The sequence below is a fragment of the Streptomyces sp. MS19 genome (assembly GCF_047200595.1).
Taxonomy (GTDB): Bacteria; Actinomycetota; Actinomycetes; order Streptomycetales; family Streptomycetaceae; genus Streptomyces.
The window spans coordinates 1-53,262 of sequence record NZ_JBJZOH010000038.1; the positions used below are offsets into that span (position 1 = coordinate 1).

Annotated in this window: 48 protein-coding genes and 1 pseudogene; 18 read left to right on the plus strand and 31 right to left on the minus strand. The window is 73.6% G+C overall.

Going from position 1 to position 53,262, the window contains the following annotated elements; all coding sequences use genetic code 11:
- Positions 1 to 98 precede the first annotated feature (98 nt).
- The gene (locus tag ACL02R_RS25160; protein ID WP_412799248.1) at positions 99 to 842 is read right to left on the minus strand and encodes an SDR family oxidoreductase; all 744 of its coding nucleotides are present in this window, start codon (positions 840 to 842) and stop codon (positions 99 to 101) included.
- 69 nt (positions 843 to 911) lie between these two features.
- Positions 912 to 1,325: a nuclear transport factor 2 family protein gene (locus ACL02R_RS25165; protein ID WP_412799249.1), complete on the minus strand. Its 414-nt coding sequence runs from the start codon at positions 1,323 to 1,325 to the stop codon at positions 912 to 914.
- Positions 1,326 to 1,610: 285 nt separating this feature from the next.
- On the opposite strand from ACL02R_RS25165, the gene ACL02R_RS25170 reads away from it, so the two are divergent.
- The 4 genes from ACL02R_RS25170 (at position 1,611) to ACL02R_RS25185 (ending at position 4,597) form a co-directional block, all read left to right on the plus strand.
- On the plus strand, positions 1,611 to 1,898 hold the full coding sequence (locus ACL02R_RS25170; protein WP_412799250.1) for a transposase: 288 nt from the start codon (positions 1,611 to 1,613) through the stop codon (positions 1,896 to 1,898).
- A 178-nt stretch (positions 1,899 to 2,076) separates the two neighbouring features.
- On the plus strand, positions 2,077 to 3,516 hold the full coding sequence (locus ACL02R_RS25175; protein ID WP_412799251.1) for an ankyrin repeat domain-containing protein: 1,440 nt from the start codon (positions 2,077 to 2,079) through the stop codon (positions 3,514 to 3,516).
- Positions 3,517 to 3,584: 68 nt separating this feature from the next.
- Complete coding sequence (locus tag ACL02R_RS25180) at positions 3,585 to 3,893, plus strand: muconolactone Delta-isomerase (RefSeq protein WP_362967306.1); 309 nt, start codon at positions 3,585 to 3,587, stop codon at positions 3,891 to 3,893.
- Positions 3,894 to 3,907: 14 nt separating this feature from the next.
- Complete coding sequence (locus ACL02R_RS25185; RefSeq protein ID WP_412799252.1) at positions 3,908 to 4,597, plus strand: EthD family reductase; 690 nt, start codon at positions 3,908 to 3,910, stop codon at positions 4,595 to 4,597.
- A gap of 135 nt (positions 4,598 to 4,732) precedes the next feature.
- Here ACL02R_RS25185 and ACL02R_RS25190 read toward each other — a convergent pair whose 3' ends face one another.
- Positions 4,733 to 5,593, minus strand: a complete 861-nt coding sequence (locus ACL02R_RS25190) for an LLM class F420-dependent oxidoreductase (protein ID WP_412799253.1) — start codon at positions 5,591 to 5,593, stop codon at positions 4,733 to 4,735.
- 260 nt (positions 5,594 to 5,853) lie between these two features.
- Here ACL02R_RS25190 and ACL02R_RS25195 point away from each other — a divergent pair, with 260 nt between their 5' ends.
- Positions 5,854 to 6,729, plus strand: a complete 876-nt coding sequence (locus ACL02R_RS25195) for a helix-turn-helix transcriptional regulator (RefSeq protein WP_412799254.1) — start codon at positions 5,854 to 5,856, stop codon at positions 6,727 to 6,729.
- Between the two features lie 31 nt (positions 6,730 to 6,760).
- Here the strand turns inward: ACL02R_RS25195 and ACL02R_RS25200 are convergent, their stop codons facing one another.
- From ACL02R_RS25200 to ACL02R_RS25230, 7 genes are all read right to left on the minus strand, one after another.
- Entirely contained in the window at positions 6,761 to 7,087 is a 327-nt protein-coding gene (locus ACL02R_RS25200; protein ID WP_412799255.1) for an STAS domain-containing protein, read from the minus strand.
- A gap of 30 nt (positions 7,088 to 7,117) precedes the next feature.
- A complete protein-coding gene (locus tag ACL02R_RS25205; protein WP_412799256.1) occupies positions 7,118 to 9,163 on the minus strand; it encodes a glycogen debranching protein in 2,046 nt (681 codons plus the stop codon).
- A 7-nt stretch (positions 9,164 to 9,170) separates the two neighbouring features.
- Positions 9,171 to 11,021 carry an AGE family epimerase/isomerase gene (locus ACL02R_RS25210; RefSeq protein ID WP_412799257.1) on the minus strand — a complete coding sequence of 617 codons (1,851 nt, stop codon included), beginning with the start codon at positions 11,019 to 11,021 and terminating at the stop codon, positions 9,171 to 9,173.
- Positions 11,018 to 11,626 carry a DJ-1/PfpI family protein gene (locus ACL02R_RS25215; protein ID WP_412799258.1) on the minus strand — a complete coding sequence of 203 codons (609 nt, stop codon included), beginning with the start codon at positions 11,624 to 11,626 and terminating at the stop codon, positions 11,018 to 11,020. Before ACL02R_RS25215 ends, ACL02R_RS25210 begins: the two co-directional genes overlap by 4 nt.
- Positions 11,627 to 11,704: 78 nt before the next feature.
- Positions 11,705 to 12,124 (minus strand): hypothetical protein, encoded by a 420-nt coding sequence (locus ACL02R_RS25220; RefSeq protein ID WP_412799259.1) that lies wholly within the window; start codon positions 12,122 to 12,124, stop codon positions 11,705 to 11,707.
- Positions 12,125 to 12,185: 61 nt separating this feature from the next.
- Entirely contained in the window at positions 12,186 to 13,790 is a 1,605-nt protein-coding gene (locus ACL02R_RS25225; protein WP_412799260.1) for a thiamine pyrophosphate-binding protein, read from the minus strand.
- 53 nt (positions 13,791 to 13,843) lie between these two features.
- Positions 13,844 to 14,671 carry a type 1 glutamine amidotransferase domain-containing protein gene (locus ACL02R_RS25230; protein WP_412799261.1) on the minus strand — a complete coding sequence of 276 codons (828 nt, stop codon included), beginning with the start codon at positions 14,669 to 14,671 and terminating at the stop codon, positions 13,844 to 13,846.
- Between the two features lie 276 nt (positions 14,672 to 14,947).
- Between ACL02R_RS25230 and ACL02R_RS25235 the strand changes: the two genes are divergently transcribed.
- The 3 genes from ACL02R_RS25235 (at position 14,948) to ACL02R_RS25245 (ending at position 20,114) form a co-directional block, all read left to right on the plus strand.
- Positions 14,948 to 16,921 carry a maltotransferase domain-containing protein gene (locus tag ACL02R_RS25235; protein ID WP_412799262.1) on the plus strand — a complete coding sequence of 658 codons (1,974 nt, stop codon included), beginning with the start codon at positions 14,948 to 14,950 and terminating at the stop codon, positions 16,919 to 16,921.
- Positions 16,922 to 16,986: 65 nt separating this feature from the next.
- Positions 16,987 to 18,657: a maltose alpha-D-glucosyltransferase gene (gene treS, locus ACL02R_RS25240; RefSeq protein ID WP_412799293.1), complete on the plus strand. Its 1,671-nt coding sequence runs from the start codon at positions 16,987 to 16,989 to the stop codon at positions 18,655 to 18,657.
- A complete protein-coding gene (locus ACL02R_RS25245) occupies positions 18,654 to 20,114 on the plus strand; it encodes a maltokinase N-terminal cap-like domain-containing protein (protein ID WP_412799263.1) in 1,461 nt (486 codons plus the stop codon). The genes treS and ACL02R_RS25245 overlap by 4 nt, the downstream gene beginning before the upstream one ends.
- Here ACL02R_RS25245 and ACL02R_RS25250 read toward each other — a convergent pair.
- From ACL02R_RS25250 to ACL02R_RS25270, 5 genes are all read right to left on the minus strand, one after another.
- On the minus strand, positions 20,068 to 20,733 hold the full coding sequence (locus ACL02R_RS25250) for a ScbR family autoregulator-binding transcription factor (RefSeq protein WP_362967279.1): 666 nt from the start codon (positions 20,731 to 20,733) through the stop codon (positions 20,068 to 20,070). The genes ACL02R_RS25245 and ACL02R_RS25250 overlap by 47 nt on opposite strands.
- A 378-nt stretch (positions 20,734 to 21,111) precedes the next feature.
- Complete coding sequence (locus tag ACL02R_RS25255; RefSeq protein WP_412799264.1) at positions 21,112 to 21,849, minus strand: ScbR family autoregulator-binding transcription factor; 738 nt, start codon at positions 21,847 to 21,849, stop codon at positions 21,112 to 21,114.
- Between the two features lie 378 nt (positions 21,850 to 22,227).
- On the minus strand, positions 22,228 to 23,415 hold the full coding sequence (locus ACL02R_RS25260; RefSeq protein WP_412799265.1) for an IS701 family transposase: 1,188 nt from the start codon (positions 23,413 to 23,415) through the stop codon (positions 22,228 to 22,230).
- 714 nt (positions 23,416 to 24,129) lie between these two features.
- Entirely contained in the window at positions 24,130 to 25,032 is a 903-nt protein-coding gene (locus ACL02R_RS25265) for a helix-turn-helix domain-containing protein (RefSeq protein ID WP_412799266.1), read from the minus strand.
- A 101-nt stretch (positions 25,033 to 25,133) separates the two neighbouring features.
- Complete coding sequence (locus tag ACL02R_RS25270; protein ID WP_412799267.1) at positions 25,134 to 25,673, minus strand: hypothetical protein; 540 nt, start codon at positions 25,671 to 25,673, stop codon at positions 25,134 to 25,136.
- A gap of 232 nt (positions 25,674 to 25,905) precedes the next feature.
- On the opposite strand from ACL02R_RS25270, the gene ACL02R_RS25275 reads away from it, so the two are divergent.
- Both ACL02R_RS25275 and ACL02R_RS25280 read left to right on the plus strand, forming a co-directional pair.
- Entirely contained in the window at positions 25,906 to 26,505 is a 600-nt protein-coding gene (locus ACL02R_RS25275) for a PadR family transcriptional regulator (protein ID WP_412799268.1), read from the plus strand.
- Entirely contained in the window at positions 26,502 to 27,500 is a 999-nt protein-coding gene (locus tag ACL02R_RS25280; protein WP_412799269.1) for a hypothetical protein, read from the plus strand. The genes ACL02R_RS25275 and ACL02R_RS25280 overlap by 4 nt, the downstream gene beginning before the upstream one ends.
- Here ACL02R_RS25280 and ACL02R_RS25285 read toward each other — a convergent pair.
- The 6 genes from ACL02R_RS25285 to ACL02R_RS25310 all read right to left on the minus strand — a co-directional run bounded on the left by ACL02R_RS25285 (position 27,481) and on the right by ACL02R_RS25310 (position 32,838).
- On the minus strand, positions 27,481 to 27,690 hold the full coding sequence (locus ACL02R_RS25285; RefSeq protein WP_412799270.1) for a hypothetical protein: 210 nt from the start codon (positions 27,688 to 27,690) through the stop codon (positions 27,481 to 27,483). The two genes, ACL02R_RS25280 and ACL02R_RS25285, sit on opposite strands and share 20 nt — an antisense overlap.
- 131 nt (positions 27,691 to 27,821) lie before the next feature.
- Positions 27,822 to 28,631, minus strand: a complete 810-nt coding sequence (locus tag ACL02R_RS25290; RefSeq protein ID WP_412799271.1) for an Fpg/Nei family DNA glycosylase — start codon at positions 28,629 to 28,631, stop codon at positions 27,822 to 27,824.
- Between the two features lie 52 nt (positions 28,632 to 28,683).
- Entirely contained in the window at positions 28,684 to 29,709 is a 1,026-nt protein-coding gene (locus tag ACL02R_RS25295) for a hemolysin family protein (protein ID WP_412799272.1), read from the minus strand.
- The gene (locus tag ACL02R_RS25300) at positions 29,706 to 31,034 is read right to left on the minus strand and encodes a hemolysin family protein (protein WP_412799273.1); all 1,329 of its coding nucleotides are present in this window, start codon (positions 31,032 to 31,034) and stop codon (positions 29,706 to 29,708) included. Before ACL02R_RS25300 ends, ACL02R_RS25295 begins: the two co-directional genes overlap by 4 nt.
- A 375-nt stretch (positions 31,035 to 31,409) precedes the next feature.
- The gene (locus ACL02R_RS25305; RefSeq protein ID WP_412799274.1) at positions 31,410 to 32,348 is read right to left on the minus strand and encodes a M56 family metallopeptidase; all 939 of its coding nucleotides are present in this window, start codon (positions 32,346 to 32,348) and stop codon (positions 31,410 to 31,412) included.
- 4 nt (positions 32,349 to 32,352) lie between these two features.
- Positions 32,353 to 32,838 (minus strand): BlaI/MecI/CopY family transcriptional regulator, encoded by a 486-nt coding sequence (locus ACL02R_RS25310; protein WP_412799275.1) that lies wholly within the window; start codon positions 32,836 to 32,838, stop codon positions 32,353 to 32,355.
- Positions 32,839 to 33,002: 164 nt separating this feature from the next.
- On the opposite strand from ACL02R_RS25310, the gene ACL02R_RS25315 reads away from it, so the two are divergent.
- Positions 33,003 to 33,578 (plus strand): TerD family protein, encoded by a 576-nt coding sequence (locus ACL02R_RS25315; protein ID WP_412799276.1) that lies wholly within the window; start codon positions 33,003 to 33,005, stop codon positions 33,576 to 33,578.
- A gap of 147 nt (positions 33,579 to 33,725) precedes the next feature.
- Here the strand turns inward: ACL02R_RS25315 and ACL02R_RS25320 are convergent, their stop codons facing one another.
- On the minus strand, positions 33,726 to 34,523 hold the full coding sequence (locus ACL02R_RS25320) for a VOC family protein (RefSeq protein WP_412799277.1): 798 nt from the start codon (positions 34,521 to 34,523) through the stop codon (positions 33,726 to 33,728).
- Between the two features lie 81 nt (positions 34,524 to 34,604).
- On the minus strand, positions 34,605 to 35,618 hold the full coding sequence (locus ACL02R_RS25325; RefSeq protein ID WP_412799278.1) for an aldo/keto reductase: 1,014 nt from the start codon (positions 35,616 to 35,618) through the stop codon (positions 34,605 to 34,607).
- A 221-nt stretch (positions 35,619 to 35,839) separates the two neighbouring features.
- On the opposite strand from ACL02R_RS25325, the gene ACL02R_RS25330 reads away from it, so the two are divergent.
- Positions 35,840 to 36,340, plus strand: a complete 501-nt coding sequence (locus tag ACL02R_RS25330; RefSeq protein WP_412799279.1) for a hypothetical protein — start codon at positions 35,840 to 35,842, stop codon at positions 36,338 to 36,340.
- 24 nt (positions 36,341 to 36,364) lie between these two features.
- Positions 36,365 to 37,816, plus strand: a complete 1,452-nt coding sequence (locus ACL02R_RS25335; RefSeq protein WP_412799280.1) for a flotillin family protein — start codon at positions 36,365 to 36,367, stop codon at positions 37,814 to 37,816.
- A gap of 272 nt (positions 37,817 to 38,088) precedes the next feature.
- Here the strand turns inward: ACL02R_RS25335 and ACL02R_RS25340 are convergent, their stop codons facing one another.
- The 4 genes from ACL02R_RS25340 to ACL02R_RS25355 all read right to left on the minus strand — a co-directional run bounded on the left by ACL02R_RS25340 (position 38,089) and on the right by ACL02R_RS25355 (position 41,457).
- Positions 38,089 to 39,192 (minus strand): PucR family transcriptional regulator, encoded by a 1,104-nt coding sequence (locus ACL02R_RS25340; RefSeq protein WP_412799281.1) that lies wholly within the window; start codon positions 39,190 to 39,192, stop codon positions 38,089 to 38,091.
- Positions 39,193 to 39,253: 61 nt separating this feature from the next.
- Positions 39,254 to 39,613: a hypothetical protein gene (locus ACL02R_RS25345; protein ID WP_412799282.1), complete on the minus strand. Its 360-nt coding sequence runs from the start codon at positions 39,611 to 39,613 to the stop codon at positions 39,254 to 39,256.
- Between the two features lie 80 nt (positions 39,614 to 39,693).
- Positions 39,694 to 40,551 carry a nitroreductase/quinone reductase family protein gene (locus ACL02R_RS25350; RefSeq protein ID WP_412799283.1) on the minus strand — a complete coding sequence of 286 codons (858 nt, stop codon included), beginning with the start codon at positions 40,549 to 40,551 and terminating at the stop codon, positions 39,694 to 39,696.
- A gap of 246 nt (positions 40,552 to 40,797) precedes the next feature.
- Positions 40,798 to 41,457, minus strand: coding sequence for a DedA family protein (locus ACL02R_RS25355; RefSeq protein WP_412799284.1), 660 nt, complete (start codon positions 41,455 to 41,457; stop codon positions 40,798 to 40,800).
- 123 nt (positions 41,458 to 41,580) lie between these two features.
- On the opposite strand from ACL02R_RS25355, the gene ACL02R_RS25360 reads away from it, so the two are divergent.
- Both ACL02R_RS25360 and ACL02R_RS25365 read left to right on the plus strand, forming a co-directional pair.
- A complete protein-coding gene (locus ACL02R_RS25360) occupies positions 41,581 to 42,645 on the plus strand; it encodes a sensor histidine kinase (protein ID WP_412799285.1) in 1,065 nt (354 codons plus the stop codon).
- Complete coding sequence (locus ACL02R_RS25365) at positions 42,636 to 43,280, plus strand: response regulator (protein ID WP_412799286.1); 645 nt, start codon at positions 42,636 to 42,638, stop codon at positions 43,278 to 43,280. The genes ACL02R_RS25360 and ACL02R_RS25365 overlap by 10 nt, the downstream gene beginning before the upstream one ends.
- A gap of 15 nt (positions 43,281 to 43,295) precedes the next feature.
- Here the strand turns inward: ACL02R_RS25365 and ACL02R_RS25370 are convergent, their stop codons facing one another.
- Positions 43,296 to 43,619 (minus strand): ArsR/SmtB family transcription factor, encoded by a 324-nt coding sequence (locus ACL02R_RS25370; RefSeq protein ID WP_412799287.1) that lies wholly within the window; start codon positions 43,617 to 43,619, stop codon positions 43,296 to 43,298.
- 70 nt (positions 43,620 to 43,689) lie between these two features.
- On the opposite strand from ACL02R_RS25370, the gene ACL02R_RS25375 reads away from it, so the two are divergent.
- Complete coding sequence (locus ACL02R_RS25375; RefSeq protein WP_412799288.1) at positions 43,690 to 45,054, plus strand: MFS transporter; 1,365 nt, start codon at positions 43,690 to 43,692, stop codon at positions 45,052 to 45,054.
- 184 nt (positions 45,055 to 45,238) lie between these two features.
- Here ACL02R_RS25375 and ACL02R_RS25380 read toward each other — a convergent pair.
- The 3 genes and pseudogenes from ACL02R_RS25380 to ACL02R_RS25390 form a co-directional block, all read right to left on the minus strand.
- A pseudogene (locus ACL02R_RS25380) lies at positions 45,239 to 46,573 on the minus strand (ThuA domain-containing protein); the annotation flags it as partial.
- Positions 46,574 to 46,581: 8 nt separating this feature from the next.
- Positions 46,582 to 49,023: a PQQ-dependent sugar dehydrogenase gene (locus tag ACL02R_RS25385; RefSeq protein ID WP_412799289.1), complete on the minus strand. Its 2,442-nt coding sequence runs from the start codon at positions 49,021 to 49,023 to the stop codon at positions 46,582 to 46,584.
- A 281-nt stretch (positions 49,024 to 49,304) separates the two neighbouring features.
- Entirely contained in the window at positions 49,305 to 49,949 is a 645-nt protein-coding gene (locus ACL02R_RS25390) for a TetR family transcriptional regulator (protein ID WP_412799290.1), read from the minus strand.
- Positions 49,950 to 50,048: 99 nt separating this feature from the next.
- Between ACL02R_RS25390 and ACL02R_RS25395 the strand changes: the two genes are divergently transcribed.
- Positions 50,049 to 52,568 carry a beta-glucosidase gene (locus tag ACL02R_RS25395; RefSeq protein ID WP_412799291.1) on the plus strand — a complete coding sequence of 840 codons (2,520 nt, stop codon included), beginning with the start codon at positions 50,049 to 50,051 and terminating at the stop codon, positions 52,566 to 52,568.
- 230 nt (positions 52,569 to 52,798) lie between these two features.
- Complete coding sequence (locus ACL02R_RS25400; RefSeq protein ID WP_412799292.1) at positions 52,799 to 53,197, plus strand: ChaB family protein; 399 nt, start codon at positions 52,799 to 52,801, stop codon at positions 53,195 to 53,197.
- Positions 53,198 to 53,262: the final 65 nt, after the last annotated feature.

Below are 53,262 nucleotides of genomic sequence, written 5' to 3' on the forward strand. Positions count from 1 at the left end.
CCCCCCCCCCCCCCCCCCCCCCCCCCCCCCCCCCACTCCGCCCGCCCCGAGGGGCCGGGCGGAGTGCGGCGAACGGTCACCGGCGCACGGTCACCGGCTCACCAGTCGAGCGGCCGCCCGTCGCGGAAGAAGCCGCCGGTGGGGCCGTTGTCGGGCAGTTCGACCGCCCACATGACGCTCCGGGCGCCCTCGGACACCGGCCGCCCGCCCGCGCCGCCCATGTCGGTGGCGACCCAGCCGGGGCACACCGCGTTCACCAGGACGCCGTGCGCGCGCAGGTCGGCCGCGAGCATCCGCGTCGAGGCGTTGAGCGCCGCCTTCGACACGCAGTAGGCCGGGGCGCCCGCGCCCATCCCGGAGATCGAGCCGCCGCCGCTGGAGACGTTGACGATCCGGCCGTGCGGGCTCTCGCGCAGCAGCGGGACGAACGCCTGCGTGGTGCGCCAGGCGCCGAGCAGGTTGGTCTCCAGCGCCTGGCGCACCACGTCGAGGTCGGCGGTGGCCGGGCGCTGCCATGTGTCGTACAGGATCGCCGCGTTGTTGACAAGGACGTCGCAGCGGCCGTACGTGTCGGTGATCCGTGCGGCGAGGGCCTCGACCGTCGCCGCGTCGTCCACGTCGAGCCGCGCGGGCACGACGTCGAGGCCCGACGAGATCAGCGGCTTCGCCGCGGCCTCGCCCTTGGCGGGGTCGCGGGAGCCGAGGACGGCCGTGTAGCCGGCCTTGGCGAGCTGGCGGACGACTTCGAGACCGATGCCGCGGTTGGCGCCGGTGACGACCGCCACCGGTGAACCGGCCCGGCCGCCGGAGGCGTTCCGGGCTGACGGGGTCTGGGCTGACATGACTGCCTCCCGGCATGACGGCGGGCCGGGACCGCGCTCGGCAGCGCGGACACCGGCCCGGGGGAAGGTCTACTGTGCGCGGATCGCCCGGATGATCTGCGACGGGTCGGTGTACGACTTCCAGCGCGTGATCCGCCCGTTCCGGACGGTGAGCCACTGGATGAACTCTATCTCGAACTGACGGCCCGTCGCCTTGACGGTGCCCGTCTCGTGGATGACGCCCATGGCCTCGTCGCCGTCGACGACGAGCCGCACCAGGCTCTCGGCGCCCACGTCCACCGCGCCGACGAAGGTCTGGAAACTGGCCAGGACCTCCTGCGGGCCGCGGCAGGTGCCTATCCATTCCATGTCGTCGTTGTAACCGGCCACCGGCGAGTAATTGATCCATTCGACCTCGGGGTCGAGGAATCCCAGTGCCCGTTCGATGTCACCTCCGGTCAGCGCCTCGAACCATCCGGAGGCGACCTCACGTGTTCCGTCCATTGCGGTTCCCTTTCGCCGGTCCGGACCCCGGGCCCCGCGCGCCGGAAAAGCGGCGGGTACGCGCCGGAGCGATATCCGGAGTTCCTGCCGCGATGGTGACCGGTCGCCGTGCGCGGGGGCAACGGTGAGTGAACGAAGTAGCGCGGCGGCCCCGCGGACGAGGGCGGCGGTGTGCCGTCGGGTACCAGTCATGCGAGTACTAGCCATCGCTCGTCCCTTCTCCGCGGGGCGGCGGCGGAGGAGGATGGCCGCGAGAGGTCGGGCGTCTCAGGGGAGGGGATCGCCATGGGCCGTCGGCCCGCGCTGCCGGTGCAGGACAAGGTGGACATCGTCCTCGGCGTGCTCAGCGGAGCGGTGTCCGCGGCCGAGGCGGCCCGCCGCAACTCGCTGTCGGGGCAGACCATCAGCGTGTGGAAGCGCACGTTCGTGGACGGCGGGCGCGCCTCGCTCGCCGGCGCCGGGTGCGCCCCGGCCGACGACGTGCTCCGCCTGACGCGCGAGCTGGAGCAGCTGCGCGCCGCGCTCGGCGCGGCCGAGGCGGAGCTGGGCAGGCTCCGGCGCGACGACGCCTGAGGCGCCGGACGCGCGCCACGGCCGTCGCGTCACCTCCGTCCACTGCGTCAACTTGTACAAGCCTCCGCCGTGAGGTCCCGTGCGCTGTCTCGCCGCTCCGGCGGCGGGTTAACTCGAAGGCGAACCCACCGGAAGTCCGTTGGAAAAGACCGACGAGCCCACTACCCGGGAGAAGCGTATGGCCGACACGGAAACCACACGAGCCCTCGTCCTGAAACTCTTCACCGATGTGGCGGGCGGCAATGCCGAGGGCGTCCTCGGGGCGATGGCACCCGATGTCGCCCTCGAATTCCCCGGCAACGAGCTGAACGCCCGGATACCGGGCTACGGGAACTGGACCGGCCGGGACGGGTTCGCCGAACACCTGCGGCTGCGCGGCGAATTCGTGGACATCGTCGCCTTCGAGCGCCGGGCCGTCGTGGTGGACGGCGCGAACGCCGTCGTCCAGACCCGCCAGCTGATCCGCCACAAGGCGGGCGGCACCGAGGCGCCCACCGACTTCACCACCTTCCTCACCTACGGCGACGACGGCCTCGTGACCCACTGCAAGGTGGTCTTCGACTCGTCGGCCGAGGTCGCGATGTGGCGCGCCGAGTCCCACGCGCTGCTGCTGCCCGCCGTCCGGAGCGGGAGCCTCGCCGAGGTCCACCGCGTCCTCGGCGCCGGGGCCGACCCGAACCAGCGCGACACGGAGACCGGCCTGACGGCCCTCCAGACCGCCGCCGGACTCGGGAACGCCGCCGTCACCGCCGCCCTGGTCGAGGCGGGGGCCGACGTCCACTCCGCCGACAGCAGGGCCGGGGGCACCGCGCTCCACAAGGCCGTGCAGCGCGGCGACCTGGACACGATCCGCGTCCTCGTGGGCGCCGGCGCCTTCATCGACGCGGTGGCCCCGACCACGGGCCACACGCCGCTGATGGACGCGCTCTGGTACAAGTGGCCGGACATCGTGGCCTACCTGCTCGACCAGAACGCGGGCCTCGGCCTGTACACGCACTACGGGTTCTCGCTGCGCGAGCACTTCGAGTACGAGCTGAACGTGAACACGCGCGGCAAGGAGAAGCTGCTCGCCGCCGAGAAGCTGCTCGCCGACCGCACCGCGGCCGACGAGCGCGCCGCCCAGGAGCAGCGGCTGATGGCCGCGGTCGCCGCCGGTGACGCCGCCGCCGCCCGCGCCGAACTGGCCGCAGGCGCCGCCGTGGACGCGCGCTTCCCGGTCGTCAACGGCTTCAACGACGCGCACACCCCGCTGCTGGTGGCGTCCCGCGACGGGCACACCGAGATCGTCCGCGACCTGCTCGCGGCCGGGGCCGACGTCAACGCGACCGAGCCCACGTTCGGCGCGGTGCCGCTGCACAAAGCGGTCTACAACGGGCGGGCCGACATCACCCGCCTCCTGACCGAGGCGCCGGGCATCGACCTGGACTTCCAGGGCGCGACCAACGGGTACAGCCCGCTGCACGACGCCCTGTGGCACGGCTACGAGGAGTGCGCCCGCGTCCTCCTCGCCGCCGGGGCGCGCACCGACCTGGTCGGCCACGACGGCAAGACCCCGCGCGACATCGCCGAGGAGAGCTTCGGCGCCGGCCACCCGCTGGTCGTCGCGCTCAGCCGGTGACGGACGCGCCCTCCCGTACCAGCACCATCCCCAGTCACTCCCTGCATCCCCTGTGAAGGAGCCGGACCATGCTGTTCTACGTCCAGATGAAGTGGAACCACGAAGGCCGCATCACCCTCGACGAGCTGTGGGAGATCGAGCGCGAGGAGGCCGAGCACGCACAGGAGACGGTCGATTCCGGTTTCTGCGTCGGCATCTGGAAGGTGGCCGCGCAGAAGCGCGTCATCGCCATCATCGATTCCCCCGACGCCGAGGAGCTGGACCGCACCGCGCTCGGACGGCTTCCGATGCGCGAGTACCTGGAATTCGAAGAGGTCTGGCCGCTGCGTGACTACCTCGGCTTCGCCGAGGACGTCAAGCTCCGCTATCAGGTCTGAGGGGGAAGTCCGCCATGATTCACCAGTTGATTTTCGCCGCGCCGCGCCCGGGAATGACGGTCCAGGAGTTCCAGCGCTACTGGGTCGAGGAGCACGCGGTGCGCTATGCGAGCAGGATTCCGCAGATCAAGCGGTACGCGGTCGACACCACCATTCCGCAGCCCGGTGAGAACCCGCTGTGGCAGGGTGTCGCGGAGATCTGGCTGGAGAACGAGGAGGAGCAGGTCGCCTCGTTGCAGACGCCGGAGTTCCTGGAGGGCGCCCGCCTGGACGAGCCGCGCTGGGCCGCGTTCTGGCAGTCCGTGGTGCTCGACACGGACACCGAGACCGTCGTGCGGGGCGAGCCCGAGGACGCCGTGCAGCCGGGCGTCAAGCTGATCGTGCTGGGCAAGCGGCGCGAGGGCATGTCGCGGGACGAGTTCCGGGAGTACAGCCGCCGTACGCACGCCCCGCTGGTGCGCGAGGTGCCCGGCGTGCGGCGCTTCTACCAGTCGTTCACGCGGGACGGCTGGTACGCGATCAGCGAGCCGCCGTTCGACGTGGCCTACCACGTCTGGTTCGACGACCTGGCGGCGCTGGCCGAGGCCAGGCTGACGCCGGAGCGCGCCGCCGTCCTGGCGGACCGCGCGGCGTTCCTCAACGAGGACTACGTCCACACGCTGCTGCTGCGCCAGCACTGGGTCATCGGCCCCGAGGCACGCTGAGCCATCACGGCGCGCCGCCGGCCGCGTCCCCGCCCCGGGGCCCGGCGAGCGCGCGGCCCCCGGCCCCCCGTACCGTCACGGGGGGGCCGGGGGCCCTTCTCGTTCCCGCGCGTTCCCGCTCGCGGCGGGGGCGCGTCAGCCGCCGTACTCCGCCATGGCCGCGGCCCACTCGTCGAGCTTCGCCAGCGTCTCGTCCTTCGTCCACGGGTCGGCGAAGAAGAGGACGCGCTCCGGTTCGAGGGCGGCGGCGCGCTCCAGTTCCGCCGGGTCGCCGCCGGTGAAGAAGCTCAGCCGCGGCTGCGGCCTCCCCTGCTCGGCGGCCAGCTTCCTGATGCCGGCCACCTCCTTCTCGACCCGGTCGATGTCGAACAGCGGCGGCATCATCCAGCCGTCCGCGAGGTCGAGGACGCGCTGCGGCATCTTCGGGCTCCAGCCGCCGAGCAGCACCGGCGGGCGGGGCCGCTGCACCGGCTTGGGCCACGACAGGACGGGCCCGAAGTCCACGTGCTCGCCGTGGAACTCGGCCGCGTCCTGCTCCCAGATGCGGGTGATCGCGGTCAGCCGCTCGCGCAGCACCGAGAAACGCCGCGCCGGATCGACGCCGTGGTTGGCGATCTCCTCGGTGATCCAGCCCGTGCCGACGCCGAAGACCAGCCGGCCGCCGGAGAGCAGGTCGAGGCTGGCGGCCTCCTTGGCGGTGATGATCGGGTCGCGCGTGCTGAGCAGGATGACCCCGGTGCCCAGCAGGATGCGGCTGGTGGCCGCCGCCATCGACGTCAGGGTGACGAACGGGTCCAGCATGTGGGAGAAGTAGCGCGGCATCGGCTCGCCGCCCGGCAGGGAGATGTCGAGCGCCGGTATATGGGTGTGTTCCGCGACGAAGACGGAATCGAATCCACGCTCCTCGGCGGCCGCGCCCAACTCCGCGGGTGTGATAGCACGCTCCTGCGGATTGTTGGTCTCTGCGGAGACGAACACGGAGAGCCCGAACTTCATCTTGCGCTTCCTTTCTGCTGGGGCCGAGCCTCTCGGCTGGGAGACGTGGCACATTACAGTCCGGCGCGGGAACGTTCCAGACCATGTTGTGGTCAGGCAGAAAAGGCGGCATTGGGCGGTTTTTTTGTTCCCCCTTTGCCGAGCCGCACTAGGATTGAACGCTCGCATGACCGGAAGCGCGGCGCGACTCCGGCATAACGGGCGTCAGGGCATTTCCCGTCCGCCGGCCGCTGCCGTCGCCTCACAGAAAGGCGATCGCCTTGGACATCCGAAGCGAACTGTCCGATTTCCTGCGCTCGCGCCGGAGCCGGATACCTCCCGAGGCGCACGGGCTGCCCGGCGGCGGGAGGCGCAGGTCGCCGGGGCTGCGCCGCGCGGAGGTGGCCCAGCTCGCCGGGATCAGCGTGGACTACTACATCCGGCTCGAACAGGGCCGCGCGGGACGCCCGTCGTCGTCCGTGCTCGACTCCCTGGCGCGCGCCCTGCTGCTGACGGCCGGGGAGCGCGACCACCTCTACCTGCTCGCCAGGGACCAGAACGCGCCGCGACCGTCGGCCGCCGCCGAGCACGTGCGCGGCGGTGTACGGCGGCTGCTGCACGTCCTGTTCCCGACGCCCGCGTACGTCCTGGGGCGGCGGATGGACGTCCTGGCCTGGAACGACGCGGCGTCCGCGCTGTTCGGCGACTTCTCCGCGATGCCCGAGGACCGCAGGAACCTGGTGTGGCACCTCTTCCGCGTACCGGCGGCGCGGTCGCTCTACCCGGAGTGGGAGCGCGTCGCGCGGCAGGGCATCAGCCATCTGCGGGTGTCCGCCGCGCGGCACCGGGACGATCCCGGGATCGCCGCCCTCGTCGCCGAACTGGGCGGGACCAGCCCGGAGTTCCGCGCGATGTGGGCCATGCACGACGTGGAGGACCGCAGCAGCGGGCGGAAGACGTTCGACCATCCGGTCGTCGGGCGGCTGACACTGGACTACGAGGCGCTGCAACTGCACGACGGGCCGGACCAGCACCTCGTCACGTACACGGCGCCGTCGGGCAGCGCGTCGCAGCGCGGTCTCGACCGGCTGGCGGAGAGGTGCGCGCGGCGGGTCGTGGTGGTGGGGAGCGCAGGCGCCCCCGAGCCGGCTCCCTGAGGGGCCGGCGCGGGGGCGCGGGCGGGGTCGGTCAGGCGGGGGTGGTGGGCTCGTCGATCACGGTGACGGCGGTGTCGAGCCCGGCGAGGCGCAGGGCCTCCCGGAAGGCGGGTGACGCGCCGACGACGAAGACCTGCGCCCGGCCCGGCAGTTGCTGCTGGGCGAAGGCGATGCAGCGCAGCCCGGCCGCCGTCGGGACGGGCATGTCCCGTACGTCGACGACCAGGCGGGACGGACCGCCGCGCAGCGCGTGGTCGACCTGGGCGCGGAACGCCTCGACCGCGGCGTCGCCGGGGTCCTGCGAGAGGCTGACCAGGGCGGAGCCGCCGGGGGTGTCGCTCGATGCGTGGAAGGTCATGGCTGTACGTCCTCCTTCAGAGGGCGGACTTCAGAGGGCGGGCTTCAGGGGGCGGGCCACCAGCGCCAGCGCGCTGTGTGCGGCCAGGGAACGGTGCGGTGACGGGCACGGCGGTTCCGCGCCCGCCCGGTGCGCCTGCCGTCCGGGCGGCGCGGCCGTGTCGGCGAAGAGGTGCCAGCGGGTGCCGGGCGGGGGGTCGGGGACGCGCAGGGCACGCGGCCCGTGGCCGGAGTTGACAGCCAGGTAGACGGTGCTCGGCGGGCCGCCCGGCGACGGGCGTTCCTCGTGGAGCAGCGCGGCCAGCAGCGTCGAGTCCTCGGACCAGTCGGGCTGTCCCGGCTCCTCCCCGTGCCAGCTCACGGGCGGCAGCGACCAGCCGTCCGGCAGGGTGTCCACGGGGTGGTGCTCGCGGCGCAGGACGGGCTCGGCGCGGCGGAACGCGAGGCAGCGCCGGACGAACGTGTACAGGTCCCGGTGGCGCGCGAGCCCCGCCCAGTCGAGCCAGCCGGTCGGCGAGTCCTGGCTGTAGGCGTTGTTGTTCCCCCGCTGGGTGCGGCCGAGTTCGTCGCCCGCCGGGAACATGGGGACGCCCTGGCTGGTGAGCAGCAGCAGGAACGCGTTGCGTGCCTGCCGTTCGCGCAGCCGCCGTATGCCGAGGTCCCGTGTCGGGCCCTCGTGGCCGCAGTTCCAGCTGTCCTCGTCGGCGACGCCGTCGTGCCCGCCCTCGCCGTTGGCCTCGTTGCGCCGCCGCTCGTACGTGGTCAGGTCGGCGAGGGTGTATCCGTCGTGGCAGGTGACGTAGTTGACGGAGGCGGTGGCCGGGCGGCCCGCGTAGAGGTCGGGCGAGCCCACCAGGCGCGTCGCGAACTCGGCGACGCTGCCGGGCCGTCCGGCCAGCAGGCGGCGCGCGGCGTCGCGGTAGCGCATGTTCCACTCGGCGAACCGGCCGTGGTGCGGGAAGGAGCCGACCTGGTAGGCGCCCGCCGCGTCCGTCGCCTCGGCGATCAGCCTGCGCCCGGCGAGTACCGGGTCGGCGGCGATCTCGGCGAGCAGCGGCGGCTCTTCGAGGAGGGCGCCGTCCGTGCCGCGCGCGAGGATCGACGCCATGTCGAAGCGGAATCCGTCCACGCGGTACTCGGTGGCCCAGTGCCGCAGGCAGTCGAGGAGGAAGGCGCGGGTGACGGGATGGTTGGCGTTGACGGTGTTGCCGGTCGCGGTGAGGTCGCGGTAGGCGCCGTCCGGGCCGAGCAGGTAGTAGGCGGACTCGTCCAGCGCGCGGAACGACAGCAGCGGTCCGCGCCGGTCGCCCTCGGCCGTGTGGCCCAGGACGACGTCGAGCAGCACCTCGATGCCGGCCGCGTGCAGGGCCTTGACCAGTTCCTTCAGCTCGCGTCCCGGGCCGCCTGGACGGCGGTCGGCCGCGTAGGCGGCCTTGGGCGCGAGGAAGCCGACGGTGTTGTAGCCCCAGTAGTTCGGCAGCGGCCGCCCGGTGGCGGGGTCGGTGTACGTGTTGTCGGTCTCGTCGAACTCGGCGACCGGCAGCAGCTCCACGCAGTTGACACCCAGTTGACGCAGATAGGGGATCTTCTCGCGCAGCCCCGCGTACGTCCCGGGCCTGGCGACGCCCGAGCTGCCGTGCCGGGTGAAGCCGCGGACGTGCAGCTCGTAGACGACCAGGTCGGCCGCCGGGATGCGGGGCGGCCTGTCGTCCCCCCAGTCGAACGAGCCGTCCGGCAGGGCGGACCGGTACGCGGGCCGCTCCCCCCACGCCCCGCCGCCGCCCAGCTCGGCCGCGTACGGGTCGAGGAGCACCGGCGAGGGTCCCGTCCCGCCGGGCCGGGGCGCGACGCGGAAGCCGTAGTGGAACGCGCCGGGGACCAGCCCCGGCACGGTGACGGTGTGCGGGCCCCCCGCGCCGGGCGCGCGGTCCATGCGGATCTCCCGCAGGACCGCCCCGTCGTCCGGGCTCATCAGCACGAGCCACGCGTCGGGCGCGGCGGTCCGCAGGGCGAAGCGGACACCGCCGGGGACGACGTGCGCCCCCGGCGGTACCGCGGTGGTGGCGGCGGCGGTCACGGATCGCTCACCCGTCCGCCGGCCGCACCCTGGCCTGGACGGTGACCGGCGCCGACGTGGCGGGCAGCCGGACCGTCATGGCCCGCGGGTCGAAGTCCCCGTACGGCGCGCCGTCGACCAGCACGCGGTCCAGCACGACCCGGCCGGGCGGGAACACGTCGGGCGACACCCGCAGCAGCCGCCCCGGCCAGTCGGCGTCGGGGCGCGGCCTGAACCACAGGTCGAGCGGCTCGCGCCGGATCAGCAGCCGCGTGTACACCTCGGCGAGGTAGCACAGCTCCGCCTTGTGGTACATGCTCATGGCGTGGCTGCCCTTGAGGCGCTCGTTGCCCATCAGGAAGGGCAGACCCTGGGCCAGGACGGTGAAGAAGACGCCGCCCTCGTCGTGGTCCAGGAAGAAGGAGTTGTAGAACGCGGACGACTCGCGCGCGTGGGTCAGGAACTCGTCGGAGCCGGTGCTGCCCGCGAGGATCAGGTAGGCGAGGATCGCCTGCTCCTGCTGCCACCACGTCTTGTGGTCGTGCCAGACGAAGTTGTGGCGCCCGTTCTCGGCGGTGCGCTCCAGCAGGTCGTACCAGCCGCCGCGCCGCACGTCGCGGCCGAGGTCCGGCATGGTCGCGCCGATGCGCTCGGCCAGGGCGCGGTACTCGCGCTTCGGCACGGCGCCCTGCATGCGCGTGAGGTTCCAGGCGATCTTGAGGTTGTGGCCGATGACGGCGCGGTCCTGCTGCCAGCCCCAGGTGCGGTCGGGCGTCCAGTCGCCGTGGAAGCGCTCCTGGACGAACGGGCTCGGCGGGTCGGAGCGGTCCGGCATGTGGGTCACGATCATGTCGAACGTGTGCTCCAGCATGCGGAGATGGCGCTCGTCACCGGTGGCGAGGTAGAGGTTGAAGAGGTACGCGGGGGCGTGGTCGCCGACCGAGTTCCAGTTCTTGCGGGCCCGGTTGGGGCCGAGCGCGTCGTGGAACGGGCTGAGGGTGACCGGTTCGATGTGCGACCAGTAGCCGCCCCCGACCGGGTCGGCGAAGTGCTTGTCGAACAGGCGCAGCGTGCCCTCGATGTCCGCGAGGATCTCGGGCGACCCGGTGAGGCGGTACGTCTGCGTGAGTCCGACGAGCGCGTAGATCTGCTCGTACGCCGGGATGGCGCGGTAGTCGTCGCCGAACTCCGAGGCGAACAGCTTGAATTCGCGCATCCCCGTGTTGTCCACGCCGTGGTACCAGTAGACGGTGTCCTCGTCCGGGTCCTCGAAGCGCATGTGGTCGTGCAGGTAGCGCGAGCCGCGCTCGGCGACGGTGAGGAAGTCCTCGTCGCCGGTGAGCATGTAGGCGCTCGCCATGCCGTAGACCATGCGGGAGACGGTGTCGGCCTCCTGCACCTGGACCTGCGTCTTGTGGCCGCTGCCGCGGATCTCCGTCCGGTAGTCGCCGAAGTCGATCTCGCCGTCGCCGAACTGGGACCGCCGGTAGAAGCGCGCCAGCTGCCGCAGCTGCTCCACCCACCAGCCGTCGCGCTCGAACGGCCACGCGCCGTCGGGCCCGGTGACGACGGTGAGCTCGGACGCCTGGTGGTGCGGGCCGTCCGCCTCGGGGTAGACCGGGCCGTGGCAGAAGACGAACGTGCCGGGCAGCAGCACGTCGTACAGGCTGCCGCTGACGTCCTCGTACGGCTGCCCGAGGTTGCGCATCCGCCGGCCCGAGGTGGTCGCGGTCAGGTGGACGGTGACCTCCTGGCCGTCCAGGGTGCGCAGCGCGACGCGCCGGTCCTGGCGGCCGATGACGTATCCGGCGGTCGTGTCGGAGTAGGTGAACGGGAGCTGCGCGTTCCCCTCGCCGGTGCCGGTGCCCGCGCCGGTCATGACACGGCCCCGGCGGGCGGGTCGAGCCGGTCGATCACGGCGCGGGCCAGCAGGTGGCTCACGCCGACGGTGCGGCCCGTCACCAGGTCGCGGTCCACGGCGACGTCGAGGTCGGTGTAGTGCGCGCCCATGTTGCGCACGTCGCCGACGAGGTTGTTGTGGCAGGTGAGCTGACGGCCGCGGACGAGTTCGGGCGCGGCGGTGACCAGCATCAGGCCGTGGCAGGAGAAGGCCTTCACCAGCTGCGGCATGCGGAAGGCGCGGCGCATCAGCTCGACGGCGGGCGCGAGCCGGTCGACGTCCTCGCTGTAGCGCAGCCGGTCGGCGACCTGGCCGGACGGCACCACGAGGGCGGCGTACCGGGACAGTTCGGCGTAGTCGAGCGCCTCCAGGTCGCCGGAGACGGTGAGCGGCGCGCCGCGGTCGTGGCCGGTGAAGCGGAGCGAGGGCTGCCCCCACAGGCGCGTCAGCAGGACGACCTCGGCCCCCTCCTCGGCGAAGCGGCGCTGGTAGTAGGAGATCTCCTCTTCGAGGAAGTCGCCCTCCACCAGGATGCCGATGCGGCGGCCGGTCAGCCGGCCGTCGACGGACGGATTGTGGCTCATCGGTGGGTCCCTTGCGAGTCGTAGGCTTGCCGGCCGGCGCCCGCCGCGCGGCGGGCGCGGCGGGCGGGCGTACCGGTCTCAGGTGCGGGTCAGCGGCGCGGGTGCCGGCGCCTCGGACGACGGCCGCGGCTCGACCGCGATCGTCCTGATCCGGGGCACGCCGTCCTGGAACACGACCCACCACTCGTGGCGTGCGGCGGGCGTGCCGTCGGGGCCTGCCACGGACACCGAGGCCATCGCGTGGACGGGCGACTGCACGCGGACCTGGATGCCGGCCGGTTCCGGCTTGCAGCGGGTGAACGGCAGGCAGGCGTCCGTCAGGTACCACCGGCTGAACTCCTGCGGGCCGCGCACCACCGCCGTCGGCAGGTCGATCCGCAGGCCGTTGGCGAGGTACGGCAGCAGCTGCTCGGCCGGGACACCGCGTCCCAGCGCGTCGTACCAGTCGCGTACCAGGTCCTCCACGGTCGCGGCGACCGGCGTCGGACGGGCGGGCACGTTCACTGTCTTCCTTTCCCGACGGGTGCTCCCGGCGCCTGGCCGGGAGCACCCCCGTGTGTCAGTCGACGGCCAGGTCGATCAGGTACGGGCCGTCGTGCGACCACATGGCGTCCAGGGCGGGCCGGATCTGGTCGTGGGTCTCCACGCGCTGTCCCGGCACGCCGAGGGCGGCGGCCAGCTCGCTGAACGCGATGGCCGGCCTGGTCAGGTCGAAGGCGTCGGGCACGTCGTGCGCCTCGACGCCGAGGTCGGTCCAGTACTGGGCGAGGTTGAGGTCCAGCAGCCGGTAGCGGCCGTTGTTGCAGATCACGAACTTGGCGCCGATCTGCTCGCGCGCCGCGGTCCACAGGGCCTGGAACGTGTACATGCTGCCGCCGTCACCGGTGAAGCCGACGACGGGCACGTCGGGCCGCGCCAGCTTCATGCCGACGGCGCCGGGGATGCCGACGCCGAGGGAGCCGCCCCGCGTCTGGAGATACGAGCCCGGCACCCGCGGCGGCAGGTGCCGCGCGAGGGGGCCGCCCGCCGTGAGGGCCTCGTCGAAGAGGGCGAGTCCTGGCGGGGCCGTCTCGGCGAGCGCGGCGACGAACGCCTCGGCCACGGTCGCGTCCTCCCCCGGCGCCGGCGCGGGCGCGGGGGCGGCGGCGACCGGACGGCCGGAGGTGTCCGGGCCGAGCGCGTCGGCCAGCGCGGCCAGGGTGGCGCGCGGGTCGGCGACCAGGCCCACGTCCACGGGGAAGTTCTTCGCGATCTCGTAGGCGTCCAGGTCGATGTGCACGATCCTGGCGTCCGGCCTGAACGGGCTGTCCAGCAGCGGGAAGACCTCGGGGAAGACGTACGTCCCCACGATCAGCACCGCGTCCGCGTCACCCACGACACGGGCGCTGCTCGCGCCGAACATGTGGCCGAGCTCGCCGCCGTACAGCGGGTGCGTGGCGTCGAAGTTGACCTCCGAGGAGTTCGCGCCCCACACGCGGGCGCCGAGCCGTTCGGCCACCCTGGTCAGTTCGGCCTGGGCGCCGGACACGGCCACGCCGTCGCCCATCACGATCAGCGGGCGTTCCGCGTCGCGCAGCAGGCCGGCGGCGCGGGCCAGGGCGTCCGGCGCCGGGACGGAGCGGGTGTCGGGGATGCTGGTCGGCACCGCGGGCTCCGACGTCAGCTCGTCCATCACGTCGGCGGGCAGGACCACGACGACCGGGCCGCGCGGCGGCGTCATCGCGATCTTGACCGCGCGGCGCAGGACGCGCAGCGTCGAGCCCGGATCGACGACCCGGGTGGCCCACTTGGTCACCGGCTCGGCCATGGCGACCAGGTCGGCGGCCATCTGGCCGTCCATCGCGTCGTACCTGACGCCGGCCTCGCCGACGACCACGACGAGAGGCGACCCGCCGCGCTTGGCCTGGTACAGCATGCCGATGCCGTTGCCGAGGCCCACTCCGCTGTGCAGCTGGACCAGGCCCGGACGCTGGGTGGCTCGCGCGTACCCATCGGCCATGCCCACGGCCGCCCCCTCGTGGAGGGCGAGCACGTAGGAGAGATCGAAGCGGCGTCCTTCGTCCAGGAAGCCCTGTTCGACGGTCCCTGGATTACCGAACATGTACGTGATGCCATCCGCCGCGAACTGCTCGAAGATGGCGGTCTTTCCGGGCCTGGCAGGCATGCCGGGTCAGTCCTTTCCAAGGAGGACGGAGGGGAGGACGGGGGGAACGCGGGTCACCAGCCGTGGCGGCGCAGGCCGTTCTCCAGCACGTCGACCATCAGCTGCCCGGCGGGCAGGGAGTCGGGCGTGGACCTTGCCGTGATGAAGGGGAAGTCCACGATGACGGAGACCTCCTTGCCGACGTTGCCGTGGAAGGCGCCCTCGGGGCCGGTCGCGTCGCGCAGGATGTACTCCAGCGGGTACGGCGGCGGGCCCATGTTGAAGTCCACGCCGATGAAGCCGGTGCCGTCCTTGTAGTCGTACTCCTTGGGGTGGCCGGTGACGTGCTTGCCCCACAGGAGGCTGGCGCGCGACTCCAGGTCGCGGGCGAACGCGAGGACGGCGACGCCGTAGCACTCGGCGAGGATCGGCTTCTCGGCGGCGGTGAAGGCGAGGACCAGCTCGTGCAGCCGCTCGTTGTTCGCCAGGTCCACGATGGGGCCGCTGCCGCCGACGATGACGAGGCCGTCGAAGCCGGACACGAGGTCCTCGGTGGCCGCGTCCAGCCGGCGGTTGTACTCCTCCAGCTCGCGCAGGTGGTTGAGCGAGCTGTAGTAGGGGCGCTCGGGGACGAGGTCCTGGAGGCTCAGCGGGTTGTCCAGGCGGCTCGACTCGTCCAGCTCGCGGGCGCGGCGCGCCATGTCGCGCGTGGTGACGGAACGGCCGAGCGGCGGGTCGATGTACTCGGCGTCGAGGCTCGGCGGCAGCGCCTGGGCGCGGCGGCCGGTCGGGGTGGCGAAGGTGATGCCGTAACCGGCGGCGTCGAGGGCCTCGACCGGCCCGACGAGTTCCTCACCCCAGTAACCGTACTCGGAAAGCACCACGAGTATTTGCTTGGGCACGAGCCCTCCATGGTCGATGGGTATCGGCCCCGTTTTCCGGGCCGCTCCCCAGTACAGTCAGGCGGGCCCCGGTCGGGCAAGAAAGGCCGTGCCGCGCGCGACCACTTGTTCAACTTGCCGATGCGTCCGCCCTTTTCCCGCGGCCCGGAATACCGGCCCCGCACACCCACCCGCGCAAGTTGACGCAGTGGCCGCCGAATCGGCCCGATGACGGCGGAAAGTGGTAGGGAATTACGCACTCTGGGACCCGACAACCCGTCAAGAAGGGGTTCCGACATGAGCGGCCGACTAGCCGTATCAGATATCACACCTGTCGTCAGCGGTGGCACCCGTCCGTCGAAAGCGGTCGTCGGGGAGCACGTGCCGGTGACGGCGACCGTATGGCGCGAGGGCCACGAGCGGGTCGCGGCCTCCGTCGTGTGGTCGGGTCCCGGCCGGGACGCGCGACCGGTGACACTCCCCATGACGCTGGTCGACGAGGGGCTCGACCGGTGGGAGGCCACCGTCGTCCCCGACCGGGAGGGCATGTGGTCCTTCCGCGTGGACGCCTGGGGCGACCCCTGGGCGACCTGGCTGAGCGACATCCGCGCGCTGACCTCGGCCGGCAGGCGCGCCGAGGCGCTGGCCAACGAGCTGGAGACCGGCGCGCGCCTGCTCGACCGGCTGGCCGCCGAGGCGGGCGGCCAGGGGGCCGACCCGGCGCCCGCCCGCGAGGCGGCGGCGGCCCTGCGCCGCGCCGGCCTGCCGCTGGAGCGCCGCCTGGCCCCGGCGCTCGGCGGCGCGGTGGCCGCGCTCGTCGCACGCCACCCGCTGCGCGACCTGGTGACGCGCGGCCCGGTGCGCCACATCGAGACCGACAGGCAGCGTGCGCTGGCCGGCGCCTGGTACGAGATGTTCCCCCGCTCCACGGGCGGGCGCGACGCCGGGGGACGGCCGGTGCACGGCACGTTCGCCACAGCCGCCGCCGACCTGCCGCGCATCGCCGCCATGGGCTTCGACGTCGTGTACCTGCCGCCCGTCCACCCCATCGGCACGACGCACCGCAAGGGCCCGGACAACGCGCTGGTCGCGGGCCCCGGCGACGTCGGCTCGCCGTGGGCCGTCGGCTCGTACGAGGGCGGGCACGACGCCGTGCACCCGCTGCTCGGCACCCTCGCGGACTTCCGCGACTTCGTCACCGTCGCGCGCGGCCTGGGCATGGAGGTCGCCCTCGACCTGGCGCTCCAGTGCTCCCCCGACCACCCCTGGGTGCGCGAGCACCCGGAATGGTTCACGACCCTCCCGGACGGCACGATCCGCTACGCCGAGAATCCGCCGAAGCGGTACGAGGACATCTATCCGCTGAATTTCGACAACGATCCCGAGGGTTTGCGCGCGGAAGTGCTCCGCGTCGTCCTCCACTGGGTCGAACAGGGCGTGCGGATCTTCCGCGTCGACAATCCGCACACGAAACCGCTGAACTTCTGGGAAGACCTCATCCGGCGCGTCAAGGAAACACATCCCGACGTGCTGTTCCTCGCCGAGGCATTCACCAGGCCGGCCGTCCTGAAAGACCTGGCGCGCGCCGGATTCACGCAGTCCTACACGTACTTCACCTGGCGCACCCGTAAACAGGAACTGGCGGACTACGCGCGGGAGCTGGCGTCCGAGGCCGATTTCCTCCGGCCCAACTTCTTCGTGAACACGCCGGACATCCTGCACGCCACGCTCCAGCACGGCGGCCCCGCCATGTTCGCGCTGCGCGCGGCCCTCGCCGCGACGCTGTCGCCCACCTGGGGCGTCTACTCCGGCTACGAGCTGTACGAGCACCTGCCGCTGCGGCAGGGCAGCGAGGAGTACGCGCGGTCCGAGAAGTACGAGCTGCGCCCCCGCGACCACGCGGCGGCCGAGGCGCAGGGCCGCAGCCTCGCGCCGTGGCTCACGCTGCTGAACCGCGTACGGGCCGAGCACCCCGCGCTGCGGCAGCTGCGCCGCGTCGACTTCCTCGACGTGGACAACGACGCGCTGCTCGCGTACGTGAAGACCGACCCGGCCACCGGCGACCGCGTGCTGTGCGTCGTCACCCTCGACCCGCACACCCCCCAGAGCGGTGTGGTGCGGGGCGTGCCGGAGGCGTTCGGCGCCGACAGGCCGCTGCTGCTGCACGACCGGGTGACGGGCACGACGGGCCTGTGGGACACGGACACCCCCGTGACGATCGATCCGGCGCGGGCCGTCGCCCGGCTGCTGACGAAGGAGCTTCCCCGATGAGCAGGCGCATAGCCCCCGGTGTGATCGTCGAGCCGGAGTCCGAGTCCTACGAGACCGCGCGGTCCATGCCGGTGGAGCCCGACTGGTTCAAGCGCGCCGTCTTCTACGAGGTGCTGGTCCGCTCGTTCTTCGACAGCGACGCGGACGGCACGGGCGACATGAAGGGCCTCACCGAGAAGCTCGACTACCTGCGCTGGCTGGGCGTGGACTGCCTGTGGCTGCCGCCCTTCTACGCGTCCCCGCTGCGCGACGGCGGCTACGACATCAGCGACTACCGGTCGGTGCTGCCGGAGTTCGGCACGATCGAGGACTTCACCGGCCTGCTCGACGCGGCGCACGCGCGCGGCATCCGCGTGATCATCGACCTGGTGATGAACCACACCAGCGACCAGCACCCGTGGTTCCAGGAGTCGCGCAAGGACCCGCAGGGCCCGTACGGCGACTTCTACGTGTGGGCGGACGACGACGAGGGCTATCCGGACGCGCGGATCATCTTCGTGGACACCGAGTCGTCCAACTGGACGTTCGACCCGGTCCGCAAGCAGTACTTCTTCCACCGCTTCTTCTCGCACCAGCCGGACCTCAACTACGAGAACCCGCGCGTGCAGGACGCGATGCTGGACGCGCTGCGCTTCTGGCTCGACCTCGGCATCGACGGCTTCCGCCTCGACGCCGTGCCCTACCTCTTCGCCGAGGAGGGCACCAACTGCGAGAACCTGCCCAGGACCCACGACTTCCTGAAGAACGTCCGGACGATCGTGGACGCCGAGTACCCGGGGCGCATCCTCCTCGCCGAGGCGAACCAGTGGCCCGTGGACGCCGTGCAGTACTTCGGCGACGCCGGACAGGGCGGCGACGAGTGCCACATGGCGTTCCACTTCCCGCTGATGCCGCGCATCTTCATGGCGCTGCGGCACGAGAACCGCGACCCGATCTCCGAGATCACGGCCACCACCCCCAGCATCCCCGAGCACTGCCAGTGGGGCATCTTCCTGCGCAACCACGACGAGCTGACGCTCGAAATGGTCACGGAGGAGGAACGCGCGTTCATGTACGAGAAGTACGCGCCGGAGCCGCGCATGCGGGCCAACATCGGCATCCGCAGGCGCCTCGCGACGCTGCTCGACAACGACCGCGACCAACTCCAGCTCGTCACCGCCCTCCTGCTGTCCCTGCCGGGCTCGCCGATCCTGTACTACGGCGACGAGATCGGCATGGGCGACAACATCTGGCTCGCCGACCGCGACGCCGTCCGCACCCCCATGCAGTGGACCCCCGACCGCAACGCCGGCTTCTCCACGGCCGACCCGGGGCGGCTCGACCTGCCCGTGATCATGGACCCGGTGTTCGGCCACGCGGCGGTCAACGTCGAGGCGCAGCTGCGCAACCCGTCGTCGCTGCTGCACTGGAACCGGCGGATGCTGACGATCCGCAAGCGGCACCCCGCGTTCGGCCTCGGCACCTTCGAGGAGGTGCCGACGTCCAACCCGGCGGTCCTCGCCTTCCTGCGGCATCACACCGGGCCCGACGGGACGAACGACCGCGTCCTGTGCGTGACCAACCTGTCGCGTGTGCCGCAGCCCGTGGAGATCGCGCTGCCCGGCCTCGCGGGGGCGGGGCTCGTCGAACTGACCGGCGCCGTCGCGTTCCCGCCGGTCGGCCCCGAGCCGTACCGGCTGACGCTGGACGCGTACGGCTTCTACTGGTTCGGCGTCGAGGGACCGGAGCAGCCGTGACCGACATCCACACACCGGGCACGCCGTTCGGCGCGTACGACCCGCGCCGCGTGGACGACGTGCTGGGCAGCGCCGCGTTCCGCGCGGCGCTCGCCGACTGGCTGACCGGTCAGCGCTGGTTCGCCGCGACGAACGGGCGGCTGCCGCACCCCGAGATCCTGCGGACGTACGTGTTCCACCGCGCCGGGAGCACCGGGCTGATCGCCCTGGTCCGCGACGGCGCGGCGGCCGGCGGCGACACCGGGCCGTACCAGATCCCGCTGGCCGTCGGCGCCGCCGTGCACCAGCCGCCGGGCGTCGCGCCGATCGCGCGGATCGGCGACGTGTTCGTGTGGGACGCCCTGTCCGACCCGGGGCCGGTCAGCACGCTGATACGGCACATGGCGGGCGGGCGCACGCTCGGCAGCCTCGCGTTCCGCGCCGAGCCGCCCGGCTTCGCGCCGCCGCGCGGGCCGGTCCGCGTCAGGCCGCCGGGCGGCGAGCAGACCAACACGTCGGTGGTGGTCGGCGAGCGGTACATCCTCAAGGTCTACCGCCGCCCGCTGCCCGGCGCGAACCCGGACCTGGTGCTGCACCGCATGCTGCGGGACGCCGGGTCGGGGCACGTCCCGCCGCTGCTCGGCTCGCTGGAGTCCACGGCGCAGGACGGGCCCGCGTACACCCTCGCGACGCTCCAGTCGTACCTGCCCGAGGCGGCCAGCGGCTGGGACCTGGCGCTGGAGAACGCGGTGAGCGGCGACTTCACGGGCGAGGCCACGCGGCTCGGCGAGGCGGTCGCGGCGGTCCACCGGGACCTCGCGGCGGCCGGGGGCAGCGTCCCGCTGGGCGCGCGCGACTACGAGGCCCTGGCGGAGTCGTTCCTCAGCAGGCTCGACCAGGCGCTGACCGTCGTGCCCCGGCTGCGGACGCACGCGGCGCGGCTGCGCACGCTGTTCGGCCGCGTCGCCGGGCTCGACCCGGGCGCGGGGCGGCTCGCCCAGCTCGTCCACGGGGACCTGCACCTCGGGCAGACCCTGCGGACGTCGGACGGCTGGCTGCTGCTCGACTTCGAGGGCGAGCCGCTGGCCGCGGGGCAGGAGAGCGCCGCCGTGCACTCGCCGCTGCGCGACGTGGCGGGCATGCTGCGCTCGTTCGACTACGCCGCGCACCAGGGGCTGAACGGCGCCGAGACCGGCTTCCCCGAGCTGATGCGGCGCCGGGCCGCGGCCAGGCGCTGGGCGGGGCGCAGCGTGGACGCCTTCTGGCGCGGCTACGCCCGTGCGGCGGGCCGCGACCGGGCGGGGGACCTCGGCCTGCTGCGGGCCTACGTCCTCGACAAGGCGGTGTACGAGGTGCTGTACGAGACGACGTACCGGCCCGGCTGGGCCTGGATTCCCCTGGGTTTCCTGGGGCGGGCGCTCCCGCGGGACGTCATCCCGACGCGCCGGCCGACCGCGGGCCCCGGGAGTTCCGGGTGACCATCGCGATCACGTCCGCGCTGCCGTGGGGGCGCAGCCGGGGCAGGACGGTCTCCCGCACCATGCCGGGAAGGGCGATCTTCCACCAGGCCGTGAGCCGGTCGACCACGTCGGCTCGCCCGCTGGACACCGCCGACAGTAATTGCACGCCGGTGAAGGAGCCGACGATCATGTTGGCGAGCGCCTCGGGGGCGGCGCCGGACCGCAGTTCGCCGTGGTCGCGGGCCAGCGCGAGCTGGCCGCGGCACAGGTCGGTCCACCACTGGTAGAGCCCCGGGTCGGAGTCGCCCAGGACGCCCTGCTCGACCGTCAGCCGGAAGCTGGCCCGGAGCAGGGTGTCCTGGGCGAACGACCGCGCCACCCCGTGGGTGAGGTCGATGACCGTCTGCGTGTGCAGGCCGGTGTCGGTGAGGATCACGGACCGGCGCTGCTCGGCCATGACGCTGCGCGCCAGCGCCTCCTTGGAGTCGAAGTGGAAGTAGAGGGCACCCTTGGTGACGCCGGCGGCCCGGAGGATGTCGGTGATGCTGGCGGACGCGTACCCCTGCTCGTCGAAGATGGCGGCAGCGGCTTCGATGACGCGCCGCCGGGTACGCAACGCACGCTGCTGGGTGGCCAAACGAACCTCCTGGTGGTGAGCCGCCGCACTGCCAGACCCCGGATTTCCCGCGGGGGACCGGTTGTTGCCGTGAGCGGTTTGGTCACGTCCGAAACAAACCGTCTGGTGCGTACTTTAACCGGGGCCATTCGGCGCCGCCGCGCCCGTGACCGGGGGCATTACCGGGACGCCCCGCGGCCGGATGAGTGGCATGTCCGCATTCCTCCGGCATTCCCCCGCCATAAGTGGTGGTTGCCATTCCGCAAAGGGCCGGCGCCGCCCTCCCCCCTCCCCCGGGGGAGGTCGTCCGCACGCGGGAAAGACGCGGCATCGCGGCCGCGCGTTCCGCCGGAAGCGCCGGGAATCCCGTGACCGCCGTGAACGCCGTGGGGGCGCCGGTCAGGACACCGGCCCGTAGGCGGCCGGTCCCGTGGGCGCCTCCCGCCCGGCGGCGTCACCGCCATTACCGCCGTCACCGCCGTCGGCGGCGGCGGGCGGCTCCGGCGCCGTGACACGGTAGTCCGCCGACCTGCTCTCCGGGACGATGCCCGGCAGCAGGAGACGCCAGATCGCGGAGATCCGCTCCTCCAGTGCCGGGCCGCCGGGGACCCGTTCGTCGAGCAGCTGCGCGCCGATGACGGCGGCCACGACGGTGTCGGCCGCCGCGTCGCAGTCGATGCCGCCGCGCAGCTCACGGTCGGTGCGGGCACGCCGCAGGAAGCAGCGGCCCAGCGCGGCGCACGACTCCTCCGGCGCGCCCCACGGGCCGCTGAAGCCGCTGCCGTCGCGGCGCAGCCGCACCCCGGCGTGGGCCACCGGACTGCCCTGGATGTGGCGTGCCACGGCGAACGAGAAGTCGATCAGCCCCTGGAGGCCGGGCGCCCCCCGCTCCGCGCGGGAGGCGAGCCCGGCCCACTGCGCCGCCTCCTCCTCCAGCACCACCTCCGCCACCTGGCGCTTCGACGTGAAGTGGAAGTAGAGGGCGCCCTTGGTGACCCCGGCCGCGTCGAGGATGTCCGAAAGCGCCGTCCCGTCGTATCCCTGTCTGCCGAACACCTCCGCGGCCGCGTCCAGAATCGCCCGACGCGTCCTGCGAGCCCTTGTCTGCTGCAACCCGCCCTCCCTCGAAAAAACCATCAGTACTCATCGGTAGTTGTGATATCACGCGGCACGAACGGCAATCGGTGCCCGTGCCGAATTGGCTGCCCGGCATGCGCCGCACAGCGGCGGCACCCGGATCACGGGTGCCGCCGTCACAGCCTGGCCGCGAGAAGCGGCCGGATTCGAAAAGTGATGATGCCGAGGAGATACTGCGGTACGCGGCGGGCGGCGTCACTTTATGCGGGACCCATCGCATTCATTGGCCACGGTCATCGTCCGCTTCCCCGGGACGGACAACCGCGTACTCCACGGGCGGGTGTTGCGCGCCGGCAGCGTGCCGCTCCCTGATCGGGGCGGTGACACGGACCGGCGGGAGAGGGGTGTTTCCGGCCAGGGTGACAGATTCGTGTGGTCTCAATTACACGAACACAGCGCCGATTCATGGCACCAGCCGATTTTGTCGAAGGTGTAGGCGGCCGAAACCATCGTCATGTGGTGGTGCCAGCCGCGGAACGACCGGCCCTCGAAGTCGCGCAGCCCGAAGCGGTCCTCCAGGCTCTGCGTGTCGAGCTTCGTGCGCAGCGACAGCCTGGCCAGGGACATCACCGAGTCGACGCGGTGGTCGGCCAGATTGGTGATCCAGTAGCGCGGCGGACGCCCCAGCGGGAAGGTCTCGCTGAGCAGCCTGACCACCCGGGGCGGCGCGTGCCGTCCGGTGGCCGGTACCCGTACGAGCGAGGACACCACCTGGCTACGGCGGTTTTGAGCCTGGAGCGGGGTGAGGGAGCTGCTGCGCCGCACCCCCGGGTACTGGAGGTAGTCCCGCACCGCGACGACTTTCCCGGTGACCCGCGGCCCGTCGCTGCGCCCGTCCGGTACGGCATTCAGGTGCGCGCCCCCGAGCACCTTCAGCGAACCGTCCACCTCCAGGGCGAAAGTGTGGTTCTGGTCGACCAGGGACTTGATGAAACTGTCGGCCTGCCGCAGATGCCGGATGTCGGCGATCACGGGCGCCTTCGCGAGTCCCCACTCGCCGTCCATCTCATCGACCATGTCGAGGAGTTCGCGCCATTCCGGTTTCGCTTCGACCCCTTCCGGTATGTAGGCGGAACTGCGCAGTTTCGGGTTCTCCCCCCAGCGCCGCGGCAACAGAATCCGCCAATTGACGGGAACGCTGCCCGTGCTGTTCGCCAGAAAGGCCCCCACTCCTATCTGGCAATTGACGGTCCGGCCGGCTTCCGGCAGGAATTGGCGCTCCACCCCGACGGAACGGTCGCCGCGCTTCGGGATGGCGGTCCTGGCGAGCACCCACGCCCTCGGCCGCTCCGCGGCCTGCACGTGGCGCGCCAAGAGGGCCCGGACGGGTTCCCACTCCCACGGGCTCTGGTTGATGAACTGCTGCAATGACTGGTGCGCCGGAATGGAAAGTATGCTCTCAGCTATCTTGCGAACGGTTTTCTTACCTTCTACAAGCAGCAAGCCACGGAGATAAACCTCCGCCCACCTGCGCTGGTCCACCCGCGGCATGGGGCTGAAGACCCCGTCCGCGAATGACGCGACCGCGTCAGGGACAATTCTCGGGACGATGGTGCTCGCATACATGGACTCCAAACCTCCCGGCCAGCACGTCTCGTTTTGGCGTCAACCCTCATGCTTCCTTGCGGCTACTGTGGCGCCAAGTTCGACATGACGTAGTTGCATAACGACCACAGATAATGAGAGAGACTGCTTCAAGACGCAATCAAAGCGGCCTTGTGCGGAGGAATGAGTTCCGCCCCGAGGGGCCGGTGAATGAAAACCGCACGCCGGTCCAAAAATTTTGTATGCCTTTACCGACGCCTTTACCGGTCCTCCGGCGGCGGCGCGGGCCGGGACGAGAATGGCTGGATGCCCCCCTGGCGTGCCGTCCGGCGAACTGCTTCCCCATGCGCCGGGAAGGGCGCCTGACGCCCTGTCACCTGCGCGTTAGCACGTGCATCCGGGCGCACCGGCACACGAATGCACGTGCGGTCGGCGGCGCCGGCCCATCCGGCACGCGGATAACGCGACGGTACGTCACCCTGCTCCGCGATCGACACGATTGGGCCGATGGGTACGGCGGGAACCGGTCGGTAGGTTCCGGAAAAGAAACCGTCTGGTATGTATGATCGGCGCGCGCGTCCCAGGCGCCCCACGTCTCCCACACACAGGCACGGACCGGGCACAGGGGGCATCCGGTGACCGCTTTCCGTGTCAGGACCGTTACGTGATCCACCCCTGGCGCGTCCCTTGTGTCCGGATCGCGCCTCACCCGACCGCCCGCCGCCGGGCGCCGGTTCAGCCGGCGGGACCGCCCGGCTCCGGCTCGCCCGCCCCGAACCCGCTGCCACGCGGCAGCCCGGTGGGCGCGGCGCGACGCAGGACGTCGAGCAGGTCGAGCGCGTCCTGGTCCGGGCTCCGGGCGGGCGCCGTATACGCGACCAGCGTCAGTTCGGCGGCTCCCGGCAGCCGCATCGCCTCGTAGTGGAGGCTGATCCGCCCGACGACCGGGTGGTGGAAGACCTGGCGCCCGTGCTCCTGGCCGCGCACGTCGTGCCGCGCCCACCAGACGCGGAAGTCCTCGCTCTTCACCGACAGTTCGCCCACCAGCGCGGCGATCGCCGGATCGTCGGGATGACGCCCCGCCGACCTCCGCAGCTGCGCGATGCCGCGCCGCGCGATGGTCGGCCAGTCCACGTAGAACGTCCGCGCGCCGGGGTGCGTGAACGCGTACCGCACCAGGTTGCGGCGCTGCGCCGGGAGTTCGGCCAGGTGCGGGAAGAGGACGGGGGCCATGCCGTTCCACGCCAGGACGTCGAGGCGGCGCCCGAGGACGTACGCCGGTGTCGGGTCGAGCCGGTCGAGCAGCCGCAGCGTGCTGCTCCTGACCCGTTCCGCCGGGGCCGTGGCGGGCGCCCCGCCGTGGCGGCCGGCGAGGGCGCGCAGGTGCTCCCGTTCGCCGGGATCGAGCGCGAACACCCGGGCGATGGCGTCGAGCACGGCAGCGGAGGGAGCGGCGCCCCGGCCCTGTTCGAGGCGCACGTAGTACTCGACGCTGATCCCCGCGAGCTGCGCGACCTCGGCCCTGCGCAGGCCCGGTGAACGGCGGCGGCCGCCCCCGGCGAGGCCCACGTCCTCGGGGCGGGTCCTGTCCCGCCGCGAGCGGAGGAAATCGGCGAATCCCCCTCGCTGGTCTGCCATGACGCCGAGTCTGGCAGCGGCGCGGCCCCCGGGTCGAGTGCGGACGGTGGTACTGCCCGTACCAGCTCCGCCGCGCGTACGGCGCGGACCGGGGACGGGGCTCAGGACTCCGAGCGCCTCGGTGCGCCCTGGGCGCGGCGCTTCCCCGCCCGCGCCTCCTGGTCCGTGCGCCGCCGCGTCCCCGCGTAGAGCAGGGTCGCGGCTGTGAGGGTGAACAGGCCGCCGGCGTCGGGACCGCGGCCGGCCGTGGCCTCGGCCCACGGCCGGAGGACGCCGAGCGGTTCCGTATACAGGACGATCCGCTGTCCCGGCGCGAACTGCCCGCCGCAGTTCTGTTTCTCCGACAGGTCGTGGACCGCTCCGGAGGCGTCCACCACGCGGCAGACGTGGCGCTCGCCGTCCCCGCCGGTGGTGTCCGCGACCAGGGCGTCCGCCCGTTCGCCGAACCCCTTGGCGTAGGCCTCGTACAGGCCGGGCCCCGCGAAGAGGCCGAGCGCGAACGTGGTGACGGCCGCGAGAGTGGCGGCCCCGGCGCGGTTCCAGGCCATCCCGGCCACGACGGGCGCGGTGAACCCCGCGGCGACCACGACGGCGACCCCCGCCCACGGCCAGGCGAGCTGGGCGAGGACCGCGCCCACCACGGCCGCCAGCGGGATCGCGCCCGCCCACAGCAGCGAGTTCAGCGCGCGAGGTCCCGTGGGGGCCGGGTCCGGGTCCGCGACGGCCCCGTGTTCGTGGCCGTGCCTGCTGTCCCGGACGTTCCCACGCTGATTCCCTCACGACGGTCGGCGGTGGCCGCGCGGCCAGCTGAGGGAACGGCCGCGGTGCGCCTCCCGGCACCTCATAGTCTATTTGAACTGTTAGAGTTCGACTATGCCACGGCGCGCCCTCGACAACCCGCTCGTCCCGGTGGTGCTCGGTCTGCTGCTCGAACGGCCCGCGCACCCCTACCAGTTGCTGTCCGCCCTGCGGGAGCGCGGCGACGCCCACGCCGCAGCGGCCACGCGCGGCACGCTCTACAACACCGTCACCGCTCTCGCCGGCGCCGGATGGGTGGCCGCGCAGGGCCAGGAACGCGCGGGCAACCGCCCCGAGCGGACCGTCTACACGATCACCCCGGACGGCCACGCCGAGCTGGTGCGGCGCCTCGACGCCGAGATCCGCGACCCGGAGCGCGAGTTCACGCGCTTCGTCGCCGCCGTCAGCCACCTCGGCGCCCTCGGCCCCGACGGCGCGGCCGACGCACTCGCCGAGCGCGCCAGGCGCCTGCGGGAGCGCACGGCGGCCGACGAGGCGCGGCTCGCCGACGCCCTGGCTGCCGGCGTGCCCCGGCTGCACGTGATCGAGGCCGAGTACGCCCTCGCGCTCGCGCGGGCCGAGACCGCCTGGGTCGAGCGGACGGCGGACGAGATCCGTTCCGGCTCGCTCACCTGGCCGACCGCCGTCACCACCCGAGAGGACCACGACACATGACCGCCCCCACCTGCAAACCCCCCACTCCCCTGCTGTTCGGCGTCTACCCGGGCGGCGTCACCGGCGACGACACCGGCGGCCTGGCAGGCGGCGCGCCCGACGACCCGGCCCGCGTCGAGGAGGCGCTCGACGCCCTCCAGGGCCACCCCGACCGCCCGTTCCTCGTGCGGGCCTACACGGGCTTCGACGACAGCACCGTCCTCGGCTCACCCCACGCCACGGCCACCCCCGCCGACGCCGCGCGCTACGCGGTCGGCGCCCGGACGCTGGACCTGGTGGCGCAGTACCGGTCCGCGTCCGGCGACATCGACGGCTACTGCGCCTGGCTGCGCGAACTGGTCGAGCAGTACGGGGCGGTGACGACCACCCTCCAGGTCGCCGAGGAGCCCGACGCCACCGGCAACCCCACCCTCGACGGGTACTGGCCCCGCGTGCGCGAGGCGATCGTCCGGGGCGTGGCCGCCGCGAAGGAACGTGCCCGCGAACTCGGGCACACCCACCTGCGCGTCGGGTTCAACACCACCCCGCTCTTCGGCCCCGCCGCGTCCTTCATGGACGAACTGACCGCGCTCGGCGGCAAGGACTTCATCGCGGACCTGGACTACGTCGGCCTCGACTTCTTCCCCGACGTGTTCCGCCCGATAGCGGAGGCGGAACTCGCCGCAACTGTCGAAGGGCTGCTGCGCCACCACCGCGAGACGGTCCTCACCTCGGCGGGCCTCGGACACCTGCCGCTGCACATCACCGAGCACGGCTGGCCCACCGGCCCCGACCGCTCCCCCGAACGGCAGGCGGAGGTGGTGGCCACGGTGGTGAAAACCCTCGCCGCGCACGCGGACGAGCTGCTGCTCAGCGGCTACACGCACTTCGCCCTGCGCGACGCCGACAGCTCGGGCCCCACCCTCTTCCACCACTTCGGCCTCACCACGGACACCTACGAGCCGAAGCCCGCCTTCGACGTCCTGCGGTGCCTGATCACCCACCTCGGTGAATGAGCACAGCGGTGGATGAGCACAGCGGGGGTGAACGCGTTCGCCTGGCGCCGCGCGGCCGCAGCCCGTACCTGGCCTCCTCGTGCCGCGCCCAGGAGGTGTCGTGGACGAGCGCCCAGCCGAACAGCTCACGCTCGGCCGTGGACACCGGCGCGTCGTCGTCGTCCGTACGCTCGCCGTCGCCGCGTTTCACCGGACAACTCCCTTCGGAGAACCGTGCGCAACGCCCACCGAACCCGGTCCCCCGCCCGTCCCGAACGCCGACTCACCCCCGACACGATGCGTACGCACAGGTGAGCCGAGCGCACGAGACGCCGTCTCCCCTCACCCCACGGACGGGACCGGGCCCTGTTGGCAGTGGGGGCACCAGTAGGTGGGGCGTGGCTGGGCGGGTGTTTCGTGGAGTACGCGGATCGGTGTACCGCAGCGTGCGCACGGGTGGCCGCGGTGGCCGTAGACGTACAGGCGGCGGCCCGTGCGGGCGAGGAGTGCGGGGGTCGTCGTCGTGCGGTCGCGCTGGTCGCGGTTGGCCTGGAGCAGGGCGTGGGCGCGCGCGACCACGGCGTCCGGGTCGGGCAGGTCGCCGACCGGCAGCCAGGGCGTCACGCCGGTGAGGAAGCACAGCTCGGCCATGAAGACGTTGCCCACGCCCGCCATCACGCGCTGGTCGAGCAGGGCCGCGCCGAGCGGGCGCGCCGGGTCGGCGAGGAGGCGGCGGAGGGCCTCGGCCGGGTCCCAGCCGGGGCCGAGCAGGTCGGGCCCGAGGTGGCCGACGACGCGGGGCTCGTCCCTCGTGCGGAGCAGTTCGAGGACGGGCAGGCGGTAGCCGACGGCCGTGTGCTCCGCCGTGCCGAGGATCGCGCGGATCTGGTGCGCGGGGCCGCCCGACCAGCGGCGGCCCGGCGCGTACACCTTCCACGCGCCGTCCATCCGCAGGTGCGAGTGGACGGTGAGGCCGCCCTCGACGCGCGTCAGCAGGTGCTTGCCGCGCGGGGTGACGTCCAGGACGGTCCTGCCGGTCAGGTCGGCGGTCGCCAGGCGCGGGACGCGCAGGTCGGAGCGGACCAGGCGCCGCCCGGCCAGCGCGGCGCCGAGCCGGTCGGCGACCTGCCTGACGGTGTCTCCTTCTGGCATGCCTCCCATGATGCGCCCGCCCGCCGGGACACGGCGGGCGGGCGGGGGACGGTCAGGCCGCCGGGGTGGTCGGGGGGCCGACCAGCTCGGTGAGCACGTCCTCCATCGTGACGAAGCCGAGCAGCGCGCCCTTGTCGCTGGTCACGGCCGCGAGGTGCGTGGAGGCGGCGCGCATCGCGGTGAGCGCGTCGTCCAGCGGCGTGTTCGGCGCGATCCGGATCACCGGGTGCAGCGCCTCGCGGGGGAACGGCCGGTCGCGGCCCTGCGCCTCCAGCGAGTCCTTCACGTGCAGGAAGCCGAGGACGGTGGGCCCCGGGCCCGTCACGGGGAAGCGGGAGTAGCCCGACGTCGCCGCCGCCTGCTCCAGGCGGCGCGGGGTCACGCGGTGGTCCACGGTGACCATGCGGCCGACCGGGACGGTGACCTCGGCGACGGTGCGCGTGCCCAGGCTGAGCGCGACGCGCAGCCGTTCGCTCTCCCCCGCCTCCAGCAGGCCCGCGTCGCTGGAGTCCTGCACGATGCGGGCCAGCTCGTCGTCGGTGAAGACGGACGCGACCTCGTCCTTCGGCTCGACCCTCATCAGCCGCAGCAGCGCGTTGGCGAAGGCGTTGATGCCGAAGATGAACGGGCGCAGCGCGCGGGTCAGGCCGACCAGGGGCGGGCCGAGGAGCAGCGCGGTGCGTTCCGGCGCGGCCAGCGCGATGTTCTTCGGCACCATCTCGCCGAAGAGCATGTGCAGGTACGTCGCCAGGGCCAGGGCGATGGCGAACGCGATGGGGTGCACCAGCGGGTGGGGCACGCCGACGGCGTCGAAGCCGGGTTCCAGCAGGTGCGCGATCGCCGGTTCCGCGACCGCGCCGAGCACCAGCGAGGAGACGGTGATGCCCAGCTGGGCGGTCGCCATCATCGCGGACAGGTGCTGGAGCGCCCACAGGACGGTGCGCGCGCCGCGCTCCCCGCGCTCGGCGCGCGGCTCGATCTGGTCGCGGCGCACCGAGATCAGGGCGAACTCGGCGCCGACGAAGAACGCGTTGGTGACCAGCGTCAGTACGCCGAGCGCCAGTTGGAACGCGGTCATCGGGCGTCACCCGCCGTGTCGGAGGTCGTGTGCGAGGGCTGGAGCACGTCGATGCGGACGCGGTCCGCGCGGTGGTGCGCCGTCAGCAGGACGGTGACGCGCCAGCCGGCGACCTCGACCGTGTCGCCGATGGCGGGTATGCGCGCCAGCTCGGTCGCGACCAGCCCGGCGACGGTCTCGTACGGGCCCTCGGGCGCGTCGAGGCCGATGCCGGCGAGCTGGTCCACGCGCAGGCTGCCGTCCGCCTCCCAGCTGCCGGGTCCGGCGGGGGCGAGGTCGGGGTCCTCGTCGGGGTCGTGCTCGTCGCGGACCTCGCCGACGACCTCCTCGACGATGTCCTCCAGAGTGACGACGCCCGCGGTGCCGCCGTACTCGTCCACGACGACGGCCAGCGAACGGCTGCCGCGCAGCTGCTCCAGCAGGCGGTCCACGGGGACGCTGTCGGGGACGAGCAGGGCCTCGGACATCAGCGCGGCCACGGTGGTGCCCGCGCGGTCGCGCTCGTCCAGGGCCAGGACGTCCTTGATGGAGACGACCCCGGCGATGTCGTCGAGCCCCTCGCGGTAGACGGGGAAGCGGGACAGGCCGGTGGCCAGCGTGAGGTTGGCGGCGTCGGCCGCCGTCGCCGAGACGTGGAGCGCGTGGACGTCGACGCGGGGCGTCATGACGTTCTCCGCGGTCAGGTCGCCCAGATGCAGCGTGCGGACGAACAGCTCGGCGGAGTCGGAGGGCAGAACGCCCTCGGCGGCGGAGTGCCGGGCGAGGGCGATCAGTTCCTGCGGGGTGCGGGCGGAGGCGAGTTCCTCGGTGGGTTCGAGCCCGGCGCGGCGGACCAGATGGTTGGCCGTGTCGTTGAGATGGCGGATGAACGGGGCGAACGCCGCCGTGAAGGCGCGCTGAGGGCCGGCGACGGCGCGGGCGACCGTGAGGGGCCGGGAGATGGCCCAGTTCTTCGGGACCAGTTCGCCGACGACCATGAGGACGACCGTGGACGCGAGCACGCCGAGGGCGACGGCCAGCGGGGACGCGACGCCCTCCGGGATGCCTGCGGCGGCCAGCGGACCGCGCAGCAGGGTGGCGAACGCGGGCTCGGCCAGCATGCCGATGACCAGCGAGGTGACGGTGATGCCGAGCTGTGCGCCGGAGAGCTGGAAGGTGAGGCGGCGCACGGCGCCCAGCGCGCGGGCGGCGCCCTTGTCACCCGACTCGGCGGCGCGTTCCAGTTCGCCGCGCTCGACGGTCGTCAGGGAGAACTCGGCCGCGACGAAGACCGCACAGGCGAGGGTGAGCGCGAGTGCGAGCAGCAGAAGCAGGGCCTCGGTCACCGGGTCACCCCGCTCTCGTCGCGCGCGCGGCGGTCGTGGGGGGTGACACAGCAGGTACTGGGAGGCTCGTCCATCGTGCGGACCGGGCTCCTTCGGGCTCGGGGGGGCGTTCGAGTGACCCCATCGTAAAGGACTGGCAAACGGGACACAGGGGGCCTGCGGGACCGGCGGGGCGGTTCCGGGCAGCCGTGCGGCGGCACGGGTCGCGCGCTGCCGTTCCGCGGCACCGTTTCTACAGTGCCGTAGAAAAATGCGGCTGCCAACCGGCCTGTGCCCCCGGTCGGCTGCCCGGAACCGCGCCGGGCGTGTCCGTCCGTTCCCGGTGGAACGACGGCGGCGCCGCGGATCTTCCCGGCGCGGCGGCGCGGTGCCGTGTCACAGGGCGGTGGCGGCCCTGAGGACGAGCAGCAGGGTGACGGCCGCGTTCGCGGCGGAGAGGACGGAGGCCGCCGTACCGGCCGCGGCGGCCCAGGCGGCGAGCCCGGCCGCGCTGGCGGGCGGCGGCCAGCGGCGGTCGGCGGGCACCGGGCCGAGCAGCGCGGCGACGCGGCGGGGCACGGGTCCCGGCGCGGCCAGGGCGGGCAGGGTCGCGGCGGGCCCGGTGCCGCCGTGGCCCGCGAGGGCGGCCTTGCCGATGGCCCGTGCCACGGCGCGGCGGTCGCCGACCGCGCGGGCGGCGTCCTCGTCGGCCCAGCGTTCGGTGGTGTAGGTGACGGCCGTGCGCAGGGGGCGCAGGAACGGGTGGGCGCGGGCGGCGAGCTGGACGGCCAGGAGGTAGCGGTGGTGGCGTCCGGTGAGGTGGGCGCGCTCGTGGGCGATCAGCGCGCGGCGTTCGTGGATGTCGAGGCGGGAGAGGAGGCCGCTGGAGACGACCATGCGGCCGGGGCGTCCGGGGAGGGCGTAGGCGTACGGGAGTTCGTCGGGCAGCAGGGCGAGCCGGGAGTGGCCGGGGACGGTGGCGAGGGCGCGGGTGGCGCGGCGGCGTAGCCGGTGGTGGCGCCACAGCGCGTGGGCGCAGGCGGCGGCGACGGCCAGGAGGGCGGGTATGGCGGGGCGGCCGACGGCGTCTTCGAGCGGCACGGCGGCGCGGACGGCGGGGTCGGACCAGGCGTCGGGGAGGGGGTTGCCGGGGAGCTGCGCGGTGCCGACGACCATCAGGAGCGCGAGGCACAGGGTGCTGGAGACGGCGAGGACGGCGGCGACGGCGGTGAGGAGGCGGGTGGCGCGGCGGGGGGCGAGGTGGACTTCCGCGAGGCGTGCCATGGGCCAGGCGGTGAGCGGCAGCACGAGCGGCAGGAGGACGAATACGCCCATCGCGTCAGTCCGTCTCTCCCCCGGCGCCGTCGCGGCCGGTGTCCGCCACCGGATTCCGGCCGTCCGCCGGCTCCGCCTCGGCGAGGAGGGCGCGCAGGAGACGCTCGTCGTCGGGCCCGAGAGCGCTGACGAAGCTGGCGAGGACGGCGTGGCGGTCGGCCTCGTTCTCCAGGACGCGGCGCATGCGGAAGGCGGCGAGGCCCGCCACGCCGGCCGCGGGGGTCCAGGCGAACGAGCGGCCCGCGCGTTCCCTGGTGACGGCGCCCTTGGCGTGCAGGCGGGTCAGGATGGTGACGACGGTGGTGTACGCGAGGCCGGTGCCGAGACGTTCCTGCACCCAGGCCGCGGTGGCCGGGCCGGGGGCCTGGCCGAGCACCGAGAGCACCTGCGCCTCCAGCTCGCCCTGGCCGCGCCGCCGGGGGCGCGCCGCGTGGTCGCCCGAGGCGCAGCCGGACGCGGGGCGACCGGCCGGGGGAAGTCCGTCCGCCATCTCTCTCACCTCCTGCACCGGCGCGGAATATCGTACCGGTGACGGTTGCGGGGCCCCGTTCTTCGTCCTTCTACGCTGCTGTAGATTCGGGACGGGCGGCCGGTGGCCGTCGCAGCGCGTGAGCGCGCGGGCCTCAGGACCGCGGCGGACCCAAGGAGGAGAGCATGGGAGTTTCCCTGTCCAAGGGCGGCAACGTCTCGTTGACGAAGGAGGCGCCCGGTCTGACCGCCGTGCTGGTCGGTCTCGGCTGGGACGTGCGGACCACCACCGGTGTCGACTACGACCTCGACGCCAGCGCGCTGCTGTGCACGAGCAGCGGCAAGGTGGCCTCGGACCAGCACTTCGTCTTCTTCAACAACCTGCGCAGCCCGGACGGCTCGGTCGAGCACACCGGGGACAACCTCACCGGTGAGGGCGAGGGCGACGACGAGGTGATCAAGGTGGACCTCGCGGGTGTGCCCGCCGAGATCACCAGCATCGTCTTCCCGGTGTCCATCTACGACGCCGGGAACCGCGGCCAGAGCTTCGGCCAGGTCAAGAACGCGTTCATCCGCGTGGTCAACCAGACCGGCGGCGCGGAGATCGCGCGCTACGACCTGAGCGAGGACGCGGCGACCGAGACCGCGATGATCTTCGGCGAGCTGTACCGGCACGGCACGGACTGGAAGTTCCGCGCCGTGGGCCAGGGCTACGCGTCCGGCCTGGCCGGTATCGCCGCCGACTACGGCGTGAACGTCTGACCCGCGCGGGACACGTTCCGCACACCCCCACCCACGCCGGGCCCCCCTCACGGGCGGCCCGGCGTCCGCGTGCCCCGGTCCCGGCGCGGGTGCCGTGGGCCCTCCGCGCACGGGGCCGGGAACCGGGGCATGCGGTGGACCGGGACGTCAGCCGGACGGCGTGAGGATCACGAAGTCCGCGCCCGACGGGTCCAGGACGACGGCGAGGCGGCCGACGCCCGGGACGTCCTCGGGGCCCATCCGGACGCTCCCGCCGCTGTCGCCCGCCCTGCCGACCGCCGCGTCGCAGTCCTCGCTGGCGAAGACCGGGTGCCAGGACGCCGCGCCGCCCTGGGCGGCCAGCGCGCCGTCCGGCACCTTGAGGACGCCGCCGTGCCGGTGGTCCTCGCCGCGCTCCGGCGGGCCGATCACCGTGTACGTGCCGCCGCCGCCCTCGGGGAGCGCCATCGGGGTCGCCTCCCAGCCGAAGAGCGCGCGGTAGAACGCGAGCGCCGCGCCGTCGTCCGGCGTGTACAGCTCCACCCAGCTGAGGGCGCCGGGGCCGTCCACCGCGTCGAGCCCCCGCCGGTCCCCCGCCTGCCAGACGGCGAAGCGCCCGCCCTGCGGATCGGTGAGCTGCGCGAACCTGCCCTCCGCGCCGGCGTCCGCGGGCCCCACGCGCACCGAGCCCCCGGCCTGTCTCGCCCCCGCGGTGGTGGCCTCGGCGTCGTCCGTGGCGAAGTAGACCGTCCAGGCGGGTCTCGCGCCCTCCTCCGTGAGCGGCCCGATCCCGGCGACCGACCTGCCCCGCAGCCGCATGACGCCGTACCCGCCCGGCACGGGGACGTCGGCGGGCTCCAGCGTCCAGCCGAACACCGCGCCGTAGAAGGCGGTGGCGGCGTCCGTGTCCGGCGTGCCCAGGTCGATCCAGCAGGGCGAGCCGGTGACGTGGTCGGTGGTGATCATGGCGGTCCTCTCGCGTGAGCTTTCCTGCACACAGCGTGACATCCGCCACTGACAATCGCCCGCCGGCCGCCCGCCGGACGGTTACGCCCCCGCCTCGCCGAGCCTCTTCAGCTGCTCCCCGGTCAGCTCGATCCCGGTGGCCGCCGCCGAGGAGACGTACTGCTCGTACGTCCGGGGGCCCACCAGCGGGATCAGCGCCGGGTCCTCCTGCCGCAGCAGCCAGGCGAGCACGATCCGGCCCGGCGTCGCGCCCGTCTCCCGGGCGATCTCGTCCACCACGGCGAACCTGGCCGTGGCGTCCGCGCCCTCGTACGGGCCCAGCACGGGGTGACCGGTGCGCCGTTCCGGGTGGTCGAAGACGCCCTTGAGGACCGGCGAGTACGCGACGAGCGTCAGATCGTCGTGGGCGCGCAGGTAGTCGAGCTGCTCGTCGTCCACGATCGACGCGTGGTCGAGCCCGGCGCGGCGGCGCAGGTACGAGTGCTGCTGCTGGAGGGCGACGGGCGCGGGCCAGCCGTGCCGCTCGCAGAGCTGCCGGATGCGTTCGAGGCGCCATGTCCTGACGTTGGACCAGCCGATGTGGCGGGTCTTGCCCGCCGCGACCAGGCCGGCGAGGGCTTCGAGGGTCTCCTCAAGCGGCGTGGACCGGTCGTCCACGTGGACGTAGTAGAGGTCCACGTGGTCGGTGCCGAGTCTGCGCAGGCTGTCGTCGAGCGCGCGCCGCAGGGTGTCGGCGCCGGCGCCCACGTAGCCGTTGCGCGCGGCGGAGTCGGGGGCGGCGCCCTCCCAGTCGCCCCACACGCCGTCGAGCGCGTTGAGCCGGGCGCTGCCCTTCGTCGCGAGGAACACGTCGTCCCGGCGGCCGGTGCGGGCGAACCAGCGGCCGAGCAGCGACTCGCTCTCCCCGCCGAAACTGCCGGGACTGTCCCACCAGGCGTAGCAGTCGGCGGTGTCGAGGAAGGTGCCCCCGTCCGCCAGGAAGCGGTCCAGGATCGCGAACGAGGTGGGCTCGTCGGTGCGGGTGCCCATCTGCATGCAGCCGAGCGCCAGTTCGCCGACGCGCTCGCCGGTGCGCCCGAGTGTCACGGTTTCCACGCGCGTTACTTCCCTTCGAGTGGGTGCGGAACAGCGCTCACGCTAGGAGTTGGAGTGTGCGCGAAGGCAACCCGCGTACGGACATCACCCGTTCGCGCGAAGGCGGGGCTCGGCATCAAAAACTCGTCAGGATTGCCGGAACCTGGAAGTGTGCCCGCCCCCCATCGGTGCCACCATCCGTGCAGCAGGCCGGAAGGCGGCGTACGGGGGAGGCGGCGGCGATGGAGTGGTTTCTCGGTCTCGGCACAGTCGGGCTGATTCTGCTGCTCCTGGCCCTGGTTCTGGACGGGGTGCTGGAGGGGGTCCTCGATCTGGACGGGGCGTTCTCGCTGCCCGCCGCGACCGCCTTCGTCTCCCTGCTCGGCTTCACCGGAGCGATCACGCTCGCGGTGACCGGGCTGGGAGTGGCCCCCGCGCTCGGCGCGGGGGCCGTGGTGGGGGGCGGTGCGGCCTGGGTGGTGCTGCGGGTGAGCCGGGCGTTGATGCGTGACGACCGGAGCCATACGAACGCGGCGCAGCGGGACGAGGGTCTCGTCGGCGCGGCGGGCGCGGTGGTCACGGCGATACCCGGCGGTGGCTACGGCGAGGTCCTGCTGAACGTGGCGGGACTGCGTGTGAAGCTCACCGCGAGCAGCGCCCAGGCCGTGCCGGTGGGGGCGGAGGTGTGGGTGGCCGGCGTGCTGTCGGCCACAGCCGTCGAAGTCCGCCCCGTCGAACATTGACCAGTGGAGGGGAGTGGTTGTCCGATGAGTGCGGTCATGATCGCCGTCGTGGGCATCATCGCGTTGGTGGTGCTGCTCGGCCTGGTGGTCGTCTCGCGGTACAAGGTCGCGGGTCCGAGCGACGCGTTCATCATCACCGGGCGGCGCGGCAAGGTGTCGACCGACCCGGTGACGGGGCATGTCACGCGGGACACCAGCGGGCAGAAGGTCGTCGTAGGCGGCGGGGTGTTCGTCATCCCGCTGGTGCAGCAGCTGCACGTGCTCGACCTGTCGAGCCGGCACATCCCGGTCGCCGTGCGCGGCGCGGTGACGCTGCGCGGGGTGAAGGTGAACCTCGACGGGGTCGCCATCGTGAAGGTGGGCGGCAGTGAGGACGCCATCAGGTCGGCCGCGCAGCGGTTCCTGCGGCAGCAGGGCGGCGTGGTGACGTTCACGCAGGAGGTGCTGTCGGGTGCGCTGCGGTCCATCGTCGGGCGTATGGCGGTGGAGGACGTGATCCGTGACCGCGCGGCGTTCGCCGGGCAGGTGGCGGAGGAGGCGGAGGCCAGCCTCTCGGGGCAGGGCCTGGTGCTCGACACGTTCCAGATCCAGGACATCACCGCCGAGGGCAGCTACCTGGCGGACCTGGGCAGGCCGGAGGCGGCGCGCGCCCGGCAGGTGGCCGATGTCGCGGAGGCGGAGGCCAGGCGGAGCGCCGAGCAGGCGCGGCTGCGGGCCGAGGAGGAGATCGCGGTCGCGCAGCGGACGCTGTACCTGCGGCAGGCCGAGATCAAGGTCGAGACGGACGCGGCGGCGGCGAAGGCGAACGCGGCCGGGCCCCTCGCGGAGGCGGCGCGGCAGCGGGAGGTGCTGGCCGAGCAGGAGAAGGTCGCCGAGCGGCAGGCCGCGCTGACCGACCGGCAGCTCGACGCGCAGGTGCGCAAGCCGGCCGACGCCGAGCGGTACCGGGCGGAGCAGGAGGCGGAGGCCGGGCGGGTCGCCGAGGTGGCGGCCGCGCGGGCGGCGGCCGAGCGCGCCAGGCTGACCGGTGAGGGCGAGAAGCAGCGCAGGTCGGCGCTGGCCGAGGCGGCCCGTATCGAGGGTGAGGCGGAGGCGGCGGCGAAGGCGGCGGTCGGCGCGGCCGAGGCGGGGGCGATGCGGCAGAAGGCCGACGCGTACGCCCAGTACGGCGAGGCGGCGGTGCTCCAGATGCTGGTGGAGGTGCTGCCGCAGGTGGTCGGGAAGGCCGCGGAGCCGATCTCGGCGATCGACAAGATGACGGTGATCTCCACGGACGGCGCCGGGCGGCTGCCGCGCGCGGTGGCGGACAACGTGGCGCAGGGCATGGAGCTGCTGTCGTCGGCGACCGGCATCGACGTCTCGGCGGTGCTGTCGGGGCTCGCGGGCAAGGCCGGGGTGCCGGGCCTGGGCGGGGCGGCGCCGGAGGCGCAGCCGCAGGTCAACGGCGCGGCCCCGGCCGTGGAACGCGCGGACTGACGCGCGGCGTACGGCGTGCGCGCCGTCCGGCCGGTGTGGGGGGACCGGCCGGGCGGCGCGGCGCGTTCCGGACCCGGTTCGCGGACACCGGTCCCCTGCGGCCGCCCCGCCGTCCCCGCGCCTCGGGGAGCCGGCCCGCTGCCGGGGAACAGCGCCCCGACCGGCGCGTCCTGGACGGCGTGCCACGCATGGCCGTGCATCGCGTCCCGCGCCTCCCGCACCGGGTGTCAGGGCTGACATCGCCGGGCGCGTTCCCGCCACGCCGCCGGCGGTCAGAGCGGCCGCGCGGGCCAGTCGAGGAGACGTGCGCCGATGACGGCGGTCTGGAGCGTGTAGCGCTGGAACGGGTCGGCCGGGTCGGAGCCCGTCAGGTCGTGCACGCGCGCCAGCCGGTATGTGAGGGCGCGCACGCTGAGCGAGAGACGCCTGGCCGCCTCGGCGGCGACGCAGCCCGCGCCGAAGTACACGTCGAGCGTGCGCACCAGCGGTTCCGCGCCGCCCCGCGCGGCGGTCAGCGGCCCGAGCACGGACTGCACGAGGTCGGCCATCGCCTGCCGGTCGCGGGTGAGGACGGGGAAGACCAGCAGGTCGGCGGCGCGCAGCACGGGGGTGTCGAGGGACATGCGGTCGGCTATGTCCAGGGCGGTGCGCGCCTCCTCGTACGAGTGGGCGATTCCGGACGGTCCCGGGTGGGCGCGGCCCAGCGCGGTGCGGCCCCCGCCGGCGGCGGGCAGGGCGGCCTGCGCGCGGGCCGCGAAGTACTCCAGGACATCGGGCCTGTTGCCGGGCGAGACGCAGACGAGGCGGCCGTCCTTCGTCGTCAGCAGTACCTCACGGTCTCCGAACCGGCCGCTGAGGGCGTCCTCCACGCGGCGGGTCAGCGGGTGCGTGTCGTCGTAGGGTTCGGGGCCGCGCGCGATGCCGACCGTGTGCGTGTGGGCCAGCGGGAGGCCGAACCGCTCCGCGCGCGCGGCGACCGTCGCCGGGTCGCCCCGGCCGTGCAGCAGGTCGTCGATGAACTCGCGGCGGGCCGCCTCGTCGCGGCGCACGGCGAGGAGCTGCGCCCGTTCGTACCCTTCCGTGAAGGCGTCCACGGCCTGCTCGGCGGCGGCGAGCACGCTCTCGGCGGCCGTCCGCAGCGCGCCCGCCGGCTGGACGCCGCGCACGCCCGGCAGGTCGCGCCACGCCGCGCGGGCGGCGGCCAGGTGGGCGCGGATCAGCTCCCGCTGGCCGTACCCCTCGCGGGCGGCGCGCTCCCCCAGCGCGCGCCGGGCGCGTATCTCGTCGCCCGTGAGGCGGCGGCCGGTGCGGGAGACCTCGGCGAGGGTGTCGGCCCAGCCCGTGAGGCACCACGCCGGTATCCCGGTGTCGTCCACGGTCACTCCCGCCCCCTCTCCCCCTCCTGACGTGCCGGGAAGACAATAGACGACGCGTCCGTCAGTCCTCCCCGCCCGCCCGCAGGGCGGCGGGGAACGCGGCCTCCCGGACCGCCGGCTCGACGCGGACGCCGGTCCTGCGGCCGGTGACGACGAGGGTGCGTGTCCCGCCGACGACGGGGTCGCCGGGCCCCGGTTCGCGTATCACCTCGGTGTTCCACGTGCCGCGGACGAGGACGCGGCCCGGGGTGCCGCCGGGGGCGGTGGTGGCGCGGCCGGCGTCGGCGTGGACGAGGCGGTACGTGGTGCCCGCGGGGCCGAGGTCGGAAAGGTCGGAGGCGTAGCCGTGCGCGATGTGGACGACGGACGGCCTCCCGCCGCGGGCGGCGCCGGCGGCTGCCGCGCCAGGCGGACGGGCCACCGGCCCCGCGGAGTACTCCGCGGGGGCGGGCACCGTGGCGCCCGCCCCCGGGATGACGGCCGGCGGGCCCCGCCGGCCGCTCAGGGCAGCAGCGCGTCGAGTGCCGGGAGCAGGTCGGCCTCCTCCCGGTCGAGATGTGCCTCCAGTTCGCCCGCGAGCCGGTCGAACGCGGGCAGCAGTCCGGCGGCCGTGGCGGCCGTGCCGTCCGCGAGCAGGCGCCGCAACTCCTCGGTGCGCGCCGCGATCGCCTCGTGCTCCGCGCGCAACCGCTCCAGGGCCGGGACGAGTTCCGGCCGCTGCTCGGCCAGGAAGGGGAAGATGCGGGTGTCCTCGCCGATGTGGTGGTTGTGCAGGCCCTGGCAGGCCGTGAGGCAGGTGGCGCGCAGCTGGGCGCCGAGCCCGGGTCCGTGGGCGGCCAGTTCGGCGCGGATCAGGGCCAGTTCGCGGCGGAACGCGTCGTGGACCGAGCGGAGCATCGCGCCGCCGCCCCGCGCGACCGGCCGGGGGATGCCCGTTCCCTCCAGTGCGACGACGGGGATGACGCGGCTGGTGCGCCGCTGGTACGCGTCCCAGCCCGGGTCGGCCTCCACCGCGCGGGCGAAGGCGGCGTCGCGCTCCTCGCGGCCGAGGACGGTGGCCCGCGCCTCGTACGTGAAGACCCCGTCCTCGACGGTGGCGAGCGGGTGGGCGCGGAGGTTGTGGAACCACGCCGGGTGCCGGTCGGCGCCGCCCGCCGAGGCGATGACGAGCACGCGTCCGCCGTCCGGGAGGTACCCGACGGGGGTGGTGTGCGGGGCGCCGGAGCGGGCGCCGGTCGTGGTGAGCAGGAGCAGGCGCGCGTTCTCGAAGGGCGGGCCGACGCGCCCGCCGTTGGCGCGGAAGCTGTCGATGACGTGCTGGTTGAAGTCGGTGAAATGCGTGCTGGAGTCTTCTGGCATGCGGTGAGGTCGTCTCCACGGTGACGGGATGAGCCGGGCGGCGTCCGCCCCGTACGGGCGGTGTGCCGGGTGTCGGCGGGCCGCGCGCCCGCCGTGGGCTCAAACCGTGACCGGGTGCCTCACTCGTGCGTGGCGCAGGGCCGACCCGGTAGTCACGCGCTGATCATACGACGATCGCCGCGTGGCCACGGCGCCTGCCCCTCCGCCCCGGGCGGGGGCGGGAGGGCGGGCACCGTGACCGGGCGGCTAGGCCCGGCGCTTGCCCTCACCCGGGCGCAGGAGGCGGTAGACGATCCACCCGAGGACGGCGAGGACCACGACGGCGACGACGACCTTGGAGTAGGTGCCGACGATGTCGCTGACCTGTTCCCAGTTCTCGCCGAGCCGGTAGCCCGCGACCACGAAAATGGTGTTCCAGATCGCGCTGCCCAGGGTCGTGAGCAGCAGGAACGTCGTCTGCGGCATGCGCTCCACCCCGGCCGGGATGGAGATCAGGCTGCGGAAGATGGGGATCATACGGCCGAAGAAGATCGCCTTGGTGCCGTGCTTGGCGAACCAGCGCTCGGTCTTCTCGATGTCCTCGACCTTGACCAGCGGCAGCCTGCCGGCCACCGCGATCAGCCGTTCCCGGCCGAAGAGCGCGCCGACGCCGTACAGCGCCCACGCGCCGACGACGGAGCCGATGGTCGTCCACACGAGGGCGGCGATCAGGTTCATGTCGCCCTGGCTCGCGGTGAACCCGGCCAGGGGCAGGATCACCTCGCTCGGCAGGGGCGGGAAGAGGTTCTCCAGCGCGATGGCGGCTCCGGCGCCGGGGGCGCCGAGGCTCTCCATCAGACTGGTCGCCCAGCCGGTGATGCCGCCGGGGTCCTCGCCGGACGCGGCGAGTCCTAGGGGGGGTGCCATGGATACGATCACACACCGGAGGCTACAAACTCCGGCGGGTGCGAGGCGATCCGGGCAGCTTCAGCGCATCCTGCGGAAAACCGCAGTACCCTCCCCCAGGCCCGGCCGGTTACGGTCGGGAGCGTGCACGCCGCCCTGCTCCGCTGGCTGGCCGACGCCGCCCGGCTGGCGTCGGGTACGGCCACCGCCCTCGCCGGAAGCCTCCTCCTCGTCCTCGCCTCGCCCGTTCTCCTGGCGGGCCCGGACGCCGCCCGCCGCGCCGTCCACCGCGCCGCCGGGCGGCTCGCCGGGAGCGACGGCGACGGGCGGGCCGCGCTGCGCTACCTCGCGCTGCGGCTGCCGGTGGGGCTGCTCGGCGGGCTGGTGCTGCTGGCGGTGGCGGTCGGGGCGGCGTACGCGTCGCTGCTGGTGTGGGCGGTGTGGCCGTACGGCTGGTCCGTGGTGCCTGCCGGGTTCGGCGGCGTGCTGCTGCTCTTCCTGGCGGTGCACGGGGTACCGGCCGTGGCGCGCATGGAGGCGGGGCTCGCGCAGCGCGTCCTGGGCGACGCGGCGCGTGCCGCGCTGGAGCGGCGCATCGACGAGCTGGCCACCAGCCGCGCCGGGGTCGTGGCGGCCGTGCACGAGGAGCGCCGCCGCATCGAGCGCGACCTGCACGACGGCGTGCAGCAGCGCATCGTCGCGCTGGGCGTGCTGCTCGGCCGCGCCAGGCGGGGCGGCGACCCGGCGCGGACGCTGGAGCTGGTCAGGCAGGCGCAGACGGAGGCGGGGCAGGCGCTCGCCGAGCTGCGCGAGGTCGCGTGGCGGGTCTACCCGGCGGTGCTGGACGAGGCCGGGCTCGGGGCGGCGCTGGAGGCGGTGGCGGAACGGGCGCCGCTGCCCGTCACGCTGGAGTACGGCCTGCCGTCGCCGCCGGACAGGCACGCGGCGGCGGTCGTGTACTTCGTCGTCTCCGAGGCGGTCACCAACGCCGTCAAGCACGCGGGCGCGAGCCGGATCACGATCCGCGTGGCGCAGCACCCCGCCGGGCTGACGGCGACGGTCGGCGACGACGGCGCGGGCGGCGCCGACCCGGCGGGCGGCGGGCTGCTCGGCCTGGCGCGGCGCGCCGCCGCGCTCGACGGGCGGCTGCGCGTCCACAGCCCGGCGGGCGGCCCGACGACGCTGGAACTGGAGCTGCCGTGCGCGTGATCCTCGCCGACGACTCGACGCTGCTGCGCGAGGGCCTCGCCCGGCTGCTCGCCGAGGAGGGGCACGAGGTGGCGGCGGCGGTCGGCGACGCCGCCGCGCTCCTCGCCGCCGTGGACGCGGACCCGCCGGACGTCGCGGTGGTGGACGTGCGGATGCCGCCGACGCACACCGACGAGGGGCTGCGCGCCGCGCTGGAGATCCGCCGCCGCCACCCGGCGGTGGGGGTGCTGGTGCTGTCGCAGTACGTGGAGAAGCGGTACGCGGCGGAGCTGCTCGGCGGCGATCCCGGTGGCGTCGGCTACCTGCTGAAGGACCGGGTGGTGGAGGTCGAGGAGTTCCTCGGCGCGCTGGAACGCGTACGGGCGGGCCAGGCCGCGTTCGACCCCGAGGTGGTGCGGCGGCTGCTGGCGCGCAGCACGCACACGGACCCGCTGGCCCGGCTCACCCCGCGCGAGCGCGACGTGCTGCGGGAGATGGCGGAGGGGCACACGAACGCGGTGATCGCGCAGCGGCTGTACGTGTCGCGCAGCGCGGTGGAGAAGCACATCAACGCGATCTTCGACAAGCTGGGCCTGCCGGGCGGCACGGGGCACAGCCGCCGCGTACTGGCGGTGCTGCGCTACCTGAACAGCTAGGGTCCGGGGCGCCGTTCAGCGCCGGGGCAGGATGGCGTCGAGCAGGCCGGGGAACGCCGCGTCCAGCGCGTCCTCGCGGAGCACGTTGAGTGCGGCGGTGCCCTCGCGGTGGGTGGCGATCACCCCGGCCTCCCGGAGCGTCCTGAAGTGGTGGGACAGGGTGTTCTTCGCGACCGCGACGTCGAAGGTGCCGCAGGCGACGGGCACGTCGGACTCGCGCAGCTGGCGGACCAGTTCGAGGCGTACGGGGTCGGCGAGCGCCCGGAGGACCGCCATGACGTCGAGTTCCGCCGGCTCGGTCGCCGGGGGGCGCGGGCGGGTGCGGGTCGTGGTGGGCATGCGGGGTACCTCCTCCGCCCGAGAGTACACCGTGGTTCCATGACCGTCGAACTACGAGTACGGTAGTTCCATGTCCATGGAACTAAAGCGGGGCGTCGTCGCGCTCGCGCTGATCTCGTCGTTCATGGTGTACGTCGACGGCACCATCGTGAACCTGGCGCTCGCGGAGCTGGGTTCGCAGCTGCACGCCTCCCGCGCCGAGCTGGAGTGGGCCGTCAACGCCTACACGCTCAGCTTCGCCGCCGTGCTGCTCGCGGCCGGAACCTTCACCGACGTCCTGGGCGCCAGGCGCACGTTCGTCACCGGGCTGGTCGTCTTCACGGTGTCCTCCGCGGTCTGCGCGGCGGCCGGGACGATGCCGGTCCTGAACGCCGCCCGGCTCGCCCAGGGCGCCGGTGCCGCGCTGCTGCTGCCGAGCGCGCTCGTGCTGGCCACCGCGGGCGCCGCCGACGAGCACGCGCGCCACCGGCTCCTCGGCCGGTGGGCCGCCGCCGGGGGGATGGGCATGGCCGCGGGGCCGCTGCTCGGCGGGGCGCTGGTCGCCGTGGCGGACTGGCGCGCCGTGTTCGGGGTCAACGTCGTGATCGGCGTCCCGGCGCTCGTGTGGAGCCTGCGGTCCATGCCGTCCACGCCGCGGCGGGCCCGCCGCCCCGACCTCGCGGGCATGGCGGCCGCGACCGTGCTGATAGGCGGTCTCGTGTTCGGCATGGTCGAGGCCCCGGCCGCGGGCTGGGGAGCGCCCGCCGTCCTCAGTGCCTTCGCCCTCGCCGCCGCGGGCCTCGTCGCGTTCGTCCGGGCGGAACGTACGGCGGCGGCGCCCCTGCTGCCGACCGCCGTGTACGCGGACCGGTCGTTCGTCATCTCCGCGCTCCAGGGCGCGCTGTTCAACTTCACCTTCTACGGGCTGCTGTTCGCGATGGGCCTCATGCTCCAGCAGGGGCGCGGGCTCGGGGCCCTCGGGAGCGGCCTGCTGTTCCTGCCCCTGACCGGCCTGATCGCCCTGGGCAACGTGTGGGCGGCGGCCCTCGCCAGGCGCGCCGGGCGCCGCGCGGTCCTCGGCGCCGGGCAGCTCGCGCTCGCCGCCGCCCTGGTCGCGGTCGCGCTCACCAGCACCCTGTCCCCGCTGTGGCCCCTGGTCCTCGCGCTGCTGCCCGCCGGTCTCAGCGCGGGGGTCCTCGTGCCGACCATGACGTCCCGGTCCCTCGCCGCCGTCCCGCCCGCGCTGCACGGCGCCGCCTCGGCCGCGTTCAACACCTCGCGGCAGGTGGGCGCCGCGATCGGTGTCGCCGCGTTCGGTCCCTTCCTCGGGTCCGCGGGCGGGCTGCGCGACGGGTTCCTCGTCTGCGTCCTGGTGGCGGCGGGGGCGACGGTCGTGGCGCTCGTCCTGACGCCGGCCGACCGGGGACCCGCCACCTCCGCGGCGGCCGCGGCCTGACGTGGATGCCCCACGATGCCCGGCTGCGTTCGGCGGCAGCCGGGCACCGTGGGGTGCGGCGGCGGGGTGGGGTTCGGCGTCACCACCCGGCCGCCCCCGTCGCCGCCGCCCCTCGCGGCGGAGACGGAGCCGGGGAGCCGGCCGCCCGGGGAGGGCGGCCGGCGGTCGGTACGTGTCAGTCGAGCTGCTGGATGCGGACGTTGCGGAAGGAGACGGTGTCGCCGTCCCCGTGGTTCTGGAGCCCGATGTGCCCCTGGAGGCTGCGGGCCGGGTCGGTGTTGGTGAAGTCGTTGACCAGCGTGCCGTTGAGGAAGACCTGGAGGCGCTCCCCCTCGACGCGGATCTCGTACGTGTTCCACTCGCCGGGCGGGTTGAGCGCGGCGTCGCGGGCGGCGAGGTCGGCCGACTGAAAGCCGTAGACGGCGCCGGTGGTGCGGTCGTCGGCGTCGGTGGCGTCGATCTGGATCTCGTAGCCGTTCGCCACCGCCGAGTTCGGGTCGTCCGAGGGCGGGAAGCCCACGAACACACCGGAGTTGTCGTCACCGTCGAGCCGCCAGTCGAGCTTCAGCGCGTACGCGCCGAACTCCTGCGCGTCGTACCAGAGCAGGCCCATGCCGCCCTCGGTGGTCAGCGTGCCGTCGTCCGCCACGGCGAACTGCCCGGGGCCCGCCTGCGACCAGCCGTCCGTGCCGGTGCCGTCGAGGAGGCTCGTGTAGCCCGTCTCGGGGCGGCAGTCGGCCTCGGTGACCCCGGCGGCCCAGCGGATGCCGCCCAGCAGGTGGCGGACGAAGTCGGACTCGGCGTACGACTCGGCCGTGTGGCCGCCGCCGGTGTAGAACGCGCGGCCGCCCTCGTAGTCCTTGCACCAGGCGATCGGGTGGTCCCCGTTCATGTTGCCGCCCTCGTAGCTGCCTTCGTCGAGCGAGGCGAGGACGCGGGCCGAGTCCCGGGGGTTGGTGCGGTAGTTGTACCACTCGTCGGTGCGCTGCCAGGTCGTGCCGAGGTGCGCCGTGGCGTCGTGCGCGCGGTCCTCCACGTTGACGGTGGCCTGCTGGATGTGGGGGTGCGAGTGGAAGAGCGCGCCGGCCAGGCCGTCGTACCAGGGCCAGTCGTACTCGGTGTCGGCCGCCGCGTGGACGCCCACGTAGCCGCCGCCGCCGTTGATGTAGCCCTCGAACGCGGTCTGCTGCGCGTCGTCCAGGACGTCGCCCGTCGTGGACAGGAAGACGACCGCCTCGTAGTCGGCGAGCGCCGGGTCGGTGAACGCGGCGGCGTCCTCGGTCGCGGTGACCGTGAAGTTGTTCTCGGTGCCCAGCTGGGTGATCGCGGCGATGCCCTCGTCGATCGAGTCGTGCCGGAAACCGGCGGTCTTCGAGAAGACGAGCACGTCGTACGCCGGGTCGTCCGGCGCGGCCGCGGTCGATGCCGGCGCCATGGCGGCGGCGGGCAGGGCGGTGGCGGCCAGCAGGCCGCCCGCGGCCCAGGCCGCGATCCGCGCGGTACGGGTGTCGGGAGTCATGGTGGGGGTCACTCCCCTTCCGTGGTGAAGTGGAACGAGTCGAGGTCGAACAGCGAGCCCGCGCCGCCGGTGAACACGAGGAACAGCTCGGTGCTGCCGTCCGGCAGGTCCGTCAGCCCGGTGGTCACCTCCTCGTACGAGTCCCAGCCGCCGGTGTCGGTCACCGCGACCGAGCCCAGCAGCGTGCCGTCGGGCGCGCCCGCGCGGACCTCGATCGTGCCGCCCGCCCCGGCGGAGCCGACGCGCGCGCCGAAGCCGGTGGCGTTCGCCAGGTGGTAGGGCTCGAAGGAGATCCAGTCGCCGTTCTCGATGTAGCCGACCGCCCGGCCGCCCTCGGCCGCGGCCTTCTCGGTGACGGTCACGCCCTGCTGGGCGCCGAAGTGCTCGGCCTGCCGGTGGCGGGTCTGGCTGACGGCCTGGTCGTGCGAGGTGAGGCCGCCGCCGTCCGTGTACTCCGCGTCGAAGACGCCGAAGATGTTGGCGTTCGGGTCGTGTTCGCCGTCCTCCAGGGTCTGGAGGACGCCCGAGCAGCCGGTGGCGGAGGTCAGCGGGTGGCCGTGGCTGTCGTGGCCGAGGATGAAGGTGACCGTGACCTGCGAGCAGTCGATCTCGCCGTCCTCCGGGTCGGTGACCGTCACCTCGAACGGCACCGCGTCGCCGAAGTCCACCAGCGCGCCGTCCTCGGGCAGTTCGAGGGTGACGGTGGGGGCGGTGTTGCCGACCGTGACGGCGACGGAGGCGCCCGCCGTGAGGCCGTCCGCGTCGGTCACCGTCAGCTCGGCGGTGAACTCGCCGTTCTCCGTGTAGGTGTGACTGGGGTTCGCGTCGGTGGAGGTGCCGCCGTCGCCGAAGTCCCAGGCGTAGGTGAGGGTGTCGCCGTCCGGGTCGGTGGAGCCCTCGGAGGAGAACTGCACGGTCAGCGGCGCCGCGCCCGACGTCACGTCCGCACTCGCCTGCGCCACCGGGGACTGGCCGCCCTCGCCGCCGAGGTGCTCGATGCGGTAGAGGGCGCTGTTCTCGTCGCCGTTGAAGTAGCCGGTGCCGTAGTCGAGTACGTAGAGCGCGCCGTCCGGGCCGAACGCGGAGTCCATCACCTGTGTGCCGGTCCACGGGAACTCGTTGATCGACTGCACGCCGCCGTTCGCGTCCTGCTCGATGCGGCGTATCCAGCGCCGTCCGAACTCGGTGGCGAAGTAGTCGCCGTCGTACTCGGCAGGGAACTTGACCGCCGACTGGAGGTCCGGGTCGTAGTTGTAGACGGGGCCGCCCATGGGCGACTCCGAGCCACCGCCGAACTCCGGCACGGAGTTGCCGTCGTAGGGAATCCACGCGGGCTGGGCGGGCGGGAGCTGGCTGATGCCGGTGTTGTGCGCCGAGTCGTTGACGGGCGCGCCGCAGTCGAACGTGCCGCCGGACGCGCCGGAGCCGAAGTCGTAGTCCACGTACGCGTCGTTGTCACCGGTGCAGAAGGGCCAGCCGAAGTTGCCCGGCTCGGTGATGCGGTTGAACTCGACCTGCCCGGCGGGGCCGCGCGTGGGGGACGCGGTGCCGGAGTCGGGCCCGTAGTCGCCGAGGTAGACGACGCCGGTCGCCTTGTCGACGGACATGCGGAACGGGTTGCGGAAGCCCATCGCGTAGATCTCCGGCCGGGTGTCGGCCGTGCCGGGCGCGAAGAGGTTGCCGTCCGGGATCGTGTACGAGCCGTCGTCCTGGACGGTGATCCGCAGGACCTTGCCGCGCAGGTCGTTCGTGTTGCCGGCCGAACGGCGGGCGTCGAACGCGGGGTTGCGGCCGGCGCTGTCGTCGATGGGCGTGAACCCGTCGGAGGCGAACGGGTTCGAGTCGTCGCCGGTGGACAGGTAGAGGTTGCCCTCGGCGTCGAAGTCGATGTCGCCGCCGACGTGGCAGCACTGCCCGCGGCTGGCGGGGACGTCGAGCACCTCGGCCTCGCTGCCGGTGTCGAGCGTGCCGTCCGCGTTCAGCTGGAAACGCGACAGGCGGTTGACGCCGTCGTACGGCGCGAAGTCGGCGGCCGAGCCGTTGGCGGGCGAGTCGCCGCCCGGTGTGTCGAGCGGCGGGGCGTAGTACAGGTAGATGAAGCGGTTCTGCTCGAAGTCCGGGTCCACGCCGACGCCTTGGAGGCCTTCCTCGTCGTGGCTGTAGACGGGGACGCGGCCGGAGACGCGCGTGGTGCCGTTCGCGTCGGTGATGCGGAGCGTGCCGTCGCGCGCCGTGTGGAGGACGGAGCGGTCCGGCAGGACGGCCAGGGACATCGGCTCGCCCATCTCGGCCACGCCCCTGGCGAGCGTCACCTGCTGGAACTCCGGCGCCGCCGCCGCGGGGGGATCGGCGGCCGGCACCGCTGCCTGGCCTGTGGGGGGAACGGCGGCGGCGAGCAGGGTGCCCGCCAAGGCCGCCAGCAGTACGTGGAACTTCCTGTGCACGAGCATCCTCCGTAAGACGCACGGGGTGGGGGTGAAGCTTTCGCACAGGCGCGCGCCGTCGCGCCGCCGCACCGTCCGGCCGTGGGACGAGGGGGTTGGCCGTGCGGTCCGGTCGTGCACCGGGTGACCGGTACACAACAGGGACGGTAACGACTTCCGCCTCCACTGGAAACCCCTTTGAAACGGGGCTCGCGAACTTCTTCCTCCGGACGGACAAAGTCCGCCGGGCCGCCCGCGCGCGCCAACAGGCCGCTGAACTCGGGCGCAGCGCCGCGCGCCGCCCCGCGTCACGCCTGCGGGCGCTCCCGCTCCCCGTCCGGTTCCGGAACCTGGCGCAGCCGCCCGTGCCCGACCAGCGCGTCGATCACCTGCTCGGTGGTGGCGGCCATGTCCACGGCGTCCGGGGCGAGGAGCCACTGGATCTGGAGGCCGTCCATCACCGCGATGACGGCGGTGGCGACGCCGTCCACGTCCAGTTCCGCGTCCACCTGCCCCAGATCCCTCGCCTCGGTCAGCGCGGCGACGACCTGGCCGCGCAGCCCGGCGTACCGGCCGCGGAAGAAGCCCTGCGCGGGGTGCCCCTCCGTCACGCTCTCCGCCGACAGGACCGCGTAGAGTCGTACGATCCCCGCCCGCTCAGCGTTGCGCCGGGCGGTGTCCACCAGGTGCCGCAGGTAGGCCAGGCCCGTCGGCCGCTCCGTCCCCAGCTCCGCCAGGTCGGACACGTCCCGCAGATCGAGCACGCCCGTGAGCAGTCCGGCCTTGCTGTGGAAGTGGTGCAGCACCCCGGCCTGGGTGAGCCCGGCGCGTTCGGCGATCTCCGCCAGCGATGCCTTGTGGTAACCGCGGGTCGCGAACGTCTCCATCGCTATCCGCAGGATCTCCGCGCGCCGCCCTGAGGCAGCGGCCTGTGGCTGGCGTGCGTCCGGCATCCCTGGAGTGTACGGCCGGAAGTTCCGGAACCGGCCACTACTTACTAAGCGCTCGGTAAGTCTGCTTTGATTTTTGCGACACTGCTCGAAAGGAACGCCATGACCTCCGTGTTCTCCACCCCCGCCCCCGCCGCTCCCCCGGCGGACGGCGGTGACGACGCCGGACTGGCGGCGCGGGTGAGCGCTCTCGACCTGGAGTCGAAGGTCCGGCTGCTGACGGGCGGGACGCTGTGGACGCTACCCGCCGAGCCCCGCCTCGGGCTGCTCCCCGTCCGCATGTCGGACGGCCCCCAGGGCGTGCGCGGCACCGGCGACGACCCGGGCGCGACCGGCCTGCTCGCCCCCGCGCCCAGCACCCTCGCCGCCTCCTGGGACCCGGAGCTGGCCGAACGCCTCGGCGCGCTCTTCGGCGCCGAGGCCGTCCGCAAGCGCGTGGACGTCCTCCTCGCCCCCGGGATCAACCTCCAGCGCACCCCCGTCGCGGGGCGCCACTTCGAGTACCTCTCCGAGGACCCGCTGCTGACGGGCGTCCTCGCCGCCGGGCTCGTGCGCGGCATCCAGTCCCTCGGTGTCGCCGCCTGCCCCAAGCACTTCGTCGCGAACGAGTCGGAGACGGACAGGACCCGTTACCGCTCACGCGTCGATCCGCGCACGCTGCGCGAGGTCTACCTGGCGCCGTTCGAGACGGTCGTCGCCGAGGGCGGCACCTGGAGCGTGATGAGCGCCTACTCGGGCGTGGACGACGGCACCGAGTCCGCACCCATGGGCGAGCACGCCGGGCTGCTGCGCGGCGTCCTCAAGGGCGAGTGGGGCTTCGACGGCGCGGTCGTCAGCGACTGGGCGGCGACCAGGACCACGGGCGAGTCCGCGCGCGGCGGCCTCGACCTCGTGATGCCGGGCCCCGACGGGCCGTGGGGCGACGCCCTGGTGGCGGCCGTCAGGGCGGGCGAGGTCCCCGAGAGCATGGTGGACGACAAGGTGGTCAGGCTGGTGCGGCTGGCCGGGCGTGTCGGGCGGCTCGACGGCTCGCCCGCCAGGCCCGCCGTCCCGGCCAGGCCGGACACGGCGGAGTACGACCTGCTGCGGGAGACCGCCGTCCGGGGCACCGTCGTGCTGCGGAACGAGGCGGGGTTCCTGCCGCTCGCCCCCGCCGGCTTCGCGCGCGTCGCGCTGATCGGCCCGAACGCGGTCGCGCCGTACTTCCAGGGCGGCGGCAGCGCGTACGTCCCGCCGGTGCGTCTTGTCGGCTTCGCGAAGGGGCTGCGGGCGGCGCTGCCGCCGAGCACCGAGGTGACGGTGCACCGGGGCGGCGACGCCCGGCTGCACCCGCCGTTCGCCGACCCGGCGATGCTGGCCGACCCGGAGACGGGCGGCGCCGGGGTGCGGGCCGAGTTCGTCGGCGCGGACGGCGCGGTCCTCGGCTCGGTGGTCCGGGAGACGGGCGACTGGGGCGAGTTCCGGGCCTTCCCGGCCGGGACGCGCCGCGTGGTGCTGCGCACCGACGTGACGCTGACCGGCGAGGGCACGCACGAGCTGGAGTTCGGCGCGGTCGGCCGCTTCGAGATCCTGGCGGACGGCGAACGGGTCGCGGCCGGGGACGACGACCGGGGCGTGGACCTGGTCCTCGACTCCTCCCACCACCACCCGGAGGGCATCACCGCCGGCTTCCCCGTGGCGGACGCCGAGGTGCCGCGCCGCGTCGCGCTGACGCTTGACCTCACGGTGGTGGACGCGGACGGCTACGGCCACTTCGTCACCGCGCACCTGCGCCACACCGCGCCGGGGACCGGCACCGCCGAGGAGATCGAGGCGGCCGTCGAGGCGGCGCGCGCCGCCGACGTGGCCGTGGTGGTCGTCGGCACCAACGAGGATGTCGAGTCCGAGGGCTGGGACCGTACGACGCTGGCGCTGCCCGGCGCACAGGACGAGCTGGTGCGCCGCGTCGCGGAGGCCAACCCGCGCACGGTCGTGGTGGTCAACGCGGGCGCGCCCGTGCTGCTGCCGTGGGCGGAGGACGTCCCGGCGCTGCTGTGGGCGTGGCTGCCGGGCCAGGAGGCCGGGCACGCGCTGGCCGACGTGCTGCTGGGGCGGGCGGAGGCGACCGGCAGGCTGCCGTGGACGCTGCCCGCGCGGGCGGCGGACGTGCCGGTGCCGGACGCGGTGCCGGTGGACGGCGTGGTCGAGTACCGCGAGGGCCTGCACGCCGGCCACCGCGGCTGGGACAGGGCCGGGCTCACCCCGGCGTTCCCGTTCGGGCACGGCCTGGGCTGGACGGAGTGGGCGTACGAGGCGGTGACGGCCGACGCGGACGGCGCGGAGGTGACCGTGCGGGTGACGAACACCGGCGCGCGCGCCGGGCGTGAGGTGGTGCAGGTCTACCTGGAGGCGCCGCAGGACGGCCCGGACAGGCCGCTGCGGGTCCTGGCGGGCTTCGCGTCCGTGACCGCCGAGCCCGGCGCCACGGTCACCGCGACAGTCCGGGTCCCTCCGCGCGTCTACCAGGTATGGGACGTGGCGGCAGGGGCGTGGACGACACCGGCGGGCGCGTACCGCCTGCACGTGGGCCGTTCCAGCCGCGACCTGCGGCTGACGGCGGCCGTGGAGATCGGCGCGGCCTGACCGGCACGGACAGGCAGCCGTTTCACGGGACCGGGCGGGGGTACTCGCCCGGTCCCGCACGTCATGGCGCGGGTCGTGGCCCTGGGTCACGGACCGGCACCGGGCCGTGCGGCCTCATACGGACCCATACCGGCAGGAAAAGCGGACAGAAGAACGAGCAGCAGGAAGTACGCGACAAGCAGCGTGCACGAGCACACGATGCCGGGAGTGACCGGCAGGAGGTGGACACCGTGCCAGGACGCAAGGAACTCCCCTCGACCCTGGAGCGCTCCGCCGCCGACGCACAGCGCACCTGGATCAAGGCGCACGACTCGGCGGTGAACGAGTACGGCGAGGGCCGCAGGGCCCACCAGGTCGCCTACGGGGCGCTGAAGCACACCCACGAGAAGGTCGGCGACCACTGGGAGCGCAAGGAGAAGGGCCGCAAGGGCCCCTCGGACCAGCGCTCCGCCAGGCCGCGCCAGCAGGGCGGGGCCAGCGGCGAGGGCGTGGACGAGCAGGCCACCAAGGAGCACCTGTACGACGTGGCCAAGCGGCTGGACGTCAAGGGCAGGTCGCGCATGGATCGCGGTGAGCTGCTCTCCGCGATCCGCAAGGAGAACCGTTCCCGCACCCGGCGTTCCCGCTGACGCGCGGGCGACCGCGCCGCGCGCGGACCACGGCCGGGGGGGGGGGGGGGGGGACCACACCCCCC

Bases quoted from the DNA above. Each gene is read 5' to 3' on its own strand.
- ACL02R_RS25160 (WP_412799248.1), bottom strand. From the start codon at position 842: ATGTCAGCCCAGACCCCGTCAGCCCGGAACGCCTCCGGCGGCCGGGCC.
- ACL02R_RS25165 (WP_412799249.1), bottom strand. From the start codon at position 1,325: ATGGACGGAACACGTGAGGTCGCCTCCGGATGGTTCGAGGCGCTGACC.
- ACL02R_RS25170 (WP_412799250.1), top strand. From the start codon at position 1,611: ATGGGCCGTCGGCCCGCGCTGCCGGTGCAGGACAAGGTGGACATCGTC.
- ACL02R_RS25175 (WP_412799251.1), top strand. From the start codon at position 2,077: ATGGCCGACACGGAAACCACACGAGCCCTCGTCCTGAAACTCTTCACC.
- ACL02R_RS25180 (WP_362967306.1), top strand. From the start codon at position 3,585: ATGCTGTTCTACGTCCAGATGAAGTGGAACCACGAAGGCCGCATCACC.
- ACL02R_RS25185 (WP_412799252.1), top strand. From the start codon at position 3,908: ATGATTCACCAGTTGATTTTCGCCGCGCCGCGCCCGGGAATGACGGTC.
- ACL02R_RS25190 (WP_412799253.1), bottom strand. From the start codon at position 5,593: ATGAAGTTCGGGCTCTCCGTGTTCGTCTCCGCAGAGACCAACAATCCG.
- ACL02R_RS25200 (WP_412799255.1), bottom strand. From the start codon at position 7,087: ATGACCTTCCACGCATCGAGCGACACCCCCGGCGGCTCCGCCCTGGTC.
- ACL02R_RS25210 (WP_412799257.1), bottom strand. From the start codon at position 11,021: ATGACCGGCGCGGGCACCGGCACCGGCGAGGGGAACGCGCAGCTCCCG.
- ACL02R_RS25215 (WP_412799258.1), bottom strand. From the start codon at position 11,626: ATGAGCCACAATCCGTCCGTCGACGGCCGGCTGACCGGCCGCCGCATC.
- ACL02R_RS25225 (WP_412799260.1), bottom strand. From the start codon at position 13,790: ATGCCTGCCAGGCCCGGAAAGACCGCCATCTTCGAGCAGTTCGCGGCG.
- ACL02R_RS25235 (WP_412799262.1), top strand. From the start codon at position 14,948: ATGAGCGGCCGACTAGCCGTATCAGATATCACACCTGTCGTCAGCGGT.
- treS (WP_412799293.1), top strand. From the start codon at position 16,987: ATGCCGGTGGAGCCCGACTGGTTCAAGCGCGCCGTCTTCTACGAGGTG.
- ACL02R_RS25255 (WP_412799264.1), bottom strand. From the start codon at position 21,849: ATGGTTTTTTCGAGGGAGGGCGGGTTGCAGCAGACAAGGGCTCGCAGG.
- ACL02R_RS25260 (WP_412799265.1), bottom strand. From the start codon at position 23,415: ATGTATGCGAGCACCATCGTCCCGAGAATTGTCCCTGACGCGGTCGCG.
- ACL02R_RS25265 (WP_412799266.1), bottom strand. From the start codon at position 25,032: ATGGCAGACCAGCGAGGGGGATTCGCCGATTTCCTCCGCTCGCGGCGG.
- ACL02R_RS25275 (WP_412799268.1), top strand. From the start codon at position 25,906: ATGCCACGGCGCGCCCTCGACAACCCGCTCGTCCCGGTGGTGCTCGGT.
- ACL02R_RS25280 (WP_412799269.1), top strand. From the start codon at position 26,502: ATGACCGCCCCCACCTGCAAACCCCCCACTCCCCTGCTGTTCGGCGTC.
- ACL02R_RS25290 (WP_412799271.1), bottom strand. From the start codon at position 28,631: ATGCCAGAAGGAGACACCGTCAGGCAGGTCGCCGACCGGCTCGGCGCC.
- ACL02R_RS25295 (WP_412799272.1), bottom strand. From the start codon at position 29,709: ATGACCGCGTTCCAACTGGCGCTCGGCGTACTGACGCTGGTCACCAAC.
- ACL02R_RS25305 (WP_412799274.1), bottom strand. From the start codon at position 32,348: ATGGGCGTATTCGTCCTCCTGCCGCTCGTGCTGCCGCTCACCGCCTGG.
- ACL02R_RS25310 (WP_412799275.1), bottom strand. From the start codon at position 32,838: ATGGCGGACGGACTTCCCCCGGCCGGTCGCCCCGCGTCCGGCTGCGCC.
- ACL02R_RS25315 (WP_412799276.1), top strand. From the start codon at position 33,003: ATGGGAGTTTCCCTGTCCAAGGGCGGCAACGTCTCGTTGACGAAGGAG.
- ACL02R_RS25320 (WP_412799277.1), bottom strand. From the start codon at position 34,523: ATGATCACCACCGACCACGTCACCGGCTCGCCCTGCTGGATCGACCTG.
- ACL02R_RS25330 (WP_412799279.1), top strand. From the start codon at position 35,840: ATGGAGTGGTTTCTCGGTCTCGGCACAGTCGGGCTGATTCTGCTGCTC.
- ACL02R_RS25335 (WP_412799280.1), top strand. From the start codon at position 36,365: ATGAGTGCGGTCATGATCGCCGTCGTGGGCATCATCGCGTTGGTGGTG.
- ACL02R_RS25350 (WP_412799283.1), bottom strand. From the start codon at position 40,551: ATGCCAGAAGACTCCAGCACGCATTTCACCGACTTCAACCAGCACGTC.
- ACL02R_RS25355 (WP_412799284.1), bottom strand. From the start codon at position 41,457: ATGGCACCCCCCCTAGGACTCGCCGCGTCCGGCGAGGACCCCGGCGGC.
- ACL02R_RS25370 (WP_412799287.1), bottom strand. From the start codon at position 43,619: ATGCCCACCACGACCCGCACCCGCCCGCGCCCCCCGGCGACCGAGCCG.
- ACL02R_RS25375 (WP_412799288.1), top strand. From the start codon at position 43,690: ATGTCCATGGAACTAAAGCGGGGCGTCGTCGCGCTCGCGCTGATCTCG.
- ACL02R_RS25385 (WP_412799289.1), bottom strand. From the start codon at position 49,023: ATGCTCGTGCACAGGAAGTTCCACGTACTGCTGGCGGCCTTGGCGGGC.
- ACL02R_RS25390 (WP_412799290.1), bottom strand. From the start codon at position 49,949: ATGCCGGACGCACGCCAGCCACAGGCCGCTGCCTCAGGGCGGCGCGCG.
- ACL02R_RS25395 (WP_412799291.1), top strand. From the start codon at position 50,049: ATGACCTCCGTGTTCTCCACCCCCGCCCCCGCCGCTCCCCCGGCGGAC.